The 47,066-nt window shown below is 74.1% G+C and carries 49 protein-coding genes and 1 riboswitch; of the genes, 28 read left to right on the top strand and 21 right to left on the bottom strand.

Annotated features, from left to right (window positions below; genetic code table 11):
* The coding region (locus tag MOX02_RS04295; RefSeq protein ID WP_147024601.1) for an OpgD/OpgG family glucan biosynthesis protein at positions 1-1,401 on the bottom strand (1,401 nt) is incomplete at its 3' end.
* Positions 1,402-1,684: 283 nt separating this feature from the next.
* On the opposite strand from MOX02_RS04295, the gene mdoH reads away from it, so the two are divergent.
* Positions 1,685-3,685, top strand: a complete 2,001-nt coding sequence (gene mdoH / locus MOX02_RS04300; RefSeq protein WP_147024523.1) for a glucans biosynthesis glucosyltransferase MdoH — start codon at positions 1,685-1,687, stop codon at positions 3,683-3,685.
* Between the two features lie 4 nt (positions 3,686-3,689).
* Here mdoH and MOX02_RS04305 read toward each other — a convergent pair whose 3' ends face one another.
* Positions 3,690-4,172 carry a hypothetical protein gene (locus MOX02_RS04305; protein WP_147024525.1) on the bottom strand — a complete coding sequence of 161 codons (483 nt, stop codon included), beginning with the start codon at positions 4,170-4,172 and terminating at the stop codon, positions 3,690-3,692.
* A 101-nt stretch (positions 4,173-4,273) separates the two neighbouring features.
* Positions 4,274-5,497 (bottom strand): trans-sulfuration enzyme family protein, encoded by a 1,224-nt coding sequence (locus MOX02_RS04310; protein ID WP_147024527.1) that lies wholly within the window; start codon positions 5,495-5,497, stop codon positions 4,274-4,276.
* Positions 5,498-5,611: 114 nt separating this feature from the next.
* On the opposite strand from MOX02_RS04310, the gene MOX02_RS04315 reads away from it, so the two are divergent.
* Positions 5,612-6,130 (top strand): TspO/MBR family protein, encoded by a 519-nt coding sequence (locus MOX02_RS04315; protein WP_147024529.1) that lies wholly within the window; start codon positions 5,612-5,614, stop codon positions 6,128-6,130.
* 133 nt (positions 6,131-6,263) lie between these two features.
* Positions 6,264-8,621 (top strand): Tex family protein, encoded by a 2,358-nt coding sequence (locus tag MOX02_RS04320; protein WP_147024531.1) that lies wholly within the window; start codon positions 6,264-6,266, stop codon positions 8,619-8,621.
* A gap of 51 nt (positions 8,622-8,672) precedes the next feature.
* Here MOX02_RS04320 and MOX02_RS04325 read toward each other — a convergent pair whose 3' ends face one another.
* A complete protein-coding gene (locus tag MOX02_RS04325) occupies positions 8,673-9,206 on the bottom strand; it encodes a phosphate-starvation-inducible PsiE family protein (RefSeq protein WP_147024533.1) in 534 nt (177 codons plus the stop codon).
* Between the two features lie 121 nt (positions 9,207-9,327).
* A complete protein-coding gene (locus MOX02_RS04330; RefSeq protein ID WP_147024535.1) occupies positions 9,328-9,885 on the bottom strand; it encodes a DUF4337 domain-containing protein in 558 nt (185 codons plus the stop codon).
* A gap of 113 nt (positions 9,886-9,998) precedes the next feature.
* On the opposite strand from MOX02_RS04330, the gene MOX02_RS04335 reads away from it, so the two are divergent.
* On the top strand, positions 9,999-10,745 hold the full coding sequence (locus tag MOX02_RS04335) for an MBL fold metallo-hydrolase (RefSeq protein WP_147024537.1): 747 nt from the start codon (positions 9,999-10,001) through the stop codon (positions 10,743-10,745).
* A gap of 3 nt (positions 10,746-10,748) precedes the next feature.
* Here the strand turns inward: MOX02_RS04335 and hemA are convergent, their stop codons facing one another.
* Entirely contained in the window at positions 10,749-12,035 is a 1,287-nt protein-coding gene (gene hemA / locus MOX02_RS04340; RefSeq protein ID WP_147024603.1) for a 5-aminolevulinate synthase, read from the bottom strand.
* Positions 12,036-12,413: 378 nt separating this feature from the next.
* Between hemA and MOX02_RS30990 the strand changes: the two genes are divergently transcribed.
* The 6 genes from MOX02_RS30990 to MOX02_RS04365 all read left to right on the top strand — a co-directional run bounded on the left by MOX02_RS30990 (position 12,414) and on the right by MOX02_RS04365 (position 17,044).
* Positions 12,414-12,587, top strand: a complete 174-nt coding sequence (locus tag MOX02_RS30990; RefSeq protein WP_170267664.1) for a hypothetical protein — start codon at positions 12,414-12,416, stop codon at positions 12,585-12,587.
* A gap of 163 nt (positions 12,588-12,750) precedes the next feature.
* Positions 12,751-14,040 carry a UDP-N-acetylglucosamine 1-carboxyvinyltransferase gene (gene murA / locus MOX02_RS04345; RefSeq protein WP_147024605.1) on the top strand — a complete coding sequence of 430 codons (1,290 nt, stop codon included), beginning with the start codon at positions 12,751-12,753 and terminating at the stop codon, positions 14,038-14,040.
* Between the two features lie 98 nt (positions 14,041-14,138).
* Positions 14,139-14,600 carry a DUF2948 family protein gene (locus tag MOX02_RS04350; protein ID WP_147024539.1) on the top strand — a complete coding sequence of 154 codons (462 nt, stop codon included), beginning with the start codon at positions 14,139-14,141 and terminating at the stop codon, positions 14,598-14,600.
* Positions 14,601-14,640: 40 nt separating this feature from the next.
* A complete protein-coding gene (gene hisD / locus MOX02_RS04355; protein ID WP_147024541.1) occupies positions 14,641-15,936 on the top strand; it encodes a histidinol dehydrogenase in 1,296 nt (431 codons plus the stop codon).
* 100 nt (positions 15,937-16,036) lie between these two features.
* Positions 16,037-16,519, top strand: a complete 483-nt coding sequence (locus MOX02_RS04360) for a UPF0262 family protein (RefSeq protein ID WP_147024543.1) — start codon at positions 16,037-16,039, stop codon at positions 16,517-16,519.
* Between the two features lie 66 nt (positions 16,520-16,585).
* Positions 16,586-17,044, top strand: coding sequence for an arsenate-mycothiol transferase ArsC (locus MOX02_RS04365; RefSeq protein WP_147024545.1), 459 nt, complete (start codon positions 16,586-16,588; stop codon positions 17,042-17,044).
* Here the strand turns inward: MOX02_RS04365 and MOX02_RS04370 are convergent.
* Positions 17,022-17,894 carry a C40 family peptidase gene (locus MOX02_RS04370; RefSeq protein WP_147024547.1) on the bottom strand — a complete coding sequence of 291 codons (873 nt, stop codon included), beginning with the start codon at positions 17,892-17,894 and terminating at the stop codon, positions 17,022-17,024. The two genes, MOX02_RS04365 and MOX02_RS04370, sit on opposite strands and share 23 nt — an antisense overlap.
* A gap of 249 nt (positions 17,895-18,143) precedes the next feature.
* On the opposite strand from MOX02_RS04370, the gene MOX02_RS04375 reads away from it, so the two are divergent.
* Entirely contained in the window at positions 18,144-18,488 is a 345-nt protein-coding gene (locus tag MOX02_RS04375; RefSeq protein WP_147024549.1) for a hypothetical protein, read from the top strand.
* Positions 18,489-18,511: 23 nt separating this feature from the next.
* Here the strand turns inward: MOX02_RS04375 and MOX02_RS04380 are convergent, their stop codons facing one another.
* Together MOX02_RS04380 and MOX02_RS04385 are read right to left on the bottom strand one after the other, a co-directional pair.
* Entirely contained in the window at positions 18,512-19,198 is a 687-nt protein-coding gene (locus MOX02_RS04380; protein ID WP_147024551.1) for an SDR family oxidoreductase, read from the bottom strand.
* A gap of 114 nt (positions 19,199-19,312) precedes the next feature.
* A complete protein-coding gene (locus MOX02_RS04385) occupies positions 19,313-20,029 on the bottom strand; it encodes an MgtC/SapB family protein (RefSeq protein ID WP_147024553.1) in 717 nt (238 codons plus the stop codon).
* Positions 20,030-20,258: 229 nt separating this feature from the next.
* Here MOX02_RS04385 and MOX02_RS04390 point away from each other — a divergent pair, with 229 nt between their 5' ends.
* The 11 genes from MOX02_RS04390 (at position 20,259) to panC (ending at position 29,671) form a co-directional block, all read left to right on the top strand.
* Positions 20,259-21,278 (top strand): AAA family ATPase, encoded by a 1,020-nt coding sequence (locus MOX02_RS04390; RefSeq protein ID WP_147024555.1) that lies wholly within the window; start codon positions 20,259-20,261, stop codon positions 21,276-21,278.
* The gene (locus MOX02_RS04395; RefSeq protein WP_170267668.1) at positions 21,275-22,204 is read left to right on the top strand and encodes a DUF58 domain-containing protein; all 930 of its coding nucleotides are present in this window, start codon (positions 21,275-21,277) and stop codon (positions 22,202-22,204) included. Before MOX02_RS04390 ends, MOX02_RS04395 begins: the two co-directional genes overlap by 4 nt.
* A gap of 12 nt (positions 22,205-22,216) precedes the next feature.
* On the top strand, positions 22,217-22,699 hold the full coding sequence (locus tag MOX02_RS04400) for a DUF4381 domain-containing protein (protein WP_147024557.1): 483 nt from the start codon (positions 22,217-22,219) through the stop codon (positions 22,697-22,699).
* Positions 22,700-22,703: 4 nt separating this feature from the next.
* Positions 22,704-23,714, top strand: coding sequence for a VWA domain-containing protein (locus tag MOX02_RS04405; protein WP_147024559.1), 1,011 nt, complete (start codon positions 22,704-22,706; stop codon positions 23,712-23,714).
* The gene (locus MOX02_RS04410) at positions 23,711-24,637 is read left to right on the top strand and encodes a VWA domain-containing protein (protein ID WP_147024561.1); all 927 of its coding nucleotides are present in this window, start codon (positions 23,711-23,713) and stop codon (positions 24,635-24,637) included. The genes MOX02_RS04405 and MOX02_RS04410 overlap by 4 nt, the downstream gene beginning before the upstream one ends.
* A 13-nt stretch (positions 24,638-24,650) precedes the next feature.
* Entirely contained in the window at positions 24,651-25,562 is a 912-nt protein-coding gene (locus MOX02_RS04415) for a tetratricopeptide repeat protein (protein ID WP_147024563.1), read from the top strand.
* Positions 25,556-26,824, top strand: a complete 1,269-nt coding sequence (locus MOX02_RS04420) for a BatD family protein (RefSeq protein ID WP_147024565.1) — start codon at positions 25,556-25,558, stop codon at positions 26,822-26,824. Before MOX02_RS04415 ends, MOX02_RS04420 begins: the two co-directional genes overlap by 7 nt.
* A 70-nt stretch (positions 26,825-26,894) precedes the next feature.
* A complete protein-coding gene (gene bla, locus MOX02_RS04425) occupies positions 26,895-27,797 on the top strand; it encodes a class A beta-lactamase (RefSeq protein WP_147024567.1) in 903 nt (300 codons plus the stop codon).
* Positions 27,798-27,809: 12 nt separating this feature from the next.
* Entirely contained in the window at positions 27,810-28,286 is a 477-nt protein-coding gene (gene ybaK / locus MOX02_RS04430) for a Cys-tRNA(Pro) deacylase (RefSeq protein WP_147024569.1), read from the top strand.
* Between the two features lie 65 nt (positions 28,287-28,351).
* The gene (locus MOX02_RS04435; protein ID WP_147024571.1) at positions 28,352-28,708 is read left to right on the top strand and encodes a hypothetical protein; all 357 of its coding nucleotides are present in this window, start codon (positions 28,352-28,354) and stop codon (positions 28,706-28,708) included.
* Positions 28,709-28,807: 99 nt separating this feature from the next.
* Complete coding sequence (gene panC / locus MOX02_RS04440; protein WP_147024573.1) at positions 28,808-29,671, top strand: pantoate--beta-alanine ligase; 864 nt, start codon at positions 28,808-28,810, stop codon at positions 29,669-29,671.
* A 1-nt stretch (position 29,672) separates the two neighbouring features.
* Here the strand turns inward: panC and MOX02_RS04445 are convergent, their stop codons facing one another.
* From MOX02_RS04445 to MOX02_RS04480, 8 genes are all read right to left on the bottom strand, one after another.
* Positions 29,673-31,052 carry an extracellular catalytic domain type 1 short-chain-length polyhydroxyalkanoate depolymerase gene (locus MOX02_RS04445; protein WP_147024575.1) on the bottom strand — a complete coding sequence of 460 codons (1,380 nt, stop codon included), beginning with the start codon at positions 31,050-31,052 and terminating at the stop codon, positions 29,673-29,675.
* Positions 31,053-31,125: 73 nt separating this feature from the next.
* Positions 31,126-31,551, bottom strand: coding sequence for a ribbon-helix-helix domain-containing protein (locus MOX02_RS04450; RefSeq protein WP_147024609.1), 426 nt, complete (start codon positions 31,549-31,551; stop codon positions 31,126-31,128).
* Positions 31,552-31,664: 113 nt separating this feature from the next.
* On the bottom strand, positions 31,665-32,390 hold the full coding sequence (gene dnaQ, locus MOX02_RS04455; RefSeq protein ID WP_147024611.1) for a DNA polymerase III subunit epsilon: 726 nt from the start codon (positions 32,388-32,390) through the stop codon (positions 31,665-31,667).
* Positions 32,391-32,538: 148 nt separating this feature from the next.
* Positions 32,539-33,162, bottom strand: coding sequence for a dephospho-CoA kinase (gene coaE, locus MOX02_RS04460; RefSeq protein ID WP_147024577.1), 624 nt, complete (start codon positions 33,160-33,162; stop codon positions 32,539-32,541).
* Complete coding sequence (locus MOX02_RS04465) at positions 33,159-33,998, bottom strand: shikimate dehydrogenase (RefSeq protein WP_147024579.1); 840 nt, start codon at positions 33,996-33,998, stop codon at positions 33,159-33,161. The genes coaE and MOX02_RS04465 overlap by 4 nt, the downstream gene beginning before the upstream one ends.
* Positions 33,999-34,044: 46 nt before the next feature.
* On the bottom strand, positions 34,045-35,076 hold the full coding sequence (locus tag MOX02_RS04470) for a cation diffusion facilitator family transporter (protein WP_373866715.1): 1,032 nt from the start codon (positions 35,074-35,076) through the stop codon (positions 34,045-34,047).
* Between the two features lie 59 nt (positions 35,077-35,135).
* Positions 35,136-35,759, bottom strand: a complete 624-nt coding sequence (locus MOX02_RS04475; protein ID WP_147024581.1) for a Maf family protein — start codon at positions 35,757-35,759, stop codon at positions 35,136-35,138.
* Positions 35,760-35,807: 48 nt separating this feature from the next.
* Positions 35,808-36,098 carry a hypothetical protein gene (locus tag MOX02_RS04480; RefSeq protein ID WP_174804878.1) on the bottom strand — a complete coding sequence of 97 codons (291 nt, stop codon included), beginning with the start codon at positions 36,096-36,098 and terminating at the stop codon, positions 35,808-35,810.
* A gap of 226 nt (positions 36,099-36,324) precedes the next feature.
* Positions 36,325-36,523, top strand: a riboswitch (cobalamin riboswitch).
* A gap of 221 nt (positions 36,524-36,744) precedes the next feature.
* On the opposite strand from MOX02_RS04480, the gene MOX02_RS04485 reads away from it, so the two are divergent.
* Positions 36,745-38,871, top strand: a complete 2,127-nt coding sequence (locus tag MOX02_RS04485) for a TonB-dependent receptor (RefSeq protein ID WP_147024616.1) — start codon at positions 36,745-36,747, stop codon at positions 38,869-38,871.
* A 10-nt stretch (positions 38,872-38,881) separates the two neighbouring features.
* On the opposite strand, the gene MOX02_RS04490 is transcribed toward MOX02_RS04485, so the two are convergent.
* On the bottom strand, positions 38,882-39,712 hold the full coding sequence (locus MOX02_RS04490; protein WP_147024583.1) for a pyruvate, water dikinase regulatory protein: 831 nt from the start codon (positions 39,710-39,712) through the stop codon (positions 38,882-38,884).
* A 620-nt stretch (positions 39,713-40,332) separates the two neighbouring features.
* Between MOX02_RS04490 and hemE the strand changes: the two genes are divergently transcribed.
* From hemE to MOX02_RS04515, 5 genes are read left to right on the top strand one after another with little or no spacing between them, the layout of a single operon-like run.
* Positions 40,333-41,424 (top strand): uroporphyrinogen decarboxylase, encoded by a 1,092-nt coding sequence (gene hemE, locus MOX02_RS04495; RefSeq protein ID WP_147024585.1) that lies wholly within the window; start codon positions 40,333-40,335, stop codon positions 41,422-41,424.
* A gap of 4 nt (positions 41,425-41,428) precedes the next feature.
* The gene (gene hemJ / locus MOX02_RS04500) at positions 41,429-41,866 is read left to right on the top strand and encodes a protoporphyrinogen oxidase HemJ (protein WP_147024587.1); all 438 of its coding nucleotides are present in this window, start codon (positions 41,429-41,431) and stop codon (positions 41,864-41,866) included.
* 35 nt (positions 41,867-41,901) lie between these two features.
* Positions 41,902-42,246 carry a lysozyme inhibitor LprI family protein gene (locus MOX02_RS04505; protein WP_147024589.1) on the top strand — a complete coding sequence of 115 codons (345 nt, stop codon included), beginning with the start codon at positions 41,902-41,904 and terminating at the stop codon, positions 42,244-42,246.
* Between the two features lie 53 nt (positions 42,247-42,299).
* Positions 42,300-42,665 (top strand): type II toxin-antitoxin system RelE/ParE family toxin, encoded by a 366-nt coding sequence (locus MOX02_RS04510; RefSeq protein WP_210250368.1) that lies wholly within the window; start codon positions 42,300-42,302, stop codon positions 42,663-42,665.
* A gap of 1 nt (position 42,666) precedes the next feature.
* A complete protein-coding gene (locus MOX02_RS04515; RefSeq protein WP_147024593.1) occupies positions 42,667-43,062 on the top strand; it encodes a helix-turn-helix domain-containing protein in 396 nt (131 codons plus the stop codon).
* Positions 43,063-43,079: 17 nt separating this feature from the next.
* Here MOX02_RS04515 and hisG read toward each other — a convergent pair whose 3' ends face one another.
* The 3 genes from hisG to hisS all read right to left on the bottom strand — a co-directional run bounded on the left by hisG (position 43,080) and on the right by hisS (position 46,962).
* Positions 43,080-44,063: an ATP phosphoribosyltransferase gene (gene hisG, locus MOX02_RS04520; RefSeq protein WP_147024595.1), complete on the bottom strand. Its 984-nt coding sequence runs from the start codon at positions 44,061-44,063 to the stop codon at positions 43,080-43,082.
* Entirely contained in the window at positions 44,056-45,240 is a 1,185-nt protein-coding gene (locus MOX02_RS04525; RefSeq protein ID WP_147024597.1) for an ATP phosphoribosyltransferase regulatory subunit, read from the bottom strand. Before MOX02_RS04525 ends, hisG begins: the two co-directional genes overlap by 8 nt.
* Positions 45,241-45,402: 162 nt before the next feature.
* Entirely contained in the window at positions 45,403-46,962 is a 1,560-nt protein-coding gene (hisS, locus tag MOX02_RS04530) for a histidine--tRNA ligase (protein ID WP_147024599.1), read from the bottom strand.
* Positions 46,963-47,066 lie beyond the last annotated feature (104 nt).

Here is a 47,066-nt window from a genome sequence, read left to right on the forward strand (position 1 = left end):
CGGCCGCCACTCCACGTAGAGGCGCCAGCCCCCGGTCTGGGGCACCGGCTCGGTGACGGGATCGACCATCGTGCCCGCGCTCGCGGAGACGTCGGCCGTGATCCCGGAGGCGCCCGCGAGGCCGGGCCCCTCGAAATCCACCACGTAGAGGCGGCGCTCGGGGCTCGGCGGGTTCGTCGGGCGCAGGCGCTCGGCCGAGCCGACCCGCGTCGAGACGACCCGGGCGAGGGCGCCGGGCATGCCCGGCGCCGGCTCCGCCCCGATCGTGGTGAGGCCGTAGGCGAGGGCGAGCGGGCGGCCCGGCGCGACGGACCCGCGCGGCACGAAGGCCGCCACGATGTTGTCCATGTACTCCTCGCGCGAGGGGATCTCGAAGAGCTGGACCTCGCCCGCCGCGAACGGCCCCGCCTCGCCGCCCGGCTCTCGCCCGCCCGGCTCGACCCAGAGGCCGGGCCGCGCCTCGTGGCGGGCCTGCACGTCGAGGTAGGCGGAGAAGCTCCGCTCCCGCTGGAGCAGGCCGAACCCCTTCAGGGGCTCGGCGCGGAAGGCCGAGACCTGCGGCGCGCGCCGCCCGTTGACGAGGGGCCGCCAGAGCCGGTCGCCCGGCGTCTCCACCACGAGCCCGTCCGAATCGTGGACCTGGGGCCGGAAGTCGTCGAACCCTTCCGCGCCGCGGGCGCCCGGCCCGTTCTGCCCGTGCACGAACATGCTGGTGAGCGGGGCGAGGCCGAGCCGCTCGATCGGCCGGCGCGGGTGGAGCGCGGCGTCGACCCGCATCCGCGAGGGTGCGCCCGGCTCCACGACGAAGCGGTAGGCGCCCGCGAGGCTCGGGCTGTCGAGGAGCGAGAGGACCGTGATCGCCCGCGCGCCGTCCTCCGGCTCGCAGATCCAGTGGGCCACGAAATCCGGAAACTCCTCCGGCGCGGGCAGGCCGGTCCCGATCGCCGCGCCGCGGGCCGAGAGCCCGTATTCCTGGCCGGCGCCCCGCAGACGGAAGTAGGAGGCGCCGAGGAAGACGAGGAACTCCTCCTGCGCCTCCGGCCGCGAGCGGTCGAAGGCGTAGTGCAGGCGGAAGCCCGCGAAGCCGAGGCTCGCGGGAAAGCGCGCTCCCGCGAGCCCCGGCCCGAGATCGAACAGGCGCGTCTCGTAGGGCACGGGCCGCGGCGGGCCCTGCCGCGGCTGGACGAACAGGTCGACGCGCTTGCGCTGCAGGAAGCCCCGGTGGAAGAGCTGGGCCGAGAACAGGTCGTTCAGGCGCAGGCTCTCTCCCGCCCGGAAGGCGATGGCGCGGTAGCCGTCGTAGCTGAGGGAGGCGAGTTGCGGGGGCAGGTCGTCCGCCTGCGACCGGTAGGGCGCGGCGGCGAGCGCCGCGGCCCGGGCGCCCAGCGCCTCGAAGCTCATCGGCCCCGCCGGCTCCTGAACCGAATCGCCCGCCATCGTTCTGGCGACATTCAGGTCGAAGGCGCTAGGTAGGATCGTGCCGGCAGCCGCGGTCAAGCCTGTCCGAAGTCCCGATCGCAGGAGACGGCGGCGGGAGAGCGCGGCGGGCTCGCCGGCGCTGGGGTCGGCCGGCTCGGCCGGTCCCGGTTCGACGTCGCGTCTCTCGGTGCGCTCGCTCATCGGCCTCTCGGGTCTCCGGTGACGGGTGGTCGGTGTCCCTCCTCGCTCGAGTTTCACGCCCCCCATGTCCACCACACCGTTGTCGCACGAGGACCCGGCGGTCGAAATCCCGCCGGACACGGTTTCGCCGGCCGGGCCGCTGGCGGCCACGCCTTCCCGGACGAAGCCGCTTCCGGCCGAGCTGACGGCGGAGGCCGCGGCCCCGGGCGAGGTCCGCGAGGTCTGGCACCCGGACGGACGGCGCTCCGCGCTCCTCCTGCGCCGCCTCGCCCTCGCCGTGCCCTCGCTGGCGACCGGGCTCGCCATCGCGGCGCTGGCGGTCGCGGCCTACGGGCCGCAGGCGGGCTGGCTCGCGGGCGCCGTGCTGGTGCTGTTCTGCCTCGTGATGGGATGGCAGTCCTTCGTGGCGTGGCAGTACCTCTACGGCCTCGTCGCGGCCGTGCTCGGCGACCGGGCGCGGTCGGCCCTGGAGCGCCGCTCGGACGTGGTGCCCGCCCGCGCCACCGGCCTCAGCCGCACCGCGGCCGTGGTGGCGATCCACGCCGAGGACGCGGTCGCGGTCTTCGCGGCCTTGCGCGTGATGGCGCGCTCGCTCGCCCGCGAGGGCGGCAACGGCTCGGACATCGACATCTTCGTCCTCTCCGACACCCGCGACGGCGCCATCGCGGCGGTGGAGGAGCACGAGTTCGCCCGCATCGAGGCGTGGCGCCGGGCGAACGGGCCGGGCCTGCCGCGGATCCGCTACCGGCGGCGGCACGAGAACGTCGGCCGCAAGGCCGGCAACATCGCCGAGTTCTGCGACACCTACGGCCACGAGTACGACTTCATGATCGTGCTCGACGCCGACAGCCTGATGACCGGCCAGGCCATGCGCCGCCTCGTGCGGCTGATGGAGGAGAGCCCCCGGGTCGGCCTGATCCAGACCGTCTCCTACGCGGCCGGCCGGGACACCCTGTTCGCCCGCATCCAGCAATTCGCGGTGCGCCTCTACGCGCCGCTGGCGCTGCGCTGCCTGGAGACCTGGCAGGGACCGGACGGCAGCTACTGGGGCCACAACGCGATCCTGCGCATCGAGGCCTTCGCCGACAACGCGCAGCTCCCCGTGCTGCCCGGCCGCGCGCCGCTCGGCGGCGAGATCCTCTGCCACGACATCGTGGAGGGCGCGTTCCTGCGCCGCGCCGGCTGGGAAGTGCGCCTGCTGCCGGAGATGGGCGGCACCTGGGAGGAGATGCCCACGAACCTCGTCGACCTGCTCGGCCGCGAGCGGCGCTGGTGCCAGGGCAACCTGCAGCACATGCGCGTCGTGCCGATGCCGGGCCTCGTCGCGGCGAGCCGCTGGCACCTCCTCGTCGGCATCCTCTCCTACGGCGTGCTGCCGCTCTGGATCGCCTTCCTGGCGGCCGGAACGGTGCTGGCCGCCAAGACCGGCGACCTCGGCCTCCTCGCCTACGGCCTGACCGGCTCGGGGCTCGCCGCGCACGCGCTCGCCGCCCTCTGCATCGCCGTGCTGGCGCTGCCGAAGGTGCTGAGCCTCGGCCACGTCCTCGCCTCGCCCGAGCGGCGCGCGGCCTTCGGCGGCACGGCCTCGCTCCTGAAGAGCGCGGCCCTGGAGCAGATCGTCTGGGTGCTGCTCTGGCCGGTGATGACGCTGTTCACCGCGGGCGCCGTGCTCTCGACCCTGGCGGGCCGCGTGGTGCGCTGGGACGCGCAGGTGCGCGACGACCGGCACGTGCCCTGGTCGGAAGCCTTCCGGCTGCAGGCCGACGCGGTGGCGGTCGGGGCCGCGCTCGCCCTCGGGCTGGCGCTGGCCGGCGACCTCTGGCTCGCCCTCTGGATGGCGCCGCTGGCCTTCGCGCTGATCACGAGCCCGGCTCAGAGCGTGCTCACGAGCCGGGCCGATCTCGGCCGCATCGCGCGGGCCCGCGGCCTGTTCCTCACCGCCGACGACACGGACCAGGCGCCCGAACTCGCCGAGCTCGCACAGAGCCGCGCCTCGCCCGTCGCGGCGGTGCCGGCCACCCGCGAGGCGCAGGCGCCGGTCCGCCTCGCCGCCGAGGAGGCGTGACGGCCTACTGCTTGTTGAGGACGTCGATCGGGTTCGTGCGGTCCTTCGGCGAGGGCTCGCGGGTGACGTCGCCCGCCCCCGTCTCGCGGCTGCCCGTGGTCTTCTGCGGGGAGCCCGGACCGGCCGTCGCCGCCCCGCCCCCGCCGGACTGGGTCGGCACCGTGCCGCTCGCCAGCTCCAGGCAGGTCACCATCTCGACGTAGGACGGGTAGCCGCCCGCCTGGAACTGCTGCTCGCACTGGCGCTTGGCGGCCGACGAGTAGTCGCCCCAGCGCCGCTCGGCCTCCTTGCGGGCGTCGCGCTCGGAGCGCAGGCAGCCCTCGACGCTCGCGTTGTCGCTGACGCTGACCTCGGCGCGGGCGGCCGACTTGCAGGTCGCCTCGATGTCGAGGCTGGGCGGCCCGCCCGCCGCAGCGGCGGGGCCGGCGGCGAGGCCGAGGCACAGGAGCGCGGCGGCGCCGCGCAGAGCGGATCTCAGGTCTCTCATCACGCGTCCTCAGGTCTCGGCGCGGTGTCGCCGGCACGCGGGCACAACGCGCGGGAGGCCGGATCGACGCAGGGCGGGACCGCGAAATGTCGAGGTTTCCCTCAGGCCCGCGGATCCTCGCCCCCGTGCGCGGCCCAGAGTGCGGCGTCGAGGTCGGCGAACAGGTCGCCCGGATCCTCGAGGCCGGTCGAGAGGCGCAGCAGGTCCGGCGGGCAGGGCGAGCCCGGCCCCTCCACGGAGGCGCGGTGCTCGACGAGGCTCTCGACGCCGCCGAGCGAGGTCGCCCGCTTCCACAGGCGCACCCGCGCCGCGGTGCCGACGGCTGCCGCCTCGCCGCCCCGCACCCGGATCGACAGCATGTAGCCGAAGCCGCCCTCCATCTGGCGCGCCGCCACCGCGTGGCCGGGATCGTCGGGCAGGCCGGGATAGAGGACCGAAGCCACGAAGGCGTGGCGGCGCAGGCGCTGCGCGAGATCGAGCGCGCTCGCGGCCTGGGCGGCGGCCCGCAGCGGCAGGGTGCGCAGCGAGCGCATCAGCAGGTAGGCCTCGAAGGGCCCGAGGATCGCGCCGCCGTTCGCCCGGATCGCACCGATCCGCTCCCAGAACGCGTCGGCGCGGCCCGCGGCGAGGACGCCCGCCACCACGTCCGAGTGGCCGTTGAGGATCTTGGTGGCCGAGTGCATCACGATGTCGGCCCCGAGCGTCAGGGGCCGCGTGTGGATCGGCGAGGCGGCCGTGGAATCGACCGCGAGCCGCGCCCCGGCGGCGTGCGCGATGTCGGCGGCGCCGGCGATGTCGGTGATGGTCCAGAGCGGGTTGCCCGGCGTCTCGATCCAGACGAGCTTGGTCCGTCCGGGGCGCATGGCGGCGCGCAGGGCGTCGAGATCGTCCGTGTCGACGAAATCGACCGTGAGCGTGCGCCGCGGCGCCTCCTCCCGCAGCCAGCGGCGCAGGGCCCAGTACATCACCCGCGGCGCCACCGCGTGGTCGCCGGGCTCCAGCGCCGTGAACACGGCGGTCGCGGCCGCCATGCCCGAACCGAACAGGAGGGCGCCGGCCTCCGCGCCCTCCAGCATCGCGATCACCGACTCGGCCTCGCGCACCGTCGCGTTGTCGGGCCGGGCGTAGGAGAAGCCGGAGCTGTAGGCGTTGTCCGGGTCGCGGATGAAGGTCGTGGAGACGTGGAGGGGCGCCACCACGGCCCGCGTCACGGGGTCGATCCGCCCCATCGCCTGGGCGGCGAGGCTGCGGCGCGACGGCCCGGGCGCCCGGCTCGGGCCGGCCTCCGTCCCGGTCTCGTCCTGCGGCGGGATGATGGAGGACATCGCGATCTCCTGCGGCGCGGGCCGCACTTGCTTTCGGGCGGATATTGCCGCCTGACACGAAGTGGCGCGGCCCCGCAACCCGGCGGGGCGGCTCCACCGACCCGAGGAGCACGCATGCCCGCGGCCACGCACGTTCCGGACGCGCCCGCCCTGTCGCCCTGGCTGCGGCTCGCCGCGGCGATCCTGCCCGTCATCGCCACCGCCCTGATCGGCTCGGCCGCCACGCAGGAGAACATCCCGACCTGGTACGCGGGCCTGAACAAGCCGAGCTTCAACCCGCCGAACTGGGTGTTCCCGGCGGCCTGGACGATCCTCTACTCCATGATCGCCCTCTCCCTCTGGCGGCTTCTCGGCGCGATGCCGCGCACCGGCCCCTCGCGCCGGGGCTGGTGGCTCGCGCTCGCCGCCTTCCTCGTGCAGCTCGCCCTGAACGCCGCCTGGAGCCCGGTCTTCTTCGCGGAGCACGCCATCGGCGCGGCCCTCGTCGTGGTGGTGATGATGCTCGTGATGGTGCTGTGGACGATCCGCCTGTCCTGGCGGTTCGACAGGCTCGCCTCGTGGCTGCTCGTGCCCTACGCCGCCTGGGTCGCCTTCGCGACGGTGCTCAACGCGGCGATCCTGCGCCTCAACTGAGAGTCGCAGTAAACGAAGGGTTTTCACGTGAGACAGGCATGCGGCGCCGGGAGCGCGCGGGCCTGACGTCACGCCGGTTGGAGGCCGCGCTCCGAGCCGCTACACGGTCCCTCCGACGCGAGGGAGGGACCGCATGACCAGCATCACGCAGCGCATCGCCGCGGAACTCGGGGTCGGCGAGGGGCAGGTCAGGGCGGCGGTCGAGCTGCTCGACGGCGGCGCCACGGTCCCCTTCATCGCCCGCTACCGCAAGGAGGCGACGGGCGCCCTCGACGACGCGCAGCTGCGCGGCCTGGAGGAGCGTCTCGGCTACCTGCGGGAGCTCGAGGCCCGCCGGACCGCGATCCTCGACAGCGTGCGCGAGCAGGGCAAGCTCGACGCAGGGCTCGAGGCCCGCATCCGCCAAGCCGACACCAAGGCGCGGCTCGAGGATCTCTACCTGCCCTTCCGGCAGAAGCGGCGCACCAAGGCGCAGACCGCCCGCGAGGCCGGGCTCGGGCCGCTCGCCGAGACGCTGCTCGCCCGGCCCGAGCAGGCGCCGGAGGCCGCCGCCCGACCCTTCGTCGATGCGGGCAAGGGCGTCGCAGACGCCGAGGCCGCCCTGGAGGGGGCGCGCGCCATCCTGATCGAGCGCTTCAGCGAGGACGCGGAGCTCGTCGGCTCGCTGCGTGAGACCACGTGGCAGCGCGGCCGGCTCGGTGCCGCAGTCCGCAAGGGCAAGGAGGCGGCAGGCGAGAAGTTTGCCGACTATTTCGATTTCTCGGAGGCGCTGACGAAGCTGCCCTCGCACCGCATCCTCGCCCTGTTCCGCGGCGAGAAGGAGGAGGTGCTCGACCTCGCGATCGGCGACGCGCCGGGGGACGCGCCGGCCCCGAACCAGCCGGGCTGGCAGGAGCTGCGCATCGCCAAGGCCTTCGGCATCGCCGAGCGGGGCCGGCCGGGCGACCGCTTCCTCGCCGAGACCGTGCGGCGCGCGTGGCGCACCAAGCTGAAGCCCGCCCTCGACACCGACCTGCGCGCCCGGCTCTGGGCGGTGGCCGAGGCGGGGGCCGTGAAGGTCTTCGCGGGCAACCTGCGCGACCTGCTCCTCGCCGCGCCCGCCGGCCCGCGCCCGACGCTCGGGCTCGACCCCGGCTATCGCACCGGCGTGAAGGTCGCGGTGGTGGACGCCACCGGCAAGGTCGTGGCCACCGACACGATCTACCCGCACGAGCCGCGGCGCGACTGGAACGGCGCCCTCGTCTCCCTGGCCAGGCTCTGCCGGACGCACCGGGTGGAGCTGATCGCCATCGGCAACGGCACCGCCTCGCGCGAGACCGACCGTCTGGCGGCCGAGCTCGTCGCCAAGCAGCCGGACCTGCGGCTGACCAAGGTGATGGTCTCGGAGGCGGGCGCCTCGGTCTACTCGGCGAGCGCCTACGCCTCGGCGGAGCTGCCCGGCCTCGACGTGACGCTGCGCGGCGCCGTCTCGATCGCCCGACGCCTGCAGGACCCGCTGGCCGAGCTCGTGAAGATCGAGCCCCGCGCCATCGGCGTCGGGCAGTACCAGCACGACCTCGCGGAGGGGAAGCTCGCCCGCTCCCTCGACGCGGTGGTGGAGGATTGCGTGAACGGCGTCGGCGTCGACGTCAACACGGCCTCGCCGCCGCTCCTCGCCCGGGTCTCGGGGCTCACCGAGCGGGTCGCCGGCAACATCGTGGTCCACCGGGACGCGAACGGCCCCTTCCGCAGCCGCTCGGGCCTGAAGAAGGTGGCGGGCCTCGGCCCCAAAGCCTACGAGCTCGCCGCCGGCTTCCTGCGCATCCGCGGGGGCGACGACCCCCTCGACGCCTCCGGCGTGCACCCGGAAGCCTATCCGGTGGTGCGCAAGATCCTCTCCGCCACGGGCCAGCCGATCGAGGCCCTGATCGGCAACGGCGCCCTGTTGCGCGGCCTCGACCCCAAGCGTTTCACCGACGCGAGCTTCGGCCTGCCGACCGTGACCGATATCCTGGCCGAGCTGGAGAAGCCCGGCCGCGACCCCCGCCCCGCCTTCCGCACCGCCACCTTCCAGGAGGGCGTCGAGACGATCCGGGACCTGAAGCCCGGCCTGCGGCTCGAAGGGGTGGTGACGAACGTCGCCGCCTTCGGCGCCTTCGTGGATATCGGCGTCCACCAGGACGGGCTCGTCCACATCTCGATGCTGGCCGACCGCTTCGTGAAGGACCCGCGCGAGGTGGTCAAACCCGGCGACGTGGTGCAGGTGCGCGTCCTCGAGGTCGACGTCGCGCGCAAGCGCATCGCGCTGTCGATGCGCTCGGATGACGGCGCGGCGCGCCCGGGAAGGCGGGAAGAGGGGCGGCGAGAGGAGCGGCCGGCGGGCGGCCAACCGCCCGCATCCCGGGCCGGCGGACCGAGCCCGCAGGCCCGGCCGGAGCCGGAAGGCGCCCTCGCCGAGGCGCTGCGGCGCGCGGCGGCGGGGAACCGGGGCTCCGGGGGACGCGACCGTTAGGGGCTGCGGCGCGCGGTCGTTCGCCCCGAAACCGGCCGAGCGGGAATGGTCTCACATCCGCGTCTCCGGCCCCGGCTCCTCCTCGCCCGCCGGCCTGTCGTCGTCGCGGGCGCGGTGAAGGAGGAAGATCGAGATCACCATGGTCAGGATCAGGACGGCCAGCACGCCGAGCTCGATCATCGAGGCGCGGAACAGCGCCTCCTTCTCCGCCGACCATTCCTTGGCGTGCATGATCTCCGAGGATTGGAGCGTGATGACGAGGACGCGCCGGATCGAGGCGATCAGCCCGACGATCAGGAAGGGCTCGCAGGTGAGCTTGCCCGAGCGCATCGACACCCGCACCGTGTGCAGGATCTCGACCAGCATCAGCAGGAAGAGCAGCCGGTCGACCACTTCGAGGAGTTGCGGCGCGCCGCCCAGCGCGTGCATCGCGTGCCAGGTGAGGCCCGTCGCGTCGACCAGGGCGAGGATCGCGGTGACCGCGAGCAGGAGGCCGAGCACGGCGTAGATCGCGTGCTCGGTGTGCAGGAAGACGAAGGCGGAGACCCGCGTCAGGCGGCCCTCGTGCTGCGGAGCTTCGGCCATCGCCCGTCCTCCCCGGTCAGCGACCATCAGGAGGGAGATAGCGCGCCGCGCCGCCCGGCGACGGGGGCAGCGCGACGCGGCCGATCAATTCTCGCGTGATCGGGCAGGCCGGCCGGAACCGTCAGTGGAACAGGTGGAGGGCGTGCGGCGCGAAGTAGCCGAAGCCGAGGAGGGCAGCGCCCACGAGCCCGAGCAGACCGCCCGCGAAGACGAGCGCGACCACGCCCGTGATCACCTCCGCCGAGGCCAGCACGATGCCGATCTGGAAGGCCGCCGAGGCCAGCTCGTAATGGTGGTAGCGCTCGAGCGCGAGGTCGCGCTTCTCCTGCGCGGCCTGCGCCTTGGCCGACAGCTCCTTGCGGCCCTCGCCCGTGGCGGGCTCCGATTCCCAGCGGGCGAGCGTCTTCGCCCACTCGGCGCGCTTGGCCTGCACGGCCTCGGCATTGGTGCCGGGCGGCAGCAGCGCCACCATCTCGTCGACGGTCTTCACCGTGGTGCTGCGGATGGTGCGGGCCTGGAAATAGGCCCAGAGGTTCGACGCCTCGATGTTGGCGCCGAGCGCGTCCGTCTGCGCGGCCTTGCCCAGCGTCTCGCTGAAGGCGAGGAACAGCGCCAGGACCGAGATGAGCAGCGCGACGCGCTTGTTGGACCCCTCGACCGCCCCGTGACCACCCGACATGCTCTGAGCCCCCGTTGATTCGTCGGGGCGGAGTCACAGCCTATCCGGGGCCCGGAGGCAATGCGGCAGAGCTCGCGGCCGGGCGCGGGCAACGCTTTCTGGAGATCGGACCGATGCGGCTGCAGATTCTCGGGTGCGGGGACGCCTTCGGCTCGGGCGGGCGCTTCAACACCTGCTTCCACGTGAGCCCGGAGGGGAGCGGCGGGAGATCCGCCTTCCTGATCGATTGCGGCGCCTCGAGCCTCATCGCCATGCGCCGCTTCGGCGTCGACCCGAACGGGATCGACGCGGTGTTCCTGACCCATCTCCACGGCGACCATTTCGGCGGCCTGCCCTGGCTGATCCTCGACGCTCAGCTCGTGAGCCGGCGCACGAAGCCGCTCGTGATCGCCGGCCCGCGCGGCACGGGCGCGCGGCTCGCCGCCGCGATGGAGGCGCTGTTTCCGGGCTCCGGCACGGCGCAGCGCGCCTTCCCGGTGGAGATCGTCGAGATCGCGGCGGGCCTGCGTTCCGAGGTCGTCGGTGCCGGCGTGACGCCGTTCTCCATGAGCCACCCGTCCGGCGCGCCCTCGCTCGGCCTGCGGATCGAGGCCGGCGGCCGGACCGTGAGCTACACCGGCGACACCGAGTGGGTGGAGGATCTGATCCCGCTCGGGCGCGAGGCCGACCTGATGATCGCGGAGGGCTACACGGTGGAGCGGCCGGTCAAGTTTCACCTGAACTGGGCGACGCTCGCCGCGCGCCTGCCCGAGATCCGGCCGAAGCGCCTCGTGCTCACGCACATGAGCCCGGAGATGATCGCGCACGACCCCGCCGGCCGCTACGTGGCGGCCGAGGACGGGATGGTGCTGGAGATCTGAGCCCTACTCCGCCGCCTCGACGAAGACGGTGCCGGCCCGCGGCAGGTCGAGGGTGTCCCAGGTCTCGGCCAGCGCCGCGGTGAGGCGGGCGATGCTCGCCTCGTCGTGGAAGGGCGAGGGGGTGATGCGCAGGCGCTCGGTGCCGCGCGGCACGGTCGGGTAGTTGATCGGCTGGATGTAGATGGCGTGCCGCTCCAGGAGGTGGTCGGCCGCCGCCTTGCACAGCTCGGCGTCGCCCACCATCACGGGCACGATGTGCGTCTCGGTATGCAGCACGGGCAGGCCGGCGGCCTCCAGCGCCGCCTTGGTGCGGGCGGCCTGGCGCTGGTGCGCCGCGCGCTCGGTCTGCGAGCGCTTCAGGTAGCGCACGGAGGCGCGCGCCGCCGCGGCGATGGCCGGCGGCAGGGCGGTGGTGAAGATGAAGCCCGCCGCGTGGCTGCGCACGGCGTCGCAGACCAGGCTCGAGCCCGTGATGTAGCCGCCGACGCAGCCGAAGCCCTTGGCGAGCGTGCCCTCGATCACGTCGACCCGGTGCATCACGCCGTCGCGCTCGGCGATGCCGGCGCCGCGCTCGCCGTAGAGGCCCACGGCGTGCACCTCGTCGAGGTAGGTCATGGCGCCGTAGCGGTCGGCGAGGTCGCAGATCTTCCCGATCGGCGCGACGTCGCCGTCCATCGAGTAGACGCTCTCGAAGACGATCAGCTTGGGCCGGTCGCCGGCCGCGATCAGCAGTTCCTCAAGATGCGCGAGGTCGTTGTGACGGAAGACGCGCTTCTCGCATCCCGAGTGGCGCACGCCCTCGATCATCGAGTTGTGGTTGTAGGCGTCCGACAGGATCAGGCAGTTCGGGATGAGCTTGGCGATCGTCGAGATGCCGGCCTGGTTCGAGACGTAGCCCGAGGTGAAGACGAGGCCCGCCTCCTTGCCGTGGAGGTCGGCGAGCTCGCGCTCGAGGTCGACCAGCGGCGAGGTGTTGCCCGCGATGTTGCGGGTGCCGCCCGCGCCGACGCCGCAGCGCTCGGCCGTGCGCGTCATGGCGCCCACCACCTCGGGGTGCTGGCCCATGCCGAGGTAGTCGTTCGAGCACCAGACCGTGATCTCGCGGACCGAGCCGTCGGGCTTGCGCCAGTTCGCGGTGGGGAAGCGGCCGGCGATGCGCTCGATGTCGGCGAAGACGCGGTAGCGGCGCTCGCCGTGGAGCCGGTCGAGCGCGGCGCGGAAATGGCCCTCGTAATCGGTCCTGCTGCCTGGCGCGGGGGTCGTGGCGGTGAGCGTCGTGTGCGCGGGCATCCGGTTCAAAGGCTCGTCCTTCGCGTGGCTGACCGGGTTCCGCACGGCTGGTCCCATCGGCTGGTCCCAAGGCGGCCCGGGGCGGTATCGTCGAGGAGGGCCCGCTCGTCCGAGCCCGCGGCGCGGGCGACCTTGGGATTCAAGGCCCAGCCCGATCTCGCATCAGGGTGAGGGTGTTTCCTTAAGCGACCGTCTTGGAGGGCGGCGTCTCGCAGAGGAAGATACAGGCGGATTTGGAATCGGTTCAAGGTGCCTTCCGGCATCCCTGCTTTGCACCTTTCGGCAGGGTGGGGCAAAGGGCGGCGCGGCTCTGGCGACGATGGGTCGCGTCCGTCGTCCGATGATGGGCCGGTTCGACGCGGCTTCGGGATCGACGGCATGAACACGCGAAACGACAGCGAGCGGACCGAGCGCCTCAAGGCGGCGCTCCGGGACAACCTGCGGCGCCGCAAGGCGCAGGGGCGCGGTCGGGCTGAGACGCAGGCGGGGGCCGAAGGGACCGGCCCGAGCGGCCGGCGGGACGCGGGGACGGAGCCGGGCGAGCGCTCCTGAGCGGCCGCGCGGAACGAACGAACCCGTCCCGATTCCGCCAAAACTCGCCTATACGTGGCCGTAACGCACGGGGCGCGCCGGAGAGCGGGCGCCCTTCTCAGGGGAATGAGCGGCGCACGTGACGGAGCCCGAGGACGGGCCGCGGGCGCGCGAGAGGACTGGAATGGACCGCATCCACATCACCGGCGGCACGCCGCTCAACGGCGTGATCCCGATTTCCGGCGCCAAGAACGCGGCCCTGCCCCTGATGATCGCGAGCCTGCTCACGGGCGAGACGCTGGAGCTCGTCAACGTGCCGCGGCTCGCCGACATCGCCTCGCTCTCGCGCATCCTCGGGAACCACGGCGTCGACCACATGGTGGTGGGCAAGCGGCCGGGCCAGACCGCCGAGACCGGCCAGACCGTCCGGCTCACCGCCTCGAACGTCATCGACACCACGGCGCCCTACGAGCTCGTCTCGACCATGCGGGCGAGCTTCTGGGTGGTGGCGCCGCTCCTCGCCCGCTTCGGCGAGGCCAAGGTCTCGCTGCCGGGCGGCTGCGCCATCGGCACGCGGCCGGTCGACCTGCTGATCATGGCCCTGGAGAAGCTCGGCGCGCAGATCGAGATCGACGGCGGCTACGTCGTCGCCAAGACGAAGAACGGCCTGCGCGGCGGCGAGATCCGCTTCCCCAAGGTGACGGTGGGGGGCACCCACGTCGCGCTGATGGCCGCGGCGCTGGCCTACGGCACCACGGTGATCGAGAACGCCGCCCGCGAGCCCGAGGTCGTCGACCTCGCCGAGTGCCTGATCAAGATGGGTGCCCGGATCGAGGGCGCGGGCACGCCGCGCATCGTGGTCGAGGGCGTCTCGCGCCTGCACGGTGCCCGCCACGAGGTGCTGCCCGACCGGATCGAGACCGGCACCTACGCCATGGCGGTGGCGATGGCGGGCGGCGACGTGACGCTGGAGGACACCCGGGCGGACCTCCTGCACTCGGCCCTCGACGTGCTCGCGACGACGGGCACGGAGGTGACCTCGACCGAGTCGGGCATCCGCATCCGGCGCAACGGCGCGGGGATCGCCGCGGTCGACGTGACGACGGACCCCTTCCCCGGCTTCCCCACCGACCTGCAGGCGCAGTTCATGGCCCTGATGACGCTGGCCAAGGGGCGCTCGCACATCCGCGAGACGATCTTCGAGAACCGCTTCATGCACGTGCAGGAGCTGGCCCGCCTCGGCGCCAAGATCCGGCTCGAGGGCGACCTTGCCGTCGTCGAGGGCGTGGAGCGCCTCAAGGGCGCGCCGGTGATGGCGACGGATCTGCGCGCCTCCGTCTCCCTCGTGATCGCGGGCCTCGCCGCCGAGGGCGAGACGCAGATCAACCGGGTCTACCACCTCGACCGCGGCTTCGAGGCGCTGGAAGCCAAGCTCGGGCGCTGCGGCGCCGAGATCCGGCGCGTGCGGGCCTGAGGGCCCGCGGCGGTTGCCGGACGGGGAACGCGCCGCTACCTACCGGCCGAACCTCGTCCCCCGCGCGGGCCCCTCGCGCCGAGAAGCACAGCCGCATCATGGAGCTCCTGAAGCTCGCCGCCCTCGATCCCGAGGATCTCACCGTCATCTCGGCCCACCTGCAGGACGCGGTCCTGCGGGCGGGCGACCTGACCTACCTGGCCGCCGAGCACCGGTTCGTCCTGGCGGTGCGCCGCTTCGACTGGTCGGCGCCGGCGGGCGAGCCGCCGCGCCGCCGCCTCGCGGGCGTGCATTTCGAGCGGGTGCTCGGCGTGCGCACCCGCGGCCTCCGGCCGGGGCAGGCTCCGGACACGGTGCTGAGCCTCCTCGCCGTCACCTTCGAGCCGAGTGACGCCCCCTCCGGCTGCGTCACCCTGGTCTTCGCGGGCGGCGCCGCCATCCGCCTCGACGTCGAGTGCGTCGAGGTGCGGCTGAAGGACCTCGGGCCGGTCTGGGAGGCGGAAGCGCGGCCGGCCCACGACCCCGACGGCGTTCGCGCCCTCGACGCGCCCGCGCCCTGAGGCGCGCCCCGACCCCCCCGACAGAACGGCCGCACGCCCGATGATCCGCCTCGACAGCACGCATCCCGATTTCGCGCAGGACTTCGCGCGGCTCCTCACCGTCAAGCGCGAGATCTCGGAGGACGTCGACGAGACCGTGCGCGGCATCATCGCGGGCGTGATCGCCGGGGGCGATTCGGCACTCGTCGACTACACCTGCCGCTTCGACCGGCTCGGCGCGGACTTCTCCGCCGACCGCCTCGCGGTGACGCGGGCCGAGGTCGACGCGGCCCTCGACGCCTGCCCGCGGGAGGCCCTCGACGCCCTGACGCTCGCCGCCGAGCGGATCGAGACCTTCCACCGGGCCCAGGTGCCGGGCGACCACCTCGCCACCGACGCCCTCGGCGTCACCGCGGGCTGGCGCTGGACATCCCTCGAATCGGTCGGCCTCTACGTGCCGGGCGGCACCGCGAGCTATCCCTCCTCGGTGCTGATGAACGCCGTGCCCGCCCGCGTCGCCGGGGTGCCGCGCCTCGTCATGGTGGTGCCGACCCCGGACGGGCAGCTCAACCCCCTGGTGCTCGCCGCCGCCCGCATCTCGGGCGTCGACGAGATCTACCGCGTCGGCGGCGCGCAGGCGGTCGCGGCGCTCGCCTACGGCACCGAGACGATCGCGCCGGTGGCCAAGATCGTCGGCCCCGGCAACGCCTGGGTGGCCGCGGCCAAGCGGCGGGTGTTCGGGCAGGTCGGCATCGACATGATCGCCGGCCCCTCGGAGGTGCTGATCCTGGCGGACGGCCACGCCAACCCGGACTGGATCGCCGCCGACCTCCTCGCGCAGGCCGAGCACGACACCGCCGCCCAGGCGATCCTGATCACCGACAGCGCCGAGTTCGCCGCGGCCGCGGAAGGCGCGGTGGAGCGGGCGCTGGCGACCCTGCCGCGGGCCGAGATCGCCCGGGCGAGCTGGCGCGACTACGGAGCGATCATCCGCGTGCGCGACTTCGACGAGGCAGTGCCCCTCGTCGACCGGCTGGCGCCGGAGCACCTGGAGATCGAGACCGCGGACGCCGAGGCGCTCGCCGCCAAGGTGCGCAATGCGGGCGCGATCTTCCTCGGCTCGCACACGCCGGAGGCGATCGGCGACTATGTCGGCGGCCCGAACCACGTGCTGCCCACCGCCCGCTCGGCCCGGTTCTCCTCCGGCCTCGGCGTGCTCGACTTCATGAAGCGCACCACCATCCTGCGCTGCGACGCCGAGGCGCTGCGGGCGATCGGGCCGGCCGCCGTCGCGCTCGGCCGATCCGAGGGGCTGGAGGGCCACGCCCGCTCCGTCGCGATCCGCCTGAACCTGTGATACCAGCGAGCGCGAGCACCGTGACGACGGGATGATCGACGTCCGGGCGAGGTCCTGGGCCGTCGGGACGACGACCGGCGCGGAGGGGGGAAGCGTCCGCATGGCCAGCGAAGCGAAGGGGGCGAACCGGCTGACGGCCGTCAAACTCTGCGAGGATTCGATCGGCCGGGGCAATCCCGACCAGGAGCACGAGCGCGCCATCGCGATCTTCGACATCCTGGAGGACAACCACTTCGCGATTCCCGGCCGCGAGGGGCCCTACGCGCTCAAACTCGGCCTCGTCGAGAACAAGCTCTCCTTCGCCATCTCGACGCCCGCGGGCGAGCCCGTGATCACCCACCTGCTCTCGCTGACGCCGTTCCGGCGCGTGATCCGCGACTACGAGATGATCTGCGAGAGCTACTACAACGCGATCCGCACCGCCTCGCCGACCCAGATCGAGGCGATCGACATGGGCCGCCGCGGGCTGCACAACGAGGCCTCGGAGACTCTGAAGCAGCGCCTCGAGGGCAAGGTCGAGCTCGACCACGACACGGCGCGCCGCCTCTTCACCCTCATCTTCGCCCTGCACTGGAAGGGCTGAGCCGCGTGACGACGCCGGAGCCCCGGCACGATCCGCGCGCCGCCCGGACCTGAGGCCGCGCCCGCGATGGACGGGATCGGCCCGAAGAAGAAACGGGTGCAGTCCGCCCTGTTCATGTGCAACTACAACGCCGTGCGCTCGCTCGCGGCGGAGGCGATCGCGCGCCACTACTTCGGCAAGTCGGTCTACATCCAGTCGGCGGGCGTGCGCTCGGGCGAGCCGGCCGACCCCTTCATGATCGCCGCCCTCGACGAGATCGGCATCGACGCCGCGCGCCACAGGCCGCGCACCCTCGCGCAGCTCGAGGAGTGGGAGGGGCTGAACTTCGACCTCATCGTCACCCTCGCACCCGAGGCCCACCACGCGGCGCTGGAGCTGACCCGGACGCTCGCGGCGGACGTGGAGTACTGGCCGACGCCAGACCCGACCATCCTGCAGGAGGGCAGCCGCGAGCAGCGCCTCGACGGCTACCGGGACGTGCGCGACGGCCTGATCTTCCGCATCAAGAGCCGGCTGAAGGGCTGATCCGGCGCAAGGACGTCACGGGCCCGTAGCTGTTCTCCCGGATGCGCGCGACGGCGGCCGCGAGGGGCTCCACCGCCACGGCCATGTGGTGCCCGTTGGCGTGGATCAGCCGCCCGGCGTCGAGCATCATCCCGACATGGCCGCGCCAGAACACGAGGTCGCCCCGCCGCAGGCCCCCGAGATCGTCGAGGGGAAGGGGCTGGCCGAGGGCGCGCTCCTGCTGGTCGGTGTCGCGCGGGCAGGCGAGGCCGGCGAGTTCCAGCGCGAGCTGCACGAGGCCCGAGCAGTCGAGGCCGAGGCTGGTGCGGCCGCCCCAGAGATAGGGCGTGCCGACGAGCCGCTCGGCGGTTCCGGCGGCGTCGGGCTCCCGCCAGCCGACCGGCTCGCAATGGGGCGCGAAGACGAAACTTCCGTCCGCGAGCCGCAGGTAGTCGCCCTCCCGCCCCTCCGCCGCCAGGGCGGAGCCGAGGCCGAGATGGCCGCGGTTCGGCCGTTTCAGGTCGGGCGCCGGGTAGAGGAAGGTGCGCAGCGCCCGTACCCGGTGGGTCGGCGCTGGCTCCGCCGCGCCGACCGCCTCCGCCGGCAGGTAGCCGACGTAGCCGTCATGGGCGAGCTGGACGTAGGCGAAGCCGTCCTTGACCTCGTACACGCTCACCGCGTCGCCCATCACCGCCTCGGTGTCGATGCCGGAATTTAGGCGCGGTGTCCGCCGCAGCGGCGCCGAGGGCACGCGCACGCGCCCGGGCGCGCCCGCCACGAAGCGCTCGGCCTCCACGAGGCCCTCGAGCGCGATGTCGGCGAGGTCGGGCCGGGCCGGGGTCAGGCGCGGGTCGCGGGCGGGGTGCGTCATGGCCCTAGCCGTATCCCGCCGCGGCCGCGATCCGCAACAGGCGCGGCGGCCGGGCCGCGGCCTCGCGCCGCAGGTGCGGCTCCGCGGCGCCGGACCCTAACCTATGCGCTGGCGAATCCGGCAGGCTGGAACGCATCCTGCTAGGGCTTCGGCCGCTGCACTGCACGGGCGATAGGATCGCGTTCTGATGCGGTGCACAAATCGCCGCGATGGACTATGTTCGTGCGGGTGACGAGTGTGAGCCGAGCCGTGAAGAAGACCCCGAAATCCCAGGCCGACCTTCCGCCGATCCGCGTGCGCCGGGAGCCGCCGACGATCGCCGAGGCGGTCTCGGCCGCGCAGGATCTCGCCGACGACGTGGATCAGCAGGTGGAGATCGCCGCCGGCCTGATCGGCCTGCCGCCGGACGAGGTACGCCCGCACGTGCTCTCCGCCGAGCGCAAGCCGGAGCCCCGGTTCGAGCGCGCGCCGGAGCGCGTGCTAAGCGCGGGCACCCCCTCCCGCGCGCCGCGCACCGTCATCGTGGAGCGCCGCACCCGGGCTCCCGTGGTGGTGGAGCGGCGCGGCCGCCCGCCCTTCGACGGGCGGCGCTGAGGCGCCCGACCCGGGTCGAGGCGCTACCAGGCGAGCGTCTCGCCCCGGTAGTCGAGATAGGCGATGCCCTTGCGGCCGAGCCGGCCCTCGATCACCGAGACCAGGCCGGCGACGCTGGTCGCCACGTCGATATCGGCCTCCGCCCCGCCCATCTCGGTGCGGACCCAGCCCGGATGCAGCACGAGGACGCCGAAGCCCGCGTCGCGGTGGCGGATCTCGAAGCTGCGTGCGTAGGTGTTGAGCGCCGCCTTGCTCGCCCGGTAGGTCTCCCAGCCGCCGTCCTCGTTGAGGGAGACGCTGCCGAGGACCGAGCTCATCAGGGCGAGCGTACCGCCCGGGCGCAGCGCGTCCGCGAAGGCGTCCGCGAAGCGGATCGGGCTGACGGCGTTCGTCAGATAGACCTGGGCGGCGACCTCCCGCGTCACGGCGTGGAGCGGCTCGTGGGCCTGGGTGGCCACGCCTGCCACCACGAAGACCAAGTCGAAAATCTCGCCGCCGAGCCGCTCGCGGAGCGAGGCCACGGCCGCGTCGTCGTCGATGTCGACGGTCTCCACGCGGACGCCGTCGGCGGCGAGCGCGGCGAGCCCCGGGGACGGCGAGCGCTGCGTCGCCGTCACCTGCCAGCCGCGCCGGGCGAGGGCCTCCGCGAGGCCGAGGCCGAGGCCGCGCGAGGCCCCGACGATGAGCGTGCTCTTCCGGTTCTCGGGCATGGTGTGGATCTCCTCAGGGGCCTGATGCCGCGCGGTGCGGCCCGATGGCGATGCAGGTGGAGCGCGCGCCGCCGCCGGGAAGCCGGGAACGCGCACTCGTCGCCGAAACCGCGCTCAGTCCGCTGTCTGCACCGTCCAGGTGGCGTGGCGGATGCCGGGCGCGCGGGCGAGTCCCGCCGTGACCGCGTCGAGCTCGTCCGCCTCCACCGCTGTGGCGACGAGCGTCGCCACCACCTCGACGGCGTCCTCGCCGCGCTCCACCACCTCGATGCCGCCGACCGGGTAGCTCGCCGCCTCCAGCCGCTCCACGAGGAGGTCGCGGGCGGGGCCCGCCTCCTCGGGCGCCGTCGTCACCTGGACCTCGTAGGTCGCCTCCGTGGCGCTCTCGTCGATGGGGGCCCGGTTGATGGCGTTGACGAGGGGGCGCAGCAGCGTGTTGCCGGCGAGCACCGCGACGGTGACGAACAGGGCCTCCAGCGGCAGGTCGGCCCCGGCGAAGGCGCCGACCGCGGCGGAGCACCAGAGGGTCGCGGCCGTGTTGAGGCCGCGCACGTTCATGCCCTCCTTCATGATCACGCCCGCGCCGAGGAAGCCGACGCCCGAGATCACGTAGGCCACCGTGCGGGTGCCGCCCGGCGCCCCTTCGAGCCGCATGCCGAGATCGACGAAGGCGGCGGCGCCCAGCGCCACGAGCACGTTGGTGCGCAGGCCCGCCGTGCGCTGGCGGTACTGGCGCTCCGCCCCGATCAGGGTGCCGAGCACGAAGGCGACGATCAGGCTGACCGCGGAGTTGAGGGATTCCGGGAACGGCCCGGCCAGGAGCGTCATCATCCAGCCTCCATGTCGGCGCCGGATGACGGAACCGTGACAGCCGCGGGATCGGCCGCCGCCCTCGGGCAAATTGACCGGGCCGCGCCAATCGATTGCGCGCGGGATTGACGCCCGCCCCGCCCTGCGGGCACACCCTTCGGATGTCTACGGGCCGCCCAAGAGCCCGTCGGGAGACGTGCAAGGAGATGTGTCGGATGCAGGTTCCGGTCCCTGCCGCGGGCGCGCGCTCATGAGCGGCGCCACTCTGGCCGAGCGCCCCGCCGCCCGGGACGCGGCCCCGGTCGCCGCCGACGAGGCCCTGCGCGCCCGCATCCTCGCCCTGCGCGACGGGCTGGAGCACGGCCTGATCGGCTGCACGGGCCTCGTGGAGCGCCTGCTGATCGGGCTCCTCACCGGCGGCCACCTGCTGATCGAGGGCGCGCCGGGCCTCGCCAAGACGCGCGCGGTCAAGCGCCTGTCGGACGGGCTCGACGGCTCCTTCGCCCGCGTCCAGTGCACGCCGGACCTGATGCCGGCCGACCTCACCGGCACCACCGTGTGGCGCCAGGACAGCGGCACCTTCGAGTTCCTGGCCGGCCCCCTGTTCCACTCGCTGATCCTCGTCGACGAGGTGAACCGCGCACCCCCCAAGGTGCAGTCGGCCCTCCTCGAGGCGATGGCGGAGGGGCAGATCACGGTGGCGGGCCACACCCACCCCCTGCCCGACCCCTTCATGGTGGTGGCGACCCAGAACCCGATCGAGCACGCGGGCACCTTCCCCCTGCCCGAGGCGCAGCTCGACCGTTTCCTGCTGCACGTCGTCGTGGACATGCCCGACGAGGCGTCCGAGCGGCGCATCCTCGACCTCGTCGAGGGCGAACTGAACCACCACGCCGAGGCGATGCCGGTGAAGCTGACCCTCGCGGAGGTGCGCGCGGCCCGCGAGGCGGCGCTCGGCGTCTACGTCTCGCCCGCCCTCAAGGACTACCTCGTGCGCCTCGTGGCCGGCACCCGCACGGACGCCGCCGCGCCGGACCTCAGGGCTTCGATCGAGCACCCCGCCTCCCCGCGCGGGACCCTGGCGCTGATGGTCGCCGGAAAGGCGCGCGCATACCTGCACGGGCGCGACCACGTCATTCCGGAGGACGTGGCCGACCTCGCCGTCGACGCCCTGAGCCACCGCATCGGCCTGACCTGGCGGGCCGCCGCCGAGGGCCAGACCGCGCGCGGCATCATCGAGGGGCTGGTCCGGCGCGTGCGGGCGCTCTGAGCGTGGCCGCGGCGCCGACCCTGGCGGGTGAGCCCGACGACCACCCGGGCGTGCGCCTCTCGGGGGAGACGCTGATGGGCCTGCGCCACCTCGCCCGCCGCGGCGTCTCGCCGGCGACGCGCACCCTCGCCGGGCTGCCCGGCGGCATCGTCACGCGGCGGCGCGGGCGCGGCTCCGAGCCCGACGACGTGCGCCTGTGGTCGGAGGGCGACGACATGCGCCACATCGACCGCAACGCCACCGCCCGCACCGGGACCCTGCACGTGCGCACCCACCACGACGAGCGCGACCGCGCCGTGGTGCTGCTGGCCGATTTCCGGCCCTCGATGCTGTTCGGCACCCGCCGGGCCCTCCGCTCTGTGGCGGCGGCCGAGGCGCTGGTGCTGCTCGGCTGGCGGATCGTCGGCGACGGCGGCCGCGTCGGCCTCGTGGTCGGCAGCGCGGGCGAGCCCGCCGCCGTTCGCCCGGCCGGCGGCGAGCGGGCGATGACCGCGGTGACGGGCGCGCTCGCCCTCGCCCATTCGCGCGCCCTCGCGGCGGAGGGGGACGATCCGCCCCTCGATCCCCTGCTGACGCTCGCCGCGAGCCTCCTGCCCTCGGGCGGCCACCTCGTCATCGCGAGCGCGCTCGACGCGCCGGGGCCCGATTTCGACCGGCTCCTGACGGTGCTGGCCGAGCGCCTCTCGATCCGCCTCCTGCTCGTCAGCGACGCCTTCGAGCGCGAGCGGCCCCCCGGCCACTATCCCTTCGCCACCGCGGACGGGCACCGCGGCACGATCCAGGGGGACCCGCGGGGCGCGGAGGCCCGCACCGACGAGCGCCTCGCCGCCTATGCCCGCCGCGGCATCGAGGGCCTGCGCCTCGACGTCGAGGCGGGCCCGGAGGTCTACGCCCCCCTGATGGAGCGCCTCGATGCGGTCCTGTGAGAGAGGCGCCCCGTGACCCAGGCCGCGACCTCCACCGACCTCGCGGCGAGCCTCGCGGACCTGCGCGGCCTGCACCTGCCCGCCAACGCGGCCGGAGCCGTCCAGGGCGAGGTCGTCGCCGCGATCATCCTCGGCTTCGTGGCCGCCCTCCTCGTCGGCGCCGTCCGCGCCTGGCGCACCCGCCGCCGCAGCACGGTGCGCCGCGCCGCCCTGCGCGAACTGCAGGCGGCGCGCGGGCTCGAGCCCGAGGCGCGGCTCGTGGCGCAGGCCCGGCTCCTGCGGCGCACCGCCCGCACGCTCGACGGGGACGCGGTGGCGGACCTGCGCGGGGCCGCGTGGGCGGCCCGTCTCGACCGCATCTTCGCAACCGACTTCTTCGGGCAGGGCGCCGGCCGCATCCTCGTCGAGGGGCTCTACGGCCGCCGCGCCGCCAGCCCGGACGTCGAGGCCATCGACGCCGAGATCACCCGGCTCCTCGCGCGGATCAGGGCCTGACCCCATGCCCGGCTGGCTCACCGCCCTCCTCTCCGGCTTCGACTTCGCGACTCCGCTGGCGCTGCTGCTCCTGCCGCTGCCGCTCGTCGCCGCCCGGCTGATGCCGGCCGAGGCGGCGGGCGGCAGCGGCGCCCTGCGCGTGCCGGCCTCGGTGGTGGCGCAGGCGCGGGCGGGCGCCGGCATCGCCGCGCGGGGCCGCACCCGGCTCGTGCTGATCGCACTCCTCTGGGCCGCCCTCGTGGCGGCGCTCGCCGGGCCCCGCCTCGTCCTCTCGGCCACTGCGCTGCCGGCCTCGGGCCGCGACATCGTCATCGCGATGGACCTGTCGGGCTCGATGGAGCGGCGCGACTTCGCCCTCGACGGGCAGACGGTGAGCCGGCTGGAGGCGGTCAAGCGCGTCGGCGCCGACTTCATCCGCCGTCGGGCCGGCGACCGGATCGGCCTCGTGATCTTCGCCAACGAATCCTACGTGGCCGCGAGTCCGAGCTTCGACACCGCCACCGTCGCCCACGCCCTGGAGGAGGCGACGATCGGCCTCGTCGGGCGCTCCACCGGTATCGGCGACGGGCTCGGCCTCGCCCTCAAGCGGCTCGCGCCGCAGGGCCCGGAAGGCGAGGCGGAGGGGCCGCGCACCGCAAAGGTCGCGATCCTGCTCTCGGACGGCACCAACAACGCCGGCCAGACCACCCCCCGCGACGTGGCCGAGCTCGCCCGCGACCTCGGCGTCAAGGTCTACACGATCGCCCTCGGCCCCCGCGACCTCGCCAACGCCGACGGCGAGCAGGACGTGGTCGACGCCGAGACCCTGCGCGACATGGCCACGATCAGCGGCGGCAAGGCGTTCCGCGTGAAGACCACGGACGACCTGATCGCCGTCGCGGACGCCATCGACACCCTCGAGGGCGGCCGCGCCAAGGCCCCGCCCCTGCCGCTGCGGCGCGACCTCTGGCCCTGGCCGGCGGCCCTCGCGCTCCTCTGCGCCGCCGCGCTCCTCGCGAGCCGGAGGGCGGCATGAGCCTCGTGGACCTCGCGATCCTCCGGCCCTGGTGGCTCGCCGCGATTCCCCTCGTGGCGCTGCTGGCCCTGCGCGCCGCGTGGCGCTCGGCGCCGCTCGGCGACTGGACCCGGGTGGTCGACCCGCCCCTGATGGCGGCGCTGGCCCGGCGCGGCGCCGTGCTCGGCGGCCGGCGGCAGGCGAACCTCGCGGCGGCGGTCGCGGCCGGGCTCATCGCCCTCGCTCTCACCGGCCCGGCGGTGGAGCGCGCCGACTCGGCCACGTTCCGCAACCTCGACGCCACCGTGATCGTGATCGACCTCTCCCGCTCCGTGGCGGAGGGCGGCGACCTCCGGGCGGTGCGGCAGGCGGCGCAGGGGGTGGCGGACGCCACCGGCACCCGCTCCGTCGCCGTGGTGGTCTACGCGGGCGACGCCTATCTGGCCGCCCCGCCCACGACGGACCGCGACAGCCTCGCCACCACCCTGTTCGCCCTCGACGCCGACACGGTGCCCGACCGGGGCAGCCACCCGGAGCGGGGCCTCGCGCTCGCCCGGCGGACCCTGGACGAGGCCGCGGTGGTGGCGGCCGACGTGGTGCTGGTCACGGACGGCGACGGCATCGGCGAGGCGGCCGCCCGCGAGGCGCGGGCGCTGCGCGCCAAGGGCTGGCGCCTGCACGGCCTGTTCGTGCCGGCCGGGAAGACCCTGCCGCCGGGCTCGCCGAAGCCGGACCGGGCCGCCCTCGACGCCCTCGTCGGCGCGGGCGGCGGCCTCGTGGCCGATGTCGGGACGCCGAACGCCGTCCTCGACGCGGTCGGCGCGAGCACCGCCCAGCATCTCGCCGCGGGCGGCTACACCGTCCTCGCCTATGCCGATCTCGGGCGCTGGCTGCTGCTGGCGGCGCTGCTGCCCGCCCTCCTCCTGTTCCGCAGAAGCGCCTGAGAGGGAGCGCCCGATGGCCGGATCCGCCCTCCCCCTTCGCCCCGCCCTCGCCGCGCTCCCGCGGGGCTGGCGGCGCCTCGCGCGGCTCGGCGGGCTGGCGCTCGCGGGGGCCGGCATCCTCGCCCTCGCCCTCGTCTCGGAGCCCCGCACCGGCTTCGGGCGCCTGCTGATGGGCGTCGGCCTGCCCGATCTCGCCGCCCGGGTGATCAGCGACCCGGCCTGGCGCGGGCCCGCCCTCTACGAGGCCCGCCGCTACGCGGAGGCCGCCCGGATCTTCCGCGACGGCGGCCGGCGCAACGCCTACAATCTCGGCAACGCGCTCGCCCGGCAGGGCGACCTCCCGGGCGCGATCGAGGCCTACGACGAGGCCCTGCGCTTCAACCCGCGCGACGCCGACGCGCAGGCGAACCGCTCCCTCGTCGCCCGCCTCGTGGCCGAGGAGATCGACCGCGGCAAGGGCGGAGGCATCGCCAACGCCTCGGCCCAGTACGGCGCCCGCTACAACAACACCGCCAACCAGGACCAGAACGACGACATCCAGGCCACGTCGAGCGGCGAGGGCCTGGCCGGCAACAAGGAGGCGAGCTCCAGCGCCTCGATCCCCGGCAACAGCGCGGTGGCCCGCCGCGGCAAGGCCGAGCAGCAATCGATCGAGTCCGGCGAGGGGCAGGCCCGCGGCTCGGTGGGCGACGCGGCCGGGCGCGGCCGCAAAGGGGGCGGGTCGGCCATGGTCGCCGCGGCGCCCGAGCGCGAGGCCCGCCGCGTCACCAAGAGCTTCGAGGCCCACGAGATCCGGCCCGACCGGCTCTGGCTGCGCACGCTGCCGGACGATCCGGGCCGCTACCTGAAACTGCGCCTGAAGGCCGAGCAGGCCCGCCGCATCGAGGCCGGCACCGCCATGCCGGCGGGGAGCAACCCGTGGTGAGCCGTCGCCTGACCCTGCTGGCCCTGCTCTGCGCCCTCGCCGCCGGGCCGGCCCGGGCCGAGATCGAGCCCGGCGACCTGACCCTCATCGTCACCCCCGAGCGCAACGGCAACGCCGACCCCTTCGCCCGGGAGATGGTGCTGCTGCGCATCCACGGGGTATACAAGCAGCAGATCCTGCTGGAGGAGGTGGTGCAGCCCACCCTCGCCAATTTCAGCTGGACGCAGCTCGGCCGAGACGCCTGGACCCGCACGAAGCTGCCCGACGGCCAGAGCGCCATCGCCTTCGACCGGGTGATCGCGATCTTCCCCCACCACGCGGGCGACTTCACCCTCGATCCGTTCGTGCACCGCCTGACCGTCAGCGACGCGGGCACGCGCAAGGTGGTCGACGTGCGCTCCGGCCCGATCCACCTGCCGGTGGCGGCCTGGAAGGGCGCGGGCGGGCCGGATGCCAAGGAACCCTGGTGGCTGCCCGCCCGCGACGTCGCGATCACGGATTCCTGGAGCCCCGACCCGGAGACCCTGAAGATCGGCGAGTCGACCCGCCGCATCGTCACCGTCGAGGCGCAGGGCATGGTCGCCGAGGGCCTGCCGCCGCGCCCGGTCATGCGCACCCGCGGCATCCTCACCTTCGCCGGCCCGGTCTCGCGCGAGACCATCATCACCCCGCAGGGGCCGGTGGCGCGGGCGACCTACCAGTGGGACGTGAAGCCCGCCATCGCCGATGTCATCCCCCTCGACGCCATCAAGATCCCCTGGTTCGACACGGTCTCGCGGACCATGCGGGAGGCCGAGATCCCGGCCCGCCAGATCGGGGGCGGCCTGCCCGACCGCGAGGGCGAGGCGCCCCTGGAGGTCTCCGCCTCGCCCTACGTGATCGCCGCCTCGGGGCTCGCCGCCTTCGGCATCGGGCTTGCGCTGCTCGGCTACGGCGCCGGCGGCCGGGGACGGCTGCGCCTCGACCGCGCCGTTCGGCGCGCGCTCCGGCGTGCCGCGGATATGGGCGACGCGACCGCCTTCCGCGCCGCCCTCGGGCCGGCGCTCCAGTCCGAGCCCGGCCTCGCCCGGATCTGGCGGGACGATCCCACGGTCGCGGCGGGTCTCGACGCCCTCGACCGGGCCGTCTACGCGCCCGGCGGGGCCGCGCCGCCCGACCTGCGCCGCCTCGCCGCCCTGCTGTCGCGCCCGGTCCGGGAGCCGCGCGCCGCCCCGGAGGCCGATCCGCTGAAGCCCCTCGACGGCGCCCCCGCGCCGCCCTGAGCGGGCCGCCACGATTCGGCCAAGCTTACCCCGCTCCTGCCCGTCTCCGCGCTCAGCCCCGGAGGCATCCTTGCCCGCGCCGACCCGCCGCACCGCCCTCCTCCAGGCCGGCCTCGCCGCGGCCGCCCTCGGCCTCGCGCCCCGCGGCGCGGTCGCCTCCGACCGGCTCGGGGCCGCCCGCGCGCGCCTACGGGCGATCGAGGACCGGCTCGGCGGACGCCTCGGCGTGGCCGTGCGCGACACGGGCTCCGGCCGCGCCCTGCTCTACCGGGCGGACGCGCGCTTCCCGATGTGCAGCACCTTCAAGGTGCTGGCCGCCGCCGCCATCCTGGCGCGGGTCGATGCGGGCGGCGAGCGCCTGGAGCGGACGATGCCCTACACGGCCGCCGACCTCGACAGCTACGCGCCGGTCACCGGGGGCGCCCTGAAGGAGGCCGGCCGGAACGCCGGCGCCATGAGCCTCACCGACCTCTGCGCGGCGGCCGTGACGTGGAGCGACAACACCGCGGCGAACCTGATGCTGCGGGCCCTCGGCGGCCCCCCTGCCCTCACGGCGTGGCTGCGCGGAATCGGCGACCAGACGAGCCGGCTCGACCGGACGGAGCCGAGCCTCAACTCCGCCCTGCCCGGCGACCTGCGCGACACCACCGCTCCCGTGGCCCTGGCCGAGGACCTGGAGCGGCTTCTGATCGGCGACGTTCTCTCGGCCGCGAGCCGGGAGCGGCTCGAGGGCTGGATGGTGGCGGCCCGGACCGGGCTGAAGCGCCTGCGCGCCGGGTTGCCGGCGGACTGGGCGGTCGGCGACAAGACGGGCACGGGCGACAACGGCACCGCCAACGTCGTCGCGATCCTGCGCCCGCCGGGCCGCGCGCCCCTCGTCGCCGCCGTGTACATGACGGGCTCGGGCTGTACGGCCGAGGAGCGGGACGCCGCGCACGCCGAGATCGGCCAGCTCGTCGCGGCCGCGCTCTGAGGGAACCTACCGATGTCCAAGGCCACCCGCGCCACCCAGGCCCTCGACCGGGCGGGCATCGCCTACAGCGTGCACGCCTACGCCTACGACCCGGAGGCGCCGCGCATCGGCCTTCAGGCCGCCGAGGCGCTGGGCATCCCCCCGGACCGGATCCTCAAGACGCTGATGGCGGAGGCGGACGGCAAGCCGGTGTGCGTGCTCGTGGCCTCCGACCGGGAGATCAGCCTGAAGCGGCTCGCCGCCGCCTGCGGGGCGAAGACGGCCGCGATGCTGAAACCCGCCGAGGCCGAGCGGATCACGGGCTACCACGTGGGCGGCATCAGCCCCCTCGGGCAGAAGAGGCGCCTGCCCGTCGTGATCGACGCGGCCGCCCTCGCCGCCGGCCACGCCGAGATCTACGTGAACGGCGGCGGACGCGGCCTGCAGGTCCGCCTGAAGCCCTCCGACCTCGTCGCCCTCCTGTCCGCTCAGGCGGCGCCCCTGACCTGAGGCGCCCGTTGACGATCCGTTTACCCTGTCTCGGCCAGGGTTGAGCGGCTTCGAGGGAGGGTGTCATGGCGGTTCGAGGGCGCGCGGCGGCCCGGCGCGCTGCGCGCGCGGCCGGGCTTCTCCTCCTCGGCTGTGCGGGCGCGGGCGCGGCCGACCTGCTCGGGGACGCGCCGCCGGGCCCGCCCGTGGCGCGCTACTTCCCGCGCGGGGACGGCTCCGAGGAGCGGATCGTGCTGGTGCGGCCCGGCCCGCGCCCCGTCGGCTGCCTGCCGCGCCGGGTCCCGGTGCCGACCAACGCCCCGGACGATCCGAGCTACGTCGGCTCGGCCTACGGCCTGTCGCGCCCGAGCTACTACGGCCTGACCCCGCCACCCGGCATCGACGACCCCTACGGCCGCCCCCTCCTGCCCTACTGCCGCTGAGCGTCCGGCCACCGGCGCCCTGCCCCGCTGCGTGCTCTGGCGCCCGCGCGGGCGGGCCCTTAAGTCGTGCCGGCACGCCCTCGCCGGAGTCCCGAAACCTTGCCCGAGACATCCTCTCCTTCCGCCCTGCGGCGCTTCACGGAGCTCCCGCCCCTGCGCGCCGAGGTGGCCGCGTGGCGGGCGGCGGGCGAGAGCGTCGTGCTGGTCCCGACCATGGGGGCGCTCCACGCGGGCCACCTCGCGCTCGTCGCCCGCGCCCGGGAGATCGGCCGCCGCGCGGTGGCGAGCATCTTCGTCAACCCGACCCAGTTCGGCCCGAACGAGGATTTCTCGCGCTACCCGCGGGACACGGAGGCCGATCTCCGCCTGCTCGCGGAAGCCGGCTGCGACGCCGCCTGGACGCCCTCCGTCGAGACCATGTACCCGCCCGGCTTCTCGACGCGGATCGAGGTCGAGGGCCTCACCGAGGGCTTGTGCGGGGTGTTCCGGCCCGGCCACTTCTCGGGCGTGGCGACCGTGGTGACGAAGCTCCTGAACCAGGTCCGGCCGGACGTGGCGCTGTTCGGCGAGAAGGATTTCCAGCAGCTTCAGGTGATCCGCCGGGCGGTGCGCGACCTCGACCTGCCGGTGGAGATCCGCGGCGTGCCGACCCTGCGCGAGCCGGACGGCCTCGCCCTCTCCTCCCGCAACCGCTACCTCGGCGCCGAGGAGCGTGCGCGCGCTCCGCGGCTCCACGCCGTGCTGGCGGAGATCGCCGCGGCGGCCCGCGGCGGGGCCGAGACGGAGCCGCTCGTCGCGCGCGGCCGCGCCGCGCTCGAGGCGGCCGGCTTCTCGCCCGTCCAGTACCTCGCGGTCTGCGACGCGGAGTCCCTCGCCCCCCTCGCCCGGGTGGACCGGCCGGCGCGGGTTCTCGCGGCGGCCTATCTCGGCCGCACGCGGCTCATCGACAACGTGCCGGTGTGAGTCAGGCGTCCGCGGACCGGAGCGGGTGCTCGGCGAAGAAATCGAGCATGGCGCGGGAGGCGTCGGGGCCCTGCGGGTCCGTGTAGCTTCCGTCCGGCGAGCCGCCCGACCAGGCGTGGCCGAGGCCGCGCACCCGCCAGTCCTCCACCACGACGCGGCCGGCGGCGTCGGTGTATCGGGTGCGGGCGTAGCCGCGCCCGTCGCCCCGGAAGGAGCGGCTCTCCGCGCGCAATGCGCCGGCACCGGCCTGGGCCAGCACCTGGTCGGCGTTGCGCGGGCTGACCGTGCCGTCCTCGTCGCCGTGGAACACGATGGTGGGCACGCGCACGCCCTCGGCCGGGGCGCCGAAGCCCGTCGACGGGCTCTGTCCGGGCGCGCCGACCTGCATCGCCATCAGCGCCGAGGACAAATCCCGCGCGCAGCCCGCCGCGAGGCCCGAATGCACGCCGACCGCGGCGTAGAGGTCCGGGTAGGCCAGCGCGATGTTGGCCGCGGCGGCCCCGCCCGCCGAGAGACCGGCGATGTAGACGCGCTTCGGGTCGATCCCGAACTCGGCCACCACCGCCCGGGTCAGACCGGCGATGATCGCCGCCTCGCCCGCCTCGCGGCCCTGGTCGCCCGGCTGGAACCAGTTCCAGCAGCGCTGCCCGTTCGCCCGCGCGCTCTGGGCCGGGTAGGCGACGTAGATCCCGTCGGCCTCGGCCAGCGCGTTCATGTTGGTGCCGGCCGCAAAATCGTCCGGCGACTGCGTGCAGCCGTGCAGCATCACGACGAGCGACGGCGCGGCCGCCGGCCGGCTCGGGATGAAGAGCTTGTAGTCGCGCGCGCCGGCCCGGTCGGAGAAGGAGCGGGCCACGAACCGGCCCTCCCCGGCCTGCGGCGGACGGCTTGGCCGGGCACCGGGCAGCGGGCCCGGAGACAGGCCGGGCCCGCTGCCCGCGCCGTGGAGGCCCAGGCCGTTGAGCCCGATGCCGTTGAGCCCGACGCCGTTGAGCCCCTTCAGCACGGGCGCGACGCCGCGCCCGAGCCCGCGCAGGACCTCGCGCAGGCGCTCCGGTATGATCGCCGGATGGGTGCCGTCGCCGAGGAACTCGGCATCGACCCAACGGTCCGCATCGTTGGCGGGGCGCCGGCCCGGCCGGCCCTCGTCCGGGCGGGACGCCTCGTCCCCGCGGGGCGCGTCGGCGACGCGCTCGGCCATCAGGTCGATCGTCGGCGGCTCGATGGCCTCCGGCTGCGGCGGTCGGGCCGGGGCCGGGCGCTCGCGCAGGCTGCGCTGGATCAGGGCCGTCGCCTCGTCGAGGCGGCCGGCGCCCGTGAGCCGTGTGGCTTCCAGCATGTCGGCGAGACGCACCTGCATCCGGGCTGCGTGATCGGTCATGGGCTGGCTTTCGTGGGATCGGGGAAGGGCGGCGCGGGGGTCGAGCCTCGCGCCGGGCGAGTGCTGGCGGCGCTCAGCGCAGCCGGTCGGCGAGGGCGGCCCTCACGGCCGGGCTCGCCTGCAGGCTGCCCAGCACTTCGAGGGAGGCGATGGTCTCGCGGGCGAGATCGGGGGTGACATCGGACGCGATGCTGACGAGACCGAGCACGCGGATGTCGAGGGCGCGACCCGTGGCGCGCGCCTCCTCCAGCTCGGCGCGGTCGATCGACCGCAGCCCGAGCTCGACCTTCTTGCGGGCGACGGACTGGCGGGTGATCTCGGCGTGGCGGTCGATCTCGCGGCGGATCGCCGTGCGGATGAAGTCGGTCCGGTTGCCGTAGACGCCCTCGGCCACGAGGAGGTCGACGTGGCCGAGATCGACGCAGCCGAGGTTGATCGTGATCTTCTCGCTCTCGGCCGTGCGCGCGACCGGGCGCTGGCGGGGCATCAGATCGAGCATCGCTGTACCGAATCCATCCATCGACCATCCGTGTGGATGGTATATGGTCGGTATTTTGTGCGATGCAATAGATTATTTGATGCGGCGCAAAATCCGCGATCGCCGCGCGGCGGTCAGGCGCTGCCCTCCTCGCCAACGTAGTCGCGCCAGATGGCGTTGGCACCGAGGCCCGCGAGGAAGGCCTCGTGCCGGCTCCGCTCCTCCGGGGTGAGGCGGGAGCGCATCGTGCGCACGCCGACCGGCACCGGCTCGCCGCCCTCCTCCGCGACGGCCACCGCCTCCTGCACCTCCGCCACGCCGAGGCCGAGGCTCGTCTGCTTGCCGCCGAGGAGCTCGATGTAGACTTCGGCGAGGATCTGCGCGTCGAGGAGCGCGCCGTGCTTGGTGCGCCGCGTCGTGTCGATGCCGTAGCGGTTGCACAGGGCGTCGAGGTTGTTGGCCGCGCCCGGATGCTTGCGGCGGGCCATGATCAGGGTGTCGACGACAGCCTCGAGGTCGATGGCCGGCGGGGCGGCTGCGCCGAGGCGCGCGAACTCGGCGTTGAGGAAGCCGACGTCGAAGGGCGCGTTGTGGATCACGAGGCGCGCGTCGCCGCAGAAGGTGCGGAACGCGTCCACCACGTCGGCGAAGAGGGGCTTGTCGGCGAGGAACGCGTCGGAGAGGCCGTGCACCGCGAAGGCGCCCTCGGACACCGCCCGCTGCGGGTTGATGTACTGGTGGAAGGTGCGGCCGGTCTGGATGTGGTTCACGAGCTCGACGCAGCCGATCTCGATGAGCCGGTCGCCGCCCTTGGCGTCGGTGCCGGTGGTCTCGGTGTCGAGGACGATCTCGCGCAGCATGGGGGGTCCTGAGGTCATCCCGGTTCGGTCCGTCCCTCCAGGTTTAGAACCAACTCCTTACCGAAGGCACGCTCAAGCAGGCTCGAGGGTTCGGGGATCGGATCCCCATTCGCCCGGGCACGCTCGATCCGGTCCTCGATCGCCGCGTTCACGACGTTGTGCCCTGCGCGATCTGGGCGACGATCCGCTCCACCTCGGCCCGCGCGTGCGCGAAGCCGAGGCTCGTATCGACCACGAACCGGGCCCGCGCCCGCTTCTCGGCGTCGGGCATCTGCTTGGCCAGGATCGCTGCGAGATCCGCCTCGGTCAGGCCGGGGCGGGCCAGGACGCGGGCGCGCTGCACCTCCGGCGGGGCGGTGACCACGAGCACGGCGTCGCAGCGCGCCTCGGCGCCCGTCTCGTAGAGGAGGGGGATGTCGAGGAGGACGAGGGGCGCGCCGGCGTTCCGGCGCAGGAACGCGGCCTCGGCCTCCCGCACCAGCGGGTGCACGATGCCCTCCAGGCGGGCGAGGCGCTGCGGATCCCCGAGCACCGCCGCCCGCAGGGCCGCCCGGTCGACGGCGCCGTCCGGCCCGACCGTGCCCGGGAAGGCCGCGGCGATCGGGGCGCCGGCCGCGCCGCCCGCTCCGTAGAGCGCGTGGACCGCCGCGTCCGCGTCGTGGACCGGCACGCCGCACGCGGCGAACATCGCGGCGGTGGCGGACTTGCCCATGCCGATCGAGCCGGTGAGGCCGAGCACGAAGGGCCGGGGGCGGGGGGCTTGCGCGCTCATGCCGGCCGCAGGTCCGCGACGATGCGGGCGCGCAGATCCTCGGTGACGGCGGGCCGCAGCCCGAACCAGGCGGCGAAGCCCGGCACCGCCTGGTGGAGCAGCATGCCGAGGCCGTCGACCGCGGCGAGGCCCCGGGCGCGGGCGGCGGCCAGCAGCGGCGTCTCCAGGGGCGCATAGACGATGTCGGCCACGGCCGCCCGGCCGGGGAGGGGGCCGAGGTCGAGCGCGAGCGGCGGGTGGCCTGCCATGCCGAGCGAGGTCGTGTTCACGAGGAGTCCCGTCCCGGGCAGGAGGTCCGGCAGCGCGTCCCAGGCGACGGCCCGGGCGACGCCCGGCGCCAGCGCGACGAGGGCGGCGGCGCGCTCCGGCGTCCGGTTGGCGATCAGGATGCGCCCGAGGCCCCGCTCGGCGAGGCCGACCACGACGGCGCGCGCCGCGCCGCCCGCGCCGAGCACCAGGGCGCTGCCGCCCGTCCGCTCCGGCCAGTCCGCCCCGAGGCTCTGGTCGAGATGGGCGATGAAGCCCGGCGCGTCGGTGTTGTCGCCCAGAACCCGGCCGTCCGGGCCGACCACGAGGGTGTTGACGGCGCCGATCCGCTCGGCCCGCGGCGTCAGGACGTCGGCGAGGCGGAAGGCCGCCTCCTTGTGGGGGATCGTGACGTTGCCGCCGGCGTAGCCGGAGCCGGGCAAGGCGCGCACGAAATCGGCGAAGGCGTCGGGGGCCACGTCGAGGCGCTCGTAGCTGCCCGCGATGCCGTGGACGCCGAGCCAGTGGTTGTGGATCAGCGGCGAGCGCGAGTGGGCGATCGGGTGGCCGACGACGAACGCGCGCTTCATGCTGGACCGTGCAGGTTGCAGGGGCGGGGAGAGGTCCGAGGGGGTATCACACCCCGCAATCCTGCGCGATCAGGCAGGGCGGGCCACCCGCCTCCTCGATCTGCAGGGTCGCGTGGGCGATGCCGAAGCGGGCGCGGAGCTCGCCCGCGACCTCGCGCAGGAAGCCGTTGCCGGGGTGGCCCTCCGCCATGACGAGATGGGCGGTCAGGGCCACCTCGGTGGTGCTCATCGGCCAGATGTGGAGGTCGTGCAGGCCCGCGACCCCGGGTTGCCCGCGCAGGTACGCCGAGACCCGCTCCGGCTCGATGCCGGGGGGCACCGCCGACAGCGCCATGCCGACGCTCTCGGTGAGCAGGCCCCAGGTCGCCCAGACGATCAGGCCGGCGATGCCGAGGCTGACGAGAGGGTCGATCCAGACGAGGCCGGTGAGCCAGATCAGGAGGCCCGCGGCGACGACGCCGGCCGAGACGGCGGCGTCGGCGGCCATGTGCAGGAAGGCGCCGCGGATGTTGATGTCGCCCTTGGCGCCGGCCGCGAAGAGCCAGGCGGTGAGCCCGTTCACGAGGATGCCGATGCCCGCCACCACCATGACGGTGACGCCCGCCACGGGCTCGGGATGGACGAGGCGCACCAGCGCTTCCCACAGGATCGCCCCCGTGGCGACGAGGAGGAAGACGGCGTTGAACAGGGCCGCGAGGATCGAGGAGCCGCGCAACCCGTAGGTGTAGCGGGCGCTCGCCCGCCGCTTCACCAGGACGGAGGCGATCCAGGCGACGAGGAGGCCGAGAACGTCCGACAGGTTGTGCCCGGCATCGGCCACCAGGGACATGGCGTTGGCCGCGAAACCGTAGCCCGCCTCCACCACGACGAAGGCCGCGTTGAGGCCGATGCCGATGGCGAAGGCCCGCCCGAAGCTTCTCGGCGCGTGGCCGTGGCCGTGGCCGCCGTGACCGTGCCCATGCCCGTGATCGTGGCCGTGATCGCGATCATGGTGGTGATCGCGATCACGATTCGCGTCATCGGGACCGTGATGGTCGCGCGTCACGGGAGTCGGGGCGTCGTGCGGGTGTCCGGTCACGTCCGCGGTCCTCGTGGCCTCGGGAGCCGCCTCACAGGCCGAGCCTCATAGGCCTCACCTCACAGGCCGAGGCAGCCGCGCGCGCGCAGGCGCGCGAGCAGGGGCAGCAGCGGCAGGCCGAGGATCGTGCTGTGGTCGCCCGCGATCTCCGCGAACAGATGGATGCCGAGGCCCTCGAGCTGGTAGGCGCCGACGCTCGCGGTCACGCAGCGCTCGCCGGCCAGCTCCACATAGGCCGCGATCGCCGCCGCATCGAGGGGCCGGAGCGTCAGGCGGGCGGTCTCGACGAAGCTCTCGGCGACGACGCCGCGAGCGCCGATCGCCACGGCGGCGTGGAGCGCGTGGGTGCGGCCGGAGAGGCGCGCGAGCTGGGCGCGGGCGGCCGCGGCGTCGGCCGGCTTGTGGAAGACCTCGCCGTCGAGGTCGAGCACCTGGTCGGCACCGACCACGACCCGGTCCGGGTGGCGGGCGGCGACCGCGGCGCATTTCGCCGCGGCGAGGCGCCGGGCGAGGTCGGGCGGCGGCAGGCCGGCGGCCTCCGCCTCGACGGCGCGCTCGTCGACGCCGGGGCTCTGCGTCTCGACGGGCAGGGCGGCGGCCGCGAGAAGCAGGCGCCGCGTCGGGCTCGTCGAGGCGAGGAGGAGCGGGGCCGGGGCGATCCAGGCAGTGGAGGCGGAATCCATCGCGCCTTGAGTGTCACCGATCGGGCCGGTCCCGCAAGCCCGAGGCGCTCAGGCGGCCCGGTGCGGGCCCGCGTCGGCCTCCAGAGCCGCCGCGAGCGCCTGGCGCGCCGCCTCGATGTCGGCCGCGCCGCCGCTCGCCTGCGCCAGGAGGAGCCGGTTGTAGACCGCGAGCCAGCCCGCGTGCGAGCGGATCAGCGGCAGGCGCTCGCGCTCGACCGCGCGGCGGGCCTCGGTGACGTCGCGCAGCGCGGCCGGGAAGCCGCCGCAGCCGTGGGTGGGAACCGCCTGCCGGAAGGGAAGGTCGCGGCCTGACGCCGCGTCGTTCAGGATCGGGCTCATCGGAGAGGCTCCTGCTCGTGTCGGTCCGGGACGTGGTCGGGGCCGAATATGGCCGCGCCGTGGCTGACGTCCCGGGGCCGCCGGCCCCACCGTTAGGGGCGTGCGGCCGCGCACGGCCACATCATTTGTGAGCCGGGCGGGCCGGGCCCGCCGCCGACCTGTGCCGGATGGGGCACAGGCGCGGGGATTGAGCGGCCGCCGCGTTGACGCCGGATGAGGGCGGCGTGCTAACCGTACGGCGACGGTTCCCCTTGAGGGATCAAAAGGGAACGCGGTGAGGGGCTCGCCCCGAGGCCGCGGCTGCCCCCGCAACTGTGAGCGGCGAGCCTTCCACCACCTGCGTCACTGGATGGGCCTCATCCGGGAAGACGGTGAGAGGGCAGCGACCCGCGAGCCAGGAGACCTGCCGTCAGCCGTGGTCACACGCGGAGCGTGCCGGGCGGGGTGTCCCGGCAGGTGTCGAGCCGCGCGCCACGGCGCGCGGGCCGGCCTCGTCCGCGGTGACGTGCCACTGCCGTCGCCCGAGGCCCCCTCCGTGTCCCGTTCCCAGAGTCCCCCGCCGGGGATCTTCGCGCCCGAAATCCTCGCGCCCGAAATCTTCTCGCCTGACATCCTGCCGCCCAGGAGCCCGGCGCTGCGGCGCCCGATGGCCGCCGTGGCCTGCGCCCTCTGCCTCGCACCGGCCGCCCCGCGCGCGCAGCCCGCGGGCGGCGACGTCGCCCTCTCGGAGATCGCCGTGACGGCCGAGGCGCCGCCCGCGGCCGCACCAGGATCAGGACTAGGACCCGGGCCCGCCGCGGCGAGCGCGGGCTACGTCGGCGGCCTCACCGGCATCGGCGGGGCGCTCCGGCCGGTCGAGGCGGCGAGCGCCGGCGTGATCACCGGGGCGCAGGTCAACAGCCGGCCCGTCACCCGGCCCGGCGAGGTGCTGGAGGCGGTGCCCGGCCTCATCGTCACGCAGCATTCCGGCGAGGGCAAAGCCAACCAGTTCTTCCTGCGCGGGTTCAACCTCGACCACGGCACCGACATCGCCATCCACCTCGACGGGATGCCGGTGAACATGCGCACCCACGCCCACGGCCAGGGCTACGCCGACCTGAACTTCCTGATCCCGGAGCTCGTCGGCGCGGTCGAGTTCCACAAGGGCCCCTACTTCGTGCGCGACGGCGACTTCGCCTCGGCCGGCTCGGTGCGGATCGACTATCTCGACACGCTCGCCCGCACGGTCGCCCTCACCTCGGTCGGCTCCTTCGGCTACAGGCGGGGGCTCGCCATGGCCTCCGTGCCCCTGGGCGCGGGCAACCTCCTGGTGGCGGGCGAGGCGCAGACCTACGACGGGCCCTGGGACGTCCCGGACCGCCTCGCCAAGCTCAACGGCGTCGCCCGCTACAGCCAGGGCACGGCGCTCGACGGCCTCTCCGTCACCGGCATGGCCTACTGGGCCAAGTGGAACGCCACCAACCAGATCCCGGAGCGGGCGGTGGCGCAGGGGATCATCGGCCGCTTCGGCACGCTCGACCCGACCGACGGGGGCGACACCGGCCGCTTCTCGCTGTCGGGCCGCTGGAGCGGCACGGACGAGACAGGCGTCACGCGGGCCTCCGCCTACGTCATCCGCTACCGGATGAACCTCTGGAACGACTTCACCTACTTTCTCAACGACCCGGTCAACGGCGACCAGTTCCGCCAGCGCGACGACCGGGTGCTCGGCGGCGGCGAGGTCTCCCACGTCTTCCAGGGCGAGTTCGCCGGCCTGCCCATGGAGACCGAGATCGGGCTGCAGACCCGCACCGACTCCACCCGCGTCGGGCTCCTCAACACGACGAACCGCCTCACCCGCTCCACCGTCCGCGACGACCGGGTTCTGGAGGCGAGCGCGGCCCTCTACGCCGAGAACCGGATCCGCTGGACCGACTGGCTGCGCACCAGCGTCGGCGTCCGGGCCGACGGCTACCACGCCGACGTCCGCTCCGACACGCCGGCCAATTCCGGCCGGGCGCGGGACGGCATCGTCAACCCGAAGCTCGGCCTCGTGCTCGGGCCCTGGGCCGAGACCGAGCTCTACCTGAACTACGGCGGCGGCTTCCACTCGAACGACGTGCGGGGCGTCGTCGCCCGGGTCGATCCGGCGAGCCCGCTCTTCGACGTCGCCCGCTCGCCCTTCCTGGTGCCCTCGACGGGCTACGAGGTCGGCATCCGCAACCGCAGCATCGCGGGGCTGGAGACGGCTCTGGCGCTGTTCCGGTTGGATTTCGCCTCCGAGAACCTGTTCCAGGGCGACAGCGGCACGACGGAGCCGAGCCGCCCGACGCGGCGCTTCGGGCTCGAGTGGACGAACCGCTACGCGCTGACGCCCTGGCTGCGGCTGGAGGGCGACCTGACGGTGACGAACGCCCGCTTCGCGGACCGGGACCCGGCGGGCCGCCGGGTGCCGGACGCGCCCACCACCATCGCTTCGGCCGGGATCACGCTCGGGGAGGGGACCGGCTGGTTCGGGTCGCTGCGCCTGCGCTACTTCGGCCCGCGCCCCCTGATCGAGGACAACTCCGTGCGCTCGCGCCCGACCGCGCTGCTGAACGGCCGGCTCGGCTACGCCTTCGAGAGCGGGATCAGCCTCTCCCTCGACGTCCTCAACCTGACGAACGCGCGGGCCGACCAGATCACCTACTTCTACGAGTCGCGCCTGCCCGGAGAGGCGGAGGGCGTGGCCGACCGCCATGTCCACCCGGCCGAGCCGACCGCCGTGCGCCTGACGCTCGCCGGCCGGTTCTGACGGGGCGCGCTCAGCTCGCGATGAAGCGCAGCCGGTGCTCGCGGTAGAGGTCGAGGATCGCGGCCGCCGTCTCCTCGATCGAGCGGCGGGTCACGTCGATCGTCGGCCAGCGGTGCTTGGCGCAGAGCCGGCGCGAGGTCGCCACCTCGCCGGCCACGGCGTCGCGGTCGACGTAGAGGGAGGAATCGTCGGCCTTCAGGCTGAGGAGGCGGTTCTGGCGGATCTGCACGATGCGCTCGGGGCTGGCGATCAGGCCGACCACGAGGGGCCGCTTCACCTGCTCGAGGGCCGGCGGCAGCGGCATGCCGGGCACGAGGGGAATGTTGGTGGTCTTGAGGCCGCGGTTGGCGAGGTAGATCGAGGTCGGCGTCTTCGAGGTGCGGCTCACCCCGATCAGCACCACGTCGGCCTCCTCGAGGTTGTCCGGCAGGTTGCCGTCGTCGTGGGCGAGCGTGAAGTTCATCGCGTCGATGCGCTTGAAGTACTCCGCGTTCAGCATGTGCTGGGCGCCCGGACGGGCCGTGGTCTGCGCGCCGAGATAGGATTGCAGCAGGGCGTGGACCGGCTGCAGCACCGAGAGGCAGGGCGAGCCGGTCTCGCGGCAGGCGGCCTCCAGGCGGTCGACGAGGTCGTGCGCCACCAGCGTGTAGAGGACGAGGCCCGGCGCCGCCTCGATCTCGGAGATCACCCGCTCGAGCTGCGCGCGCGAGCGCACGAGGGGGTAGACGTGCTCGATCGCCGAGACGCCCTCGTACTGGGCGGCGGCCGCCCGCCCGACATTGATCAGCGTCTCGCCCGTCGAGTCCGAGACGAGGTGGAGATGGAAGTAGCTGCGGCTCATCCGATCCGGGTCTCCTCCGGCCGTGCGGGGGGCAAGCATCGAAGAGGCGTGGCGCGAAGAGAAGCGGCGCGACGGGGCAGGGATCGCGGAGGCATGGATCGGGGAGACGTGGATCGGGGAAACGTGGGTCGGGGAAACGTGGGTCGAGGAGGCATGGATCGCGCCTTGTCCACCGCCGGGCGCCGGGGAGTCGATGGATGTGGATAAGGCGGCCCGCGGCGGGGGTCCAGCGCGGGGGCTGCGCGAACCATCGACTCCGCCGTCAACAGCGCGTCACGAAGGCGCGCGGGGAGTCGCGGTCCTGGGAGAATCCGGGACACGGATCGGCGCACCCGCCCGGTCGGCGGCGCAAGCCGCTGGCGAGACTGTCCTATCGCCGACATTAGACCGGATCTGTTAAAGCCCTCTTAACGCCGTGGCGGCGGGGACGGCCTGTGGACGCGGTTGCGGTCCCGCGATCCAGCCGCCAAGAGAAAAAACAGAGTCCTAGAATCTCTCTTCTCTGAAGAGGGGCGGGGTGGGGACGGCACGCGCGCGCTCCGGCGAGAGGCGACCGCACGGGTTTTCGAGAGGGACGGCGCCTCCCGCGCTCAGGCGGGGCGGGCCACGGGGGAGGCGGCATGGCTCAGACGAACACGGCCGGGGACGGTCAGGCGGAGCGGAAGGTCCTGCGCGTGCTGGCGGGCGAGGCGCTCTCGCCCCCGCCCGCCTGGATGATGCGGCAGGCCGGGCGCTACCTGCCGGAGTACCGGGCGACCCGGGCGGAGGCCGGCTCCTTCCTCGACCTCTGCTACAGCCCCGACTTCGCCGTGGAGGTGACGCTCCAGCCGATCCGCCGCTTCGGCTTCGAGGCGTCGATCCTGTTCTCGGACATCCTCGTGGTACCGCACGCGCTCGGCCAGGACGTGCGCTTCGTGGAGGGGGAGGGGCCGCGCCTCGACCCGTTGCACGGGCGGGCTGCGTTCGAGCGGCTGCGGGCGGCCGACGACCCGGCGGTGTTCGCCCATCTGGAGCCCGTCTTCGAGACGGTGCGGCGCCTGCGCCGGGACCTGCCGGCCGAGACGACGCTGCTCGGCTTCTGCGGCGCGCCCTGGACGGTGGCGAGCTACATGATCGGCGGGCGCGGCACGCCGGACCTCGCCCCGGCCCGGGCGCTCGCGGAGAGCGACACGGCCCTCGTCGACGCCCTGATCGACCGGCTCGTCGCCGTGCAGACCGAGTACCTCGTGCGCCAGCTCCGGGCCGGGGCCGACGCGGTGCAGATCTTCGAGTCCCACGCCGGCACCCTCCCCGGCCTGCCCGCCGGCGACGGCGCGGACGCCCTCGCCCGCTGGTCGTTCCGGCCGATCGCCCGGATGATCCAGGGCATCCGCGCGGCGGTGCCCGGCGCGAAGGTCATCGTCTTCGCCCGCGGCTCGGGGCTCGACGGCCATGCCCGCGTGGTGCCGGAGACGGGCGCGGACGCCGTCGGCGTCGATTGGGCGGTAGACCTCGCGGCCCTGCGCGAACGCCTGCCTGCGAGCACCGTGACGCAGGGAAACCTGCATCCCGACACCCTGATCGAGGGCGGGCCGGCCCTCGACGCGGCGGTCGACGCCGTCCTCGCGGCGACGCGGGGGCTGCCCCACATCTTCAACCTCGGCCACGGCATCACGCCGCAGACCCCGGTCGAGAACGTGGAGCGGATGCTCGCCCGCCTGCGCGGCGCCTGAGCCGATGCTCTACGACTGGATCAAGGCCGGGCACGTCGTGGCGCTGATCGCCTGGATGGCGGCGATGCTCTACCTGCCCCGCCTCTTCGTCTACCACGCGTCGCTGCCGCCGGGCCCGGGCGTGCAGTCCGAGACCTTCAAGGTGATGGAGCGCCGCCTCCTCAAGGCGATCATGACGCCGGCCATGATCGCGACCTGGATCTTCGGGCTGACGCTCGCCTGGATGAGCGGCTTCTACGCCGCGGGCTGGCTGCAGGCGAAGTTCGCCCTGGTGCTGGCGATGTCGGGCCTGCACGGCTGGTTCGCCCGGATGGTCAAGGACTTCGCCGCCGACCGGAACCGGCGCGCCCCCCGCTTCTACCGGATCGTCAACGAGGTGCCGACGCTCCTGATGATCGTGATCGTGATCCTCGCCGTGGTGAAACCCGGGCTCGGATGGTGAATGATCCGGGCCTGCCGCCCATCCGCGAGGCCCGCATGCTCCGCCTGTCCCCTACCCTCGGCCTTCTCCTCGCCGTCTCCCTCGGGGCGCCCGCCGCGGCGGCGAGCTTTCCCTGCGAGGGCGCGCAGGCGCCCGACGAGAAGGCCGTCTGCGCCGACCGGGCGCTGAACGACCGCGACGTCGAGATGGCGGTGCGCTTCGAGATCCTGAAGGAGCTGCTGCCGATGGGCGGGCGCGGCAAGCTGCGCGACGACCAGGAGGCGTGGCTCACCGAGCGCCGCGCCTGCGGCGCCGACACCGCCTGCCTGACGGAGGCGTATGTGAGCCGGCTCAAGACCCTGCGCGCGGTCTTCTCGGAATTCGCCAAGCAGGGGCCGTGAGGAGCGGGCGCGTCGGTGGTGTTCCTTGACGAAAATAGCTTGAGAGCTATATCATGTGGGATGTCGCCTTCGACGACGTGTTCGATGCGGAGTTCGAAACGTTGGCGAAGCCGATGCAGGACGAACTGCTCGCATCGGCGCGCCTGTTGGCCGAGTTCGGCCCGCAGCTCGGGCGTCCACACGTCGACACGCTGAACGCCTCATCCTTCGCGAACATGAAGGAACTGCGTTTCTACGCCGCTGACGGCGTGTGGCGTGTGGCTTTCGCGTTCGATCCGGAGCGCAGAGCGATTCTGCTGATCGCCGGTGACAAGGCGGGCACCGGCGAGAAGCGCTTCTACAAGACCCTGATCGCCAAGGCTGATGCGCGCTACCGGGCGCACCTTGACCGTCTCGCGGGTCGGATGAAAGGACATTGAGATGGGCCGCAGCATCGATGACGTGATCGCCGCATTGCCCGAGGAGCGGCAGAACCGCATCGACGCTCGGTTCCACGCGTTGAAGGACGAGGTCGAGAGCCTCGGCGAATTGCGGAGGCTGGCCGGCAAGGCGCAGGCCGAAATCGCGGCGGCGCTCCGGATCAAGCAGCCGTCGGTCTCCAAGATCGAGAACCAGACCGACATGTACCTGTCGACCCTCAGGAGCTACGTCGAGGCAATCGGCGGTCAGCTCGACCTGATCGTGCAGCTTCCCGACCACGCGCCGATACGTCTCGAACGTCTCGGTGACCTCGTTGCCGAGGCCGCGGGCTCACCCGGAGCGGAACGCTCGGCCGAACGCCGTCGCCTCACGAAAGCCGTGCCGGAGGGCGGGTAGCGCCCCGCCCCGCTCCCTCACAGCCGCGCCAGCAGGCGCTCCGCGAGGGGGTTTTCCGCGGCGAAGGCGTAGTCGATGCGGCGGACCGTGACGGCGCGGGCGCCGGCCTCGACCAGCGCGTCCGAGAGCGCGAAGACCGCGTCCGCCGGGCAGCGCAGGACGATCTCGCCGTCCGGCCCCTGCGGCACGCCGTAGGGCAGCTCCGCCTCGTGGAGTCCCGCGATCGTGGCGAGATCGATCGCCCCGCCTTCGGGCAGGGCGGCGCGGACCTCGCGGGTGGTGCGGGCGCGCTCCTCGGCGGCGATGCGCCCGAGCACGGCCCGCAGGGCGGTGCGCTGGCTCTCGCCCCAGGGGGCCTTCAGCGAGGCGACGAGGTTCGCCTCCGAGCGCAGGATGACGCCGTCGTCGAGGATCTTGAGGGCGTTCGCCTGAAGCGTCGCGCCGGTCGTGGTGATGTCCACGACGATCTCGGCCGAGCCCGCCGCCGGCGCGCCCTCCGTGGCGCCGAGGCTCTCCACGATGCGGTAGTCGGCCACGCCCTTCTCGGCGAAGAAGCGCCGGGTCAGGTTGACGTACTTCGTGGCGATGCGCAGGCGCCGGCCGTGATGCGCCCGCATCTCGGCCGCCACCTCGTCGAGGTCGGCCATGGCGCGCACGTCGATCCAGGCCTGGGGCACGGCCACCACCACCGTCGCCTGGCCGAAGCCGAGCGGGGTGAGGAGCTCCACGCGGCCCCGCGCGTCCGGCAGGGTCTCGCGGATCAGGTCCTCGCCGGTGATGCCGAGATGGGCCGCCCCGCTCGCGAGCTGGCCCGCGATCTCGGAGGCCGAGAGGTAGCGCACCTCGACGCCCGGCACGCCGACGAGCCTGCCGCGATAGTCGCGCGCGCCGGCTCCTTGAGCGAGCTTCAGCCCGGCGCGCGCGAAGAAGGCGGCGGCGTTCTCCTGCAGCCGGCCCTTCGAGGGCACGGCGAGGACGAGGGCCCCATCGGTCTCAGGCATCGCGCGGCTCGCTGGGTTGGGCGGCGTCGCGCGCGCCCGAGAGGGCGCGGTCGAGCCAGAAGGCGCAGCCGACCGCGGGGAGGGGCGCCGGGCTGCCGAGATGGCTGAGCAGGCCGTCGTAGCGGCCCCCGCCCACGAGGACGGCGCCGGTCCCGCCGTCGCCGGCCGGAGCCGTCACCTCGAAGATGAAGCCCGTATAGTAGTCGAGGTTGCGCGCGAAGCCGCCCGCGAAGCGGAAGCGCTCCACGGGCAGGCCGCGGGCCGCCATGAAGCCGGTGCGCTCCTCGAACAGGCCGAGGGCCGCCTCGAAGGGCGCGTGGCGCAGGAGGCCCGCCTCGCCGGCGAGCGCCCGCAGGTCGCGGGCGGCCGCGTCCGGGTCTCCCGAGATCGCCCGGTAGCGGTCGATGATCGCCCGGTTCTCGGCGTTGAGCCCCGCGCCTCCGCTCGCTTGCGCGGCGGCCTTGGCGAGGAAGCGCTCGGCGATCTCGCCCGCGCTGCGCCCGCCCACCGCCGAGATGCCGGCGATCGAGAGCACGTCCTCCACGAAGGCGCGCACCCCCTTGGGGTCCTGGCCCTGGATCGTGGCGAGCAGCCCCGCGTGGCGGTCCTCGCTCTGGCCCGCGTTCATCACCCCGTCGAGGCTGCGCCCGGCCGCGAGCGCGCGCAGGGTGCGGCGCTTGGCGGCCGGCGGTACGCCGAGCCCGTCGAGGAGGGCCGCGGTGAGGCCCATGTCGCCGAGGCGGACCGCGCCGTCCGCGCGGCCGAGGAGGGCGAGCCCCTCGAGGGCGAGGCCCAGCACCTCGGCGTCGGCGGCCGGCGTGTCGGTGCGCCCGATCGACTCGATGCCGGCCTGCAGGAACTCGTCGGGCTCGTCATCCCCGAGGCGGAAGACGGGGCCGAGATAGCTGTAATCGGCCGCCTGCCCGTCCGCGCGGGCGCGGTGCAGGCGGCAGACGGGAATCGTGAATTCCGGCCGCAGGCAGAGCTCGGTCCCCGCCTCGTCCTGCGTGACGAAGATGCGGCGGCGGATGTCCTCGCCCGACAGTTCGAGGAAGGGCTCGACCGGCTGCAGCACCGGGGGCGTGACCGCGCCGTAGCCGGCCGCGGCGAGATGGCCCGAGAGCCGCGCCTGCGCCTCGAGGGTGCCCGCCGGGCCGCCTGCCTCCGCTCGCATCATGATGGTACTCGCTCGATCCCGCGCGCGCTCTCTAGCAATCACGGCCCGGCTTGGCGACCGCAACCCGCGGCGATGATTGCGCAATCGGTAAGATCGGGTCTCGGGCGCCCTCCCGGGCGTCAGTTCGGGCCTCGAGCGCCCTCCCGGGCGTCAGTTCGGGTCTCAGGCGCCCTCCCGGGCGCCCGGCGCCGCGACGTGGCGCGCCAGCACCTCGCGCACGCGCTCGACCATCTCGCCCTCGGGCACCGAGACCTGCGCGGGCCGCGCCGCCTTCCACTCCGCGTTGCTGGCGATGCTCTCGGCGGCGCGCGCGCCCTCGATCAGGTCCTTGATCTGGACCTCGCCGGCCTCGCGCTCGTTCGAGCCCTGGATGATGGCGACCGGCGCGCGGCGGCGGTCGGCGTACTTCATCTGCGCCTTCATGCCGGCGCCGCCGAGGTAGAGCTCGGCCCGGATGCCGGCCCCGCGAAGCCGCGCCACGAGGCGCTGGTAGTCGGCGATGCACTCCCGGTCGAGGACGAGGACGACGACCGGCCCGGGGCTCTCGGCGCCCTGCAGGAGGGGACTTTTCACGAGCTGCAGTGCCGAGAACAGGCGCGAGACGCCGATCGAGAAGCCGGTGGCGGGGACCGGCTCGGGCCGGAAGCGCCCGACGAGCCCGTCGTAGCGGCCCCCGCCCGCCACGGAGCCGAAGCGCACCACCTGCCCCTCCTCGTTGGTGACCGGGAAGGTCAGCTCCGCCTCGTAGACGGGGCCGGTGTAGTATTCGAGGCCGCGCACCACGCTCGGGTCGGCCCGGATCTGGTCGTGGCCGTAGCCCGCGGCCGCGCAGAGCCGCATGATCGCGTGGAGCTCGGCGATGCCCTCGCGGCCGGTCTCGGACTCGCCGACCACGTCGCTCCACGAGCGGAAGAACTGCTCCCAGAAATGCACCCGGTCGCCGCCCTCGCTCGGCGAGGCCTGGAACGAGACGTAGGCGAGGATGCGCTCGATGGCGGATGCCTCGAGCCCCGCGCCCCTGGTGAAGTCGCCGCTCTCGTCCTTGCGGCCGGGGCCGAGCAGCAGGCGCACGCCGTCGGGGCCGAGCCGGTCGAGCTTGTCGATGGCGCGCAGCACGGTGAGGCGGCGCCCGGCCTGCTCCTCGCCGGCCAGCCCGATCGCCTCCATCATCCCGTCGAGCACCTTCCGGTTGTTCACCTTGATCACGTACTGGCCCTTGAGGCCGAGCCGGTCGAGGGTGTCGGCGGCCATCATGCAGATCTCGGCGTCGGCCGCGACCGAGGCCGCGCCCACGATGTCGGCGTCGAACTGCATGAACTGGCGGAAGCGGCCCGGCCCAGGCTTCTCGTTGCGGAAGACGGGGCCGGCGCGGAAGCTCCGGTAGGGCTTGGGCAGGGCGTCGAAATGCTCGGCCACGAAGCGGGCGAGCGGCGCGGTGAGGTCGTAGCGCAGCGACAGCCAGGACTCGTCGTCGTCCTGAAAGGAGAACACGCCCTCGTTCGGCCGGTCGAGGTCGGGCAGGAACTTGCCGAGCGCCTCGGTGTACTCGACGAAGGGAGTCTCCAGCGCCTCGAAGCCGTAGAGCGTGAAGGTGCTGCGGATCTCCTCCAGCATCCGCGCCTGCGCGGCGAGCTCGTCGGCGCGGCGGTCGAGGAAGCCGCGGGGCAGGCGGGGCTTGAGGGTGTCGGCCTTCTCGGCCTTGGCCTTCTCAGCCTTGGACATGGCTCGGGTTCGCTTCGTGCTCGCGCCGCGGGGGATGCCGGGCTCTAACGCGGGCGGGGGGAGGCGGCAAGCGCGCGGCACGGCGGGCCGCCCCACCTCTCCCG

Source organism: Methylobacterium oxalidis (assembly GCF_007992195.1).
Classification (GTDB): domain Bacteria; phylum Pseudomonadota; class Alphaproteobacteria; order Rhizobiales; family Beijerinckiaceae; genus Methylobacterium; species Methylobacterium oxalidis.

Bases quoted from the DNA above. Each gene is read 5' to 3' on its own strand.
- MOX02_RS04515 (WP_147024593.1), top strand. From the start codon at position 42,667: ATGGGCCGCAGCATCGATGACGTGATCGCCGCATTGCCCGAGGAGCGG.
- MOX02_RS04410 (WP_147024561.1), top strand. From the start codon at position 23,711: ATGAGCCTCGTGGACCTCGCGATCCTCCGGCCCTGGTGGCTCGCCGCG.
- MOX02_RS04325 (WP_147024533.1), bottom strand. From the start codon at position 9,206: ATGGCCGAAGCTCCGCAGCACGAGGGCCGCCTGACGCGGGTCTCCGCC.
- MOX02_RS04370 (WP_147024547.1), bottom strand. From the start codon at position 17,894: ATGACGCACCCCGCCCGCGACCCGCGCCTGACCCCGGCCCGGCCCGAC.
- coaE (WP_147024577.1), bottom strand. From the start codon at position 33,162: ATGAGCGCGCAAGCCCCCCGCCCCCGGCCCTTCGTGCTCGGCCTCACC.
- MOX02_RS04445 (WP_147024575.1), bottom strand. From the start codon at position 31,052: ATGACCGATCACGCAGCCCGGATGCAGGTGCGTCTCGCCGACATGCTG.
- MOX02_RS04385 (WP_147024553.1), bottom strand. From the start codon at position 20,029: ATGATGACGCTCCTGGCCGGGCCGTTCCCGGAATCCCTCAACTCCGCG.
- MOX02_RS04405 (WP_147024559.1), top strand. From the start codon at position 22,704: ATGCCCGGCTGGCTCACCGCCCTCCTCTCCGGCTTCGACTTCGCGACT.
- MOX02_RS04365 (WP_147024545.1), top strand. From the start codon at position 16,586: ATGGACGGGATCGGCCCGAAGAAGAAACGGGTGCAGTCCGCCCTGTTC.
- MOX02_RS04525 (WP_147024597.1), bottom strand. From the start codon at position 45,240: ATGATGCGAGCGGAGGCAGGCGGCCCGGCGGGCACCCTCGAGGCGCAG.
- hisG (WP_147024595.1), bottom strand. From the start codon at position 44,063: ATGCCTGAGACCGATGGGGCCCTCGTCCTCGCCGTGCCCTCGAAGGGC.
- MOX02_RS04485 (WP_147024616.1), top strand. From the start codon at position 36,745: ATGGCCGCCGTGGCCTGCGCCCTCTGCCTCGCACCGGCCGCCCCGCGC.
- MOX02_RS04330 (WP_147024535.1), bottom strand. From the start codon at position 9,885: ATGTCGGGTGGTCACGGGGCGGTCGAGGGGTCCAACAAGCGCGTCGCG.
- hemA (WP_147024603.1), bottom strand. From the start codon at position 12,035: ATGCCCGCGCACACGACGCTCACCGCCACGACCCCCGCGCCAGGCAGC.
- MOX02_RS04465 (WP_147024579.1), bottom strand. From the start codon at position 33,998: ATGAAGCGCGCGTTCGTCGTCGGCCACCCGATCGCCCACTCGCGCTCG.
- MOX02_RS04360 (WP_147024543.1), top strand. From the start codon at position 16,037: ATGGCCAGCGAAGCGAAGGGGGCGAACCGGCTGACGGCCGTCAAACTC.
- murA (WP_147024605.1), top strand. From the start codon at position 12,751: ATGGACCGCATCCACATCACCGGCGGCACGCCGCTCAACGGCGTGATC.
- MOX02_RS04505 (WP_147024589.1), top strand. From the start codon at position 41,902: ATGCTCCGCCTGTCCCCTACCCTCGGCCTTCTCCTCGCCGTCTCCCTC.
- MOX02_RS04475 (WP_147024581.1), bottom strand. From the start codon at position 35,759: ATGGATTCCGCCTCCACTGCCTGGATCGCCCCGGCCCCGCTCCTCCTC.
- MOX02_RS04450 (WP_147024609.1), bottom strand. From the start codon at position 31,551: ATGCTCGATCTGATGCCCCGCCAGCGCCCGGTCGCGCGCACGGCCGAG.
- hemE (WP_147024585.1), top strand. From the start codon at position 40,333: ATGGCTCAGACGAACACGGCCGGGGACGGTCAGGCGGAGCGGAAGGTC.
- hisD (WP_147024541.1), top strand. From the start codon at position 14,641: ATGATCCGCCTCGACAGCACGCATCCCGATTTCGCGCAGGACTTCGCG.
- MOX02_RS04390 (WP_147024555.1), top strand. From the start codon at position 20,259: ATGAGCGGCGCCACTCTGGCCGAGCGCCCCGCCGCCCGGGACGCGGCC.
- hemJ (WP_147024587.1), top strand. From the start codon at position 41,429: ATGCTCTACGACTGGATCAAGGCCGGGCACGTCGTGGCGCTGATCGCC.
- MOX02_RS04310 (WP_147024527.1), bottom strand. From the start codon at position 5,497: ATGTCCTCCATCATCCCGCCGCAGGACGAGACCGGGACGGAGGCCGGC.
- MOX02_RS30990 (WP_170267664.1), top strand. From the start codon at position 12,414: ATGAACACGCGAAACGACAGCGAGCGGACCGAGCGCCTCAAGGCGGCG.
- ybaK (WP_147024569.1), top strand. From the start codon at position 27,810: ATGTCCAAGGCCACCCGCGCCACCCAGGCCCTCGACCGGGCGGGCATC.
- MOX02_RS04320 (WP_147024531.1), top strand. From the start codon at position 6,264: ATGACCAGCATCACGCAGCGCATCGCCGCGGAACTCGGGGTCGGCGAG.
- MOX02_RS04305 (WP_147024525.1), bottom strand. From the start codon at position 4,172: ATGAGAGACCTGAGATCCGCTCTGCGCGGCGCCGCCGCGCTCCTGTGC.
- MOX02_RS04350 (WP_147024539.1), top strand. From the start codon at position 14,139: ATGGAGCTCCTGAAGCTCGCCGCCCTCGATCCCGAGGATCTCACCGTC.
- MOX02_RS04380 (WP_147024551.1), bottom strand. From the start codon at position 19,198: ATGCCCGAGAACCGGAAGAGCACGCTCATCGTCGGGGCCTCGCGCGGC.
- dnaQ (WP_147024611.1), bottom strand. From the start codon at position 32,390: ATGCTGCGCGAGATCGTCCTCGACACCGAGACCACCGGCACCGACGCC.
- hisS (WP_147024599.1), bottom strand. From the start codon at position 46,962: ATGTCCAAGGCTGAGAAGGCCAAGGCCGAGAAGGCCGACACCCTCAAG.
- mdoH (WP_147024523.1), top strand. From the start codon at position 1,685: ATGTCCACCACACCGTTGTCGCACGAGGACCCGGCGGTCGAAATCCCG.
- MOX02_RS04510 (WP_210250368.1), top strand. From the start codon at position 42,300: ATGTGGGATGTCGCCTTCGACGACGTGTTCGATGCGGAGTTCGAAACG.
- MOX02_RS04315 (WP_147024529.1), top strand. From the start codon at position 5,612: ATGCCCGCGGCCACGCACGTTCCGGACGCGCCCGCCCTGTCGCCCTGG.
- MOX02_RS04435 (WP_147024571.1), top strand. From the start codon at position 28,352: ATGGCGGTTCGAGGGCGCGCGGCGGCCCGGCGCGCTGCGCGCGCGGCC.
- MOX02_RS04480 (WP_174804878.1), bottom strand. From the start codon at position 36,098: ATGAGCCCGATCCTGAACGACGCGGCGTCAGGCCGCGACCTTCCCTTC.
- MOX02_RS04490 (WP_147024583.1), bottom strand. From the start codon at position 39,712: ATGAGCCGCAGCTACTTCCATCTCCACCTCGTCTCGGACTCGACGGGC.
- MOX02_RS04415 (WP_147024563.1), top strand. From the start codon at position 24,651: ATGGCCGGATCCGCCCTCCCCCTTCGCCCCGCCCTCGCCGCGCTCCCG.
- MOX02_RS04335 (WP_147024537.1), top strand. From the start codon at position 9,999: ATGCGGCTGCAGATTCTCGGGTGCGGGGACGCCTTCGGCTCGGGCGGG.